Consider the following 57,671-nt stretch of genomic DNA (forward strand, 5'->3'; position numbering starts at 1 on the left):
CTGCCCATGAGGTGATAACATGACAATCTCCGCAGTATATCAGCAAACCAGCTACACGGCGCGATTTGAATGGGGATATGAAGGCGTGCGCGCTTTAGCGCCTGTCTCGGACCTTATTGTCATCATAGACGTGCTATCCTTTACAACTTGTGTAGATATCGTTCTCGGTCGCAAAGGTATAGTCTTCCCCTATCGCTTCAAGGATGCGTCTGCGGCAGAATATGCTCGTGAGAAGAACGCCTTACTTGCCGGTAAACGAGGCGAACCGATATCGTTATCGCCAGCTAAATTAACGCTCCTGGAAGAAAAAAGCCGGATTGTGCTGCCTTCGCCTAATGGCGCTACCTGTTCTTTCATCGCAAAAGACAGCCAATGCGAAGTTATCGCTGCAAGTCTGCGTAATGCGAGTGCAGCTGCGCACTATATTCGTGAGCGAGGAGGAATTGTGACGGTTATCGCTTCCGGAGAGCGGTGGAGCGACGGGAGTTTACGGCCTAGCTTCGAAGATATGCTGGCAGCCGGCGCTATTCTTAGTCAACTGGGTGCACGCACATTATCACCTGAAGCGAGAAGTGCGGCGGCAGTGTTCGAAGCATGCCGCAGCGAGCTGACAGCAATGGTTATGGCATGCAGCTCAGGCCAAGAGTTGATAGCAATCGGATATGAGCAAGATGTTAGGCTGGCATCGGAGCTTGATTCGAGTTCAGTCATTCCAATACTTGATGAACAAGTTGCATTCGTTGATCAATCTACGAGATTACATAGATAAAGCACATCCTGCATAATCGTGCACGAATAGTCGGACTGCACGGCGCTCATTCTGTTAATTTATAGTTGTAGGAGGGAGGAACTCATGAATTTGCTGGCGGACATGAATGGTGCCATTGCCTATATAGAGGCCAATCTGACGGAGGAGATTGACTTCAAAGAGGTCGCAAGGCTGGCGATGTGCTCCGAGTTTCATTTTAAACGGATGTTTTCATTCCTGGCAGGGGTGTCGTTGTCCGAATACATTCGTCGAAGACGACTTACACTCGCGGCATTCGAGCTGCAAAGCAGCAATGAAATGAAAATCATTGATATTGCCGTTAAATACGGGTACAACTCGCCGGATGCGTTCACGAGAGCATTCCAAAGCCTGCATGGTCTAACGCCGACGGAAGCGCGAACCAAAGGCCAAACGTTAAAAGCGTTTCCGAGAATGACATTTCAATTCACGATTAAAGGAGGAGATGAAATGAATTTCCGTATCGAAGAGAAAGAAGCTTTCCGCATCGTAGGGCTGATGAGAAGAGTGCCTATTATTTTCAACGGCGTAAATCCGGAAATTGCGGCGATGTGGGGCAGCTTAACCGAAGAGAAAATTCGGTTGCTGAAGAGTCTGTCTAATATATCTCCGCAGGGCATGCTTAGTGCATCGACGAACTTCTCAGAAGAGCGTATGGAGGAAAAAGGCGAGCTCGATCATTATATCGGCGTTGCTACAACGCTCGAATGTCCGGAAGGTATGGCGAAGCTGGAAGTGGTTCCAAGTACATGGGCAGTGTTCGAAGCAGTCGGACCATTCCCTGACACGCTGCAAAATGTCTGGGGACGGATCTACTCCGAATGGTTCCCGTCATCGAGCTATGAACAAACCCAAGGTCCTGAGCTGTTATGGAACGAAAGTAAGGATATGACGTCACCGACCTTTAGAAGTGAGATTTGGATTCCGGTGCATAAGAGACGATAACTTGAAGGTTACAGGCGGATAGCACACATGCTATTCGCCTTTCTTGTTTTCATTCGTCCTCTCAAACCATGCAACTTTTAGCTGCCCGTTCACGTACTATTTGCATGTAAAAAATTAGAAAAGAGGAGGTGGAGCAGTTGTATATACCTAAATATTTCGAAGTGACGGACATTCCGGAGTTGGTTTCGTTCATCGAAGCCCATAGCTTTGGCACTTTATTCTCGCAGACGAATGGAGAACCCTATGCGACACATTTACCTTTCCTCATCGAGCAAGATGAAAACGGCCATTATTATCTTCTTGGGCATATGGCGAAGACCAATCCACACTGGACTTATATAGAAGGCCAAGTGTTAGTTGTCTTTCAAGGTCCTCATACGTACATTTCTCCGACCTGGTATCAAGAGGAACGCACCGTCCCTACCTGGAATTATACAGCTGTTCATGTGTACGGCGAGTATATACCTGTCACCCTTCAAGATGAGCTTGCCGGGATCTTGAACCGAACCATCACCAACTACGAATCCTCCATGGAAACACCGTGGACCACAGATATGCAGTCCTCCTTTAATGAGCAGCTCATGACTATGATTGCCGGATTCAAGATCAGAGTCACGCGTTTTGAAGGTAAATGGAAATTAAGTCAGAATCATTCCACGGAACGAAGGACGAAAGTGATCCAAGGGTTGAGACAATCATCGGATGTAAACGCGAATCGGATCGCGGACTTGATGGAGCAAAGGTTGTAAGTCCTTACCACAACACTAGAAATGGAGCGTGGAGCTGTTGCAAAATCAATCGCGTACCTTTGAAATCTCGGAAATCGCATCATGGTTTGGACCCTATAATGTTCAGGTGCATGATAATCCTTATCCGTTCTACAATTATCTACTCGAACACGAACCGGTTCGTTATCTGGAATGGCATAACTTCTGGGTTGTTTCCCGCTATGAGGACGTCAACCGCGTCTTGAAGGATCCGCTGTTTGTCCGCGAGCATCGAAATGCGATGCCTCAGCATCAGCATGAGGAACAGCAGCCGCAGTCGCAAAATTCGCCTTGGGAGCCCGTTAATAACCTTCTTGATAACTGGATGCTGCTTCGTGACGCGCCAACACATACGAGACTGCGAGGGCTTGTCAGTCACTCCTTCACGCCTCGTTCCATGGAGCGGCTGAAGCAGAATATCCGATCCATTGCGGAGCATCTTGCCGAGCAGATGGCAGAAGAGGATCAACCGGATCTCATCCATTCATTCGCTTTTCCATTACCGGTTATCGTCATTGCCGAAATGCTGGGCGTACCTCCCGAAGACCGCGAGATGTTTAAGGAATGGTCGCATGTATTCGCAAGAATACTCGAAGGCGGCGGTGATCAAACCCCTGATTTCGCAGAGCAAGCGGTACGAGCGGCTGTCGAAATTACAGACTATTTCCGCTGTTTGATTGCAGAACGAAAGGTTTCGCCGCGCGAGGATATGATCAGCGACCTGCTTGCCGCAAAAGAGCAAGCAGATGCGCTAACGGAGCAGGAGCTGATTGCTACTTGCGTATTGCTGCTGGTAGCCGGTCACGAGACGACCGTGAATTTGATTGGGAATACGATGCTTGCGCTGTTGAACCATCCGGATCAATATGCGCGGTTAATTGAACAACCTAATCTTATTCCTTCTGCGGTAGAAGAAGGATTGCGTTATGAAAGTCCGGTGCAGATGACTTCACGACTTGCATCTGTCGATTACCAGCTCGGCGGGCAGACAATACGCCAAGGACAGGTTGTACAAGTGATGCTTGGTGCGGCGAACCGCGATCCGGCTCAATTCGCGAATCCGAATCAATTCGATATCGGGCGTACGCCGAATCGCCATTTGGCGTTTGCTTCGGGAGCTCATTTCTGCTTAGGTGCTCCGCTTGCTCGATTAGAAGGTGAAATCGCGCTGGCTGCGATGCTGAAACATTATCCGCAGATGCGTTTTGCGGATGCTGCTCCAAATTGGCGCCATAATGTGCTGTTCCGTGGCATGGGTACGATGCATGTACGCTGAAGTGGGAGCGGGTTCACAGCATGCCCGGTATGAAAGTATACGAATAACGCTGCATGACATGTTGAAGTCGGTAGATAGCGCAGCGTTTAGGGAAGAAGCATGCACGTATTTGCATGGTGTGTCTACGTTCGCGTCAGTCCTCGCATTAAAGAGAGGGTATAATCAAGAGCTCGCTGCAATTGCAGGACTGCTTCATCACTATTATTACTACAAAACCGGCATTTCTGACTTTCCCGGCGTTAATAGCGCTGAAGCCGTAAGACCGTTAATTCGCGATATGGGGTTGTTTAGTCAGGAAGAGCTGCATGCCATCATTCATGCGATTTGTTACCACGGCGAGTGGGATCAGATCCATGGACCCTATGACGAAATCGTCAAGGATGCCATCGTTTTGCAGCGATGTTTTCAACATTCAAGTCATGCTATCTCGGGGCAGCATGGTGGGACACGGCTTAAACGGGTATTAAACGAGCTTGCGCTTCCAAGTGGGAATGTGGCCGTTGAGGCAAGAACTCCTACGGAAGTGATAGACGGAGGCGAAATAGATAAACGAAACTCTGCTTGCAGATATTGCCGAGCAGCTGGCTTCTCAACATGTTATCGGCGAACCGGGTGATCGGACCTACCGGGAGATTTGCCGGTATTGGCCGGACGCGGATATCTATAACTTGTTGAAAGGCAGCTGGTGTGCGGCTTTCGTGTATCACTGCTGCAGGCTTGCCGGAATTCTGCTGCCGATTCGTTACCCGAATAGTGGGTGTCGGTTCGCCGGCGTAGGGGCGTGGCTGGAATGGTCACAGCTGCCCGAGAATGAGTGTTTCTATCGCGATGGGCAAAATGGTTTCACACCTCAGCGGGGCGATATCGTCATCTACGAGAAGCTGCTGTCTGAACATGCGCATGATCATATCGGGATTGTGCTGGCATGTGGTACTGATGAAATACTTGTAGCCGAAGGGAATCGGGACAATCAGAATTACTCCTGCGTGTTCCGTAGGGATCGCGCGGCGTGCATCCACGGTTATGTCCGAATCGATAATCGCTATTCGTATCATTATGAAGGAGAATATGACCCTCTCGGCTTACAGAAGAAGAAAAATAATCCGATTCCGGGATAGAAGCCGTCCGGACTTCCCATGCTAAGTGTAGCTGTTTATTTCCGCGCCGGAGGCGTTACACTTAGGGGGAGCTCATTTGCACTTAACATCGGAGCAGCGCATTACGCTGCATGGCTTTAACAATTTGACCAAATCATTAAGCTTCAATATGTATGATATTTGCTTTACCAAAACGAAAGAAGAACGTGAATCGTATATCGCTTACATAGACCAGCAATATAATGCGGATCGACTGACCTCGATATTGAAAACGGTAGCCGAAATTATCGGCGCCCATGTGCTGAATGTTGCCCAGCAGGATTATGAGCCGCAAGGGGCAAGCGTAACGATGCTTGTATCGGAAGGTCCGCTCGAGCAGGCGACACATGAATCGTTCGAGGAATCGCCCGGACCGGTTCCAAATGGCGTTGCCATGCATTTGAATACAAGCCATATCACCGTGCATACGTATCCCGAGTACCATCCGGATGAAGGCATCAGCACGTTCCGTGCAGATATAGACGTCTCCACTTGCGGTGAGATTTCTCCACTTAAAGCGCTGAACTATCTCATTCGCTCCTTTGATACCGATATTATGATTATCGATTACAGGGTAAGGGGATTTACGCGCGATATCCACGGCCACAAGCTGTTTATTGACCACGAAATCAGCTCGATTCAGAGTTATATCCCGGAAGAAATTCAAGACTTGTATCAGATGATCGACGTGAATGTGTATCAGGAAAATATTTTTCACACGAAATGCAAGCTGCGGGAATTTGATCTGAACAACTACTTGTTCGGGTACACGAAGGACACGCTTAGCAAGGAAGAGCAGCTGGAAATCGAGAAGAGCGTCAAGTGGGAAATGGACGAGATTTTCTATGGGAAAAATATGGTGTTTGCTTAGCTGCAAATGTAATGGCGGGCTAAATGCAGGATATGGCGCGGGGGTAGTAAAGGTAAGCAGTGACTGGGCAGGTGTAGAGTAAGGCGGTTGCTGAGGCGAGGCAGAGAATAGATGAATGCAAGCAATAGCGGAGTTGAAGCTTGCCACATAGGTGGCAGGCTTTTTTGTTGTGGCTTGTTAAATAGCCAAATTTTATGCTCCACAGGCTTGAGTACAAGCGATGAAGGATAATGACCATCTACTAGTAATAGAGAAATTGTAGAACTAGTAGATCGTTTAGGTATAGGGGACGGAGGGACGTAGTCATGCCAAACGGAAACTCTAAATCGGGCGACGTTTACTTAGAAAGCTCGCTGCGCAGACATTGTTCTTGCTCAGGCTATTCTGTTTTGAGCTGCAATGGGCTCTCGAAAGGAGGAGGCGGGCAATGCTGCCCGATATGTCCGGCAGTTGCGACGGGGTCGACAGGAGCGACAGGTGCGACGGGTGCGACAGGGGCAACGGGGCAGACAGGAGCGACGGGAGCAACGGGAGCAACGGGGCCGACAGGGGCGACGGGAGCGACGGGTGCGACGGGTGCAACAGGAGCGACGGGTGCGACGGGAGCAACAGGGGCAACGGGGCAGACAGGGGCGACGGGTGCGACTGGATCGACGGGAGCAACGGGAGCGACAGGGGCAACGGGGCAGACAGGGGCGACAGGGGCGACTGGGGCGACGGGGCAGACAGGGGCAACAGGAGCGACGGGGGCTACAGGAGTGACGGGCGACACAGGGCCGAATTTTGCAGCAACTGGCTTTTCAGCGTTCTTAGCTACGCTTTCTATAACGACCAGTACGCAACTTACGAACTGGACTATCGCGAGTCCTTATTATGGAAATGCAGCCTTTAACGCGACGACGGGTAATTTCACGGTGCCGGTTACGGGCAGATACGCAATCAAAGCGACCATCAACTATATAACGACTGCCGCAGTGTCCGTTAGCCTAGGCGCTGGCATCAATCCTTTTTTTGCAGTGCAGCGTACTTCGCCAACGGCGACTAATTTAGTAAGTGGTCTTCTCCCCGTGCTAAATGTGAACGTGGTTTTGGTGTTAACTTTAAGAGCTGTACTCGGAAACGGTGAGATCACGCTGGCAGGCGACGTCGCGCTTACAGCCGGCGATGTCGTAGGATTGTTTTACAATTCCGATGGGTTAACGATATCAATCAATATAGGAAGCGGGGCTACGCGAGGCGTTGTTTGGTCGATGCATGAACTGACCTAACAGAAAGTGGAAATAAATCTGCTTACGAATGGCAAAGAGCGGAGAACAGGCATTTAATATCAGAAAGCTTCTTAATTTAGGTTCTTGAAAGAGGGGAGTATGCTGAAAAGGACATTATGTCGCAAGAAGCAGCCCTCTAACCGTATAAGAAAAAACTGTGAGCCGACCAATAAGTGCAGTCATCGGCACAGAAGAAACTGGCGATCGCACCCATCGCCTTTATGTCCGCCGCAAACCAATAATGTCATCCTTCCGCAGCCACCTTATGTATATCCTCGCGATCCACCTGCGAAGAAAACAACCTTCAGCTTAGAGAAAGAATGCTGTGGAAGCCTAATGGTCCAAGGAGAACAGCCCGAATTTCAACTATGGGAGCTGGATGTTGCCTCTTATCTTACGGTGACCCAAATAAGCATTTTCTCAAGCGCCAGCAGCACGCAAGCTCTTGAAGTCGATATTGAAGGGATAGAGACAAAGCGCATGACGGTACCTCCCGGCAGTACGGTTAATTATATCGGGCAAGTAATTAGAGCGGTTCGTATTCCAACACAAGGCAATGAATTTACGTATGTCGAGGGGAAATATGTGATATCGACTACACTATCGCTCTCGAGCTGACAATGAAAAAGGCGGTTCTCCAATATAAATTGGGGAGCCGCCTTAAACACGTTAGAGGTTGTAACGGATGGTGATACAAAACTCGCCGGTCGCCGCTGCTGTTGCCGTTAAGGTAATCGTATCAAAGCGGCCTACAGTAAATGATGTACTGCTTCCTGCTGGTATAATGATCGTTTGAATGGTTGCCGCATTTCGGAGAAAGTTGACCGTAATCGGTCCTGTACTGGATTCGATTTTGACATACCCCGTGCCCGTAATGATCTGAGATAAATTATCTGCATAAACGGTTTGGGTACCAGCAGCCGTAAACTGCCAGTTCGTACAAACCTTATCTTGCACCATGACTTTGTCCGAACAACAACTAAGTGCCGAATTGCACATTTACATATCCCTCCTCTAGTTGAAAACTCTAAACGGTATAACGGGTAGTAATGCAGAATTCACCCTGATAATTACCAGCGGTTGTTCCCGGTAATGTTAGCCGGATAGAACCGAAACGGCGGTAAGTAAAAGCAAAACTCATGCCAGGAGTAAGGGTAATGGGGGTAATCATCGGCGCACCTGCGCTATTAAGTACATCTAAAACGATGTCATCCGGTCCATCATCATATTGGATATAACCGGTTCCCACCAAATTTTGACTTATATTATTGACATAGATGATGAGCAACACATCGGTTGCTACGACGGTGCCGCTCCATGGTGTACATACTTTGTCTTGCACATATTCATCATTCGCACAGCAGGTTAATGCTGTAACAGAATTATCGCATGCCATAGTTAGAGCCCTCCGATCCATATTTCTAACTAGTTAATGCGCGCTATAGCCTGATCGCTTGGACATTTGTCTTAGCAATTTCTAATATTTGGTTTATGTTCAAGAGATAAACATTACAAAAAAGCCCCCTAATCCAAGCGTCTTTACGCTTCGATCAGGGGGCTTCATGGATTAGTTCATTACCGCAGACATATGTGCTTCCGTAATGGACCAATGGGATGCAGTCCAATACTTCGCTTTATCCTTGATTAGGATTACCTGCGGGGATTCATGCTTAACCGAAGTATCTTCCGCAATTTGGTTCGACACCGGGCGCGATTCAATGACCTTGACCAGAACAAAGTCCGTGTCAGCTGAAGCAGCCTCGTTATTCTTCAAGTAATTCGAGAACTCCGTGTACGCATTAGCGCTTACCGGACATGTCGTACTGTGTTTGAACACGACCAATGGACGCGAGCTGGATGCTTCAAATGCCGCATTCCACTCATCGAGGGATTGTATTTCTTTTAAATTGGACATACAGCAGTCTCCTAACGGTTATGAAGTGAATGGCCGAACAAGATCTTCAATATCATACCATACCGAGATACCGAAGTACCACTTGGCCAGACGCTTCTACTTGAGTTGGAGGAGCATGGTCCACAAATCTGCTTGCTCGTAGCCGAGACGCCATGCGGCAACGCCGGCCAAATCGTATTTCTTCGCAATGTTGACGCGTGCCTTCACGGTGTCGGCTGTTTCTGCCCAGAATACATGAGTATATCCATCTTCACCCATATATTGGTATTTCCATTGACCGGCTGCCGCATCAAACGTGCGAGTAGCGCCTTGTTCAGCGATGATACGGGGCAGGTCACTCATATAGATGGCTTTGTTGTCCACCAGTTTACCTGTTGCATCAATACGCCATTCCCGCACGTAGAACGGGATGCCGAGCATCAGCTTGCTGCGTGGAACGCCATAGGCAAGAAACTGCTTTACGCCATCCTCAACCCAAGTCAATTCAGCAACGGATCCAGCTTCATCGCTGCCTTTCCAGTGCTGATCATAAGCCATAATCATAATCATATCTACAATTTCGGCGAGAGCACGGTGATCGTAGGCGGTTTTGGCATCCCAGCTTACGTCGCCTCTTGGCAAATCGATGGAAACCGATAAACCGGCTTTGTGCGCTGCGTTTGTAAGCGTACGAACGAATTCGGTGTATAAGTCACGATCTTTACCAGCCATGCCTTCAAAATCGATATTAACACCATCGGCACCGAGTGCTGCTAGCTTACTAACGAGGGTGGTGATGAATGTATTGGTTGCAGATGCATTCCGTAGAAATGCACTTGTCAGTGCCGCGTCAAACTGATTGCTTACGAGTGGAGTCAGCTTGATTCCGGAAGCCTTTATCGTTTGAACCAATGCCGGATCCGAAGTGTCCGTAAAGGTGCCATCTGCACTCGCAAGCTCAAACCATGATGGAGAATCTACATCAAGTCCTTGTGTTTTGCTGACTTGATCCAGTACGGTTGCTGTACGGGACGTTCCGTTCCACCCGACAAGCTGGAGCGCTTTCTTATTGTTCCAGATTGGTCGGAGGTCTGTTGTCATTACCGTTGAACCTGCATACGAATTGGCAAAATCGATTGCACCTTTGCGCGTGTGGAAAGCGCGCAGCTTCTGGTCGCCTTGATAAACCGCCAGATAAGGAACATTCGTCCACCATGTGAGTCCGTTCTTCACTACAGACGCGCCGGACAACGATTTGGCATACTGAATCGCACTTTGAATGCTATAGTAGGAGGCCAGAACCGGGCCGGATTGGACGACTGTAAAAGTTGGGATATTGCTATGTACGATTTGACCTGTAGTTGTATTTACAACACTGCTCCGTGATACTTTGAAAGAAGCACGGATCGCATCTAACAAGAAGCTGTAAGCTGGTGCGCTATCTTGAACGCTGTCAGTTACAATGCTGTAGGTTAGCGGCGCTTTGCGCTGAGCGGCTTTCTGTGCTTCAGTAAGGTTATCCCATACCCACTGATTGGTTGCCAGCTCGATAATATGGATGTTGCCGTAAGGTTTTGCTGCTTTCTTCGCATCGGCTAGGGTCACGAACGACCAGTTCGCCAGCGTTTTATCGCCTTGATACATTTGGTAGTTTGGATAAGTGCTTTGAATGAATCCGGGCTTCTCTAAGTCGCGGATTTGTGCAAAACGAGCTTTGCTGGCAAAACGCTGCGCTTCAGCCAGTGTACGGAATTCCCGACCGCTCGAAGTAACGCCGTTCTCGTAAACCTTATACCTCGGAAGGTTGTCCCAAACCCATTCCCGATTCGCGATTTTTTCCACGTGTGTGTACGTAAATTGCTTAGCGTAAGCAACAGCGCTGCTCTCGGCAGCAAATTCCTTCATGGCAGCATCGTTGTGGTAGACACGAAATTTAGTCGTGTTGTCTGCGGATGCACCGGCAGCATCACTATTGGTCGTTGATATCGTCGACAAAATAGCTTGAATAGCCAGAACAGCGGCGATAATAAACGTCCATTTGTTACGAATAACCATCTGCTTATCGAACACTCCTCTCTGAATCTACTCTATTAGACGTAGAATAGGGGAGGAGGTTGCGAAGAAAATGACATTTTCCGATATTTACAAACAAAAAACGGGATTCGGCGCTTCCGCGCCAATCCCGTTTCGGTTAATCCTCAATATCCGCCCAAAACTCTTCATCCGCATCCAATGTAATCTGCGATCGGAATTTACGAAGCTGATACTGCTTAAACAAATATTGCTCAATGGCTTCCAGCAAGTTCGCTTCCACCAAATATTGACTGCGTCCCTGAATCCAAACCTCCGCAGTATAACCGTATTCTTCATCCCATGACAGCTGTACTTCAACATCCGTCGGAGAGACGCCTCTACGTTCTGCCATATGGAGGCAAACAGCGTTAATAATCTCATCCGTATAGATTCTCATCGCTTAGTAAGGTCTCCGCTGATCGGGATGGGAGGGTTTGTTGCGATTCTTGAAGTAATGGAATATACCCCGTATCGCGACAATGATAATATAGATAGCTATCACATTAATGATTAATCCGAACATGTCTCCGAGGAAACCAAGATTGCCGAACATACCGCCGAACAACAAACCTGCAAGCCCGCCAATCATAAGTCCCTTCATAAAGCTGCCGCCGCTGAAGAAACCGCGTTTACCTGTAGTGGATGCTGCCCCTGATTTCGTCGTCCCGCTTGTCCCGCCAGTACTTTTAGTAACATTGTCAGCAGGTTTAGAAGGGGTTGACGTGTAACTCTTCTTCGGTGAAGAAAACTTGCCCCGTGGCTTCGCATCAGCTGACCCTGCGCTGAACGCGAAAAATAGCGTGAAAGCCATCAGCAATAATAAACCCTTTTTCATCTGTGTGTCTCCTCCTGATTTGCTGCTAAACAGCTTATATTGCCATTCAGTACAATTACGTCTAATATAATCAAAGGTTTCAGTTTTCATTCTCTTTTTACGAATGATTTTACGGAAATGGGGGATATACTTGCAATCGAAGCAATATCCGGCGGCATATGAGTCGTTTCTATACGAGTTTCATGCAACACGGGATTATTTTGAATGCCATGAATTGCTCGAGGAATATTGGAAGGAGCATACCGGCGACCAGTTAGGCTCGACATGGGTTGCGCTCATTCAGATTGCGGTCGGATCCTATCATCACAGAAGGCAGAATAATCGAGGTGCGCTGAAAATCCTGCGTCAAGCCGAGCAGCGACTTAACGCGCAACAGCTGCATGAAGTTGGTCTGAACGGCGAGCAGCTGATTGCGATGATTGTTGAAAGAATCCAAGCCATCGAAGGTTCCGAGCCGTTCGTAGATATGAATTTGCCGTTTGTTGATCCGGAATTGCACGCACGATGTGTGAGGGCGGCGGAGCGGGAAGGGTATGTGTGGGGAGCGTCAAGCCGTATGGATGAAGCGCTTATTAACCGCCACACGCTGCGTGATCGTAGTGACGTAATTGCCGCACGCGCAGCTGCAGCGAAGGAGAAGAAACGGTAGAATACCAATAGAAAAAAGCTTAGCCATCAAGCGCTGCGCATATTGCGGCAGTCTTGGCGGCTAAGCTTTTTTTTGATATCGATTAATTATTCGGCAGCAGGCTCGTAGCCGTTGACAATCAGATCCAGCTTGCCTGTCTCCGGATGGATAATCAAGCCATGCACCGGTGTGTGAGCAGGCAGCAATGGATGATTCTTAATAATACCAACGCTGCGCTCAACGCTCTCCTGTACGTTATCGAAGCCGGTCAGCCAGCGTTCCAGGTGCATACCCGAATTGCGAAGCGTGCGAATGGTTTCGTCGGTTACACCGGCATCAAGCATATGTGAAATCACCAGTTCGGGGTTGAGACCCGTCATCCCGCATTCGTGATGTCCGATTACAACGACCTCGTCAGCTCCCAGCTCATATACGGCAACGAGAATACTCCGCATAATGTTGCCGAATGGCTGCGTCACGATGGCACCGGCGTTCTTAATAATCTTCGCATCGCCATTACGCAAATTTAGCGCCTTCGGCAGCATCTCGGTAAGCCTAGTGTCCATACACGTTACGATGACCATCTTCTTGTGCGGGAATTTATCCGTCAAATATTTCTCGTACTCGCGATTGGCAACAAATTGCTCATTAAAGGCTAGAATGTCATTAATATTACTCATTGGTTTCCCTCCTACCCAAGATAAGAAAAATGCTTTCTCTATTTGTAAATCATTTTACACTTTCATGAACCGCAAGTTGGCGGTATAAATCTGGCTGTCGCTCTTTAAGCTGAACGAATGGCGTGCTTCATTATAATCAATTTTGAGGTTGGGTTCGAAGAACACCTCATAGCGGGGTTCGTACCATACGGAATAGGGAGTTCCGCTGCCTAATCGATCGTCCGGATGTGCTTGATCGAGAAGCTGCAAGGTCGGGACGCCGCTGACAACGCAGCCGCAGCCTTCCGTGTCGTACAGTAGCTTAAGATGCTTACCGCCGCCTTGCATATAAGGAGACAATTGCTCGATAGCTGATGATGTAAATGAAAATTGCATGTCAAAACTCCTTTCATAGAGGTTGCGTACAAAGCCAGGATTAGGTTGATTATACGGTTTGCAAAAAGTATGATCAAGTAGTAGCGGGTAAACGTTATGGAAAGGTGATGACAGTTTGATGACAAATAGCACAGCAGTATTGGAATTGTTTGTAGAACGGATCGGACTTATCAAAAGTTACGAGGAGTCACTCGCATTGCTCTCGTGGGATTTACGTACCGGCGCTCCGCGCAAAGGTATGGATGTTCGATCGCAATCGATCGGTAATTTGTCCGGTCAAATGTTCAAGCTGGCAACTGCTCCGGAGCTTGGCGAATGGCTGACAGCACTGGAAGAGCCAAGCGCATATGAAGGTCTGAATGAGGTTCATAAGCGTCTGGTGACTGAGACCCGTAAAGAATATGACCGCAGCGTGAAAATTCCGCCTAAGATGTATCAGGATTACGTGGTGCTTACCTCGCAGGCGGAAACTTTCTGGGAAGAGGCCAAAGCGAACAACGACTACGCGTCGTTTGAACCCTATCTGGATAAGATCATTACATACACGAATCAATTCATCGACCTATGGGGCGTCAAAGGTACACGCTACGACACGCTTCTGGATATGTATGAGCCGGGAATGACGACGGAAGAGCTGGACCGCGTGTTCGGGGGACTCCGTGAGAAGCTCGTACCGTTATCTGCTGCAATCGCCGCTTCGCCGCATCAGCCGGAAACGGGGTTCTTGAAGCAGACGTACGCGAAGGATGCGCAGAAGAAATTCAGCACATTTATTTTGGATCAAATGGGCTTCGACTTTAACGGCGGCAGACTCGACGAAAGCGCGCATCCGTTTGCAACCGGTCTTAACCCTGGTGATGTGCGGATTACGACGCGTTACCTTAACGATGACGTGACCAGCGCGTTGTTTGGGACGATCCATGAAGGCGGACATGCGCTGTATGAACAAAATATTCGCCAAGACCTTATCGGTACTACGCTTTGTACGGGGACGTCGATGGGTATCCACGAATCGCAATCCCGCTTCTGGGAAAATGTGATCGGCCGCAGCTTAAACTTCTGGAGCCGTTACTACGGTGATTTGCAGGAGCATTTCCCGAACCAGCTTGAAGTCCCGATGGAAGATTTCTATCGCGCAACGAATGTCGTGCAGCCGTCTCTCATTCGGATTGAAGCAGACGAGCTGACGTACAACCTGCATATTATCATCCGGTATGAGATGGAGAAGCTGATCTTTAATGAAGGCGTGAAAGCATCGGAGCTTCCAAAGCTATGGAATGAGAAATATAAAGAATATCTGGGCATTGAACCGCCAACGGATGCAGAAGGAGTTCTTCAGGATGTGCACTGGTCCGGAGGGGCATTCGGTTATTTCCCATCCTATTCCCTTGGCAATATGTATGCTGCCCAAATCACAGATACACTTGAGCGCGAAATGCCGAACTTCTGGGTAAATGTCGAGAAAGGCAATCTGCATCCGATTAAAGACTGGCTGACAGATAAAGTATATCAGTACGGTAAGCTGAGAACGCCGTCCGAGCTGATCAACGACATTACGGGTAAGCCGCTTGATCCGGATTACTTGGTTCGATACCTGGAGAAGAAATACGCTGCAATTTATAAGCTGTAACAATCGGCGTAGAAGAGAGGCCGCTGCTTGCGAGAAATCGCCGGCAGCGGCCTCTTTCTATACTGGAGCGGGTGCTACTCGGCAGATTCCTTGGCCATCAGTTGCTCTAACTTCCTCTCGGTCATGGAATCCGGTGCCGGCGTATAGATGCTGCAGCGCAGGTCGGTTTCGCCATGTACCTGCAGGGACGTAAGCTGGAAGTGCATCTTGCCTGCCTTGGCATGCCGGAATTCGATTAGTACTTCCGGAGCGGCACTTACCTGGCTCTTCTCCCAAAGTGCGGCAAAGTCAGATTGGGTCTGTTTCATTCGGCTGAGAAAATGCTCATACCATTCATCGTCCACATACTGTCCGTAATAAGCACGGAAAATAGCAAGAAAACCGCTGACGAAATGCTCCCAATTCCCAGCCAGCCTTCTAAATTCCTGACGTTCAAACAAAAGCGCGATCATATTGCGCTCAGAGGTAGGAAGCTGCTCGAAATTCATAAAGACATGCGAGGCCGCCTCATTCCATCCGACGATCTGACAATGCCGATCCGATATTATAGTAGGACAGCTGCGAAGCTCCTGCAGGATGCGGCGCAGTGAAGGGCTGATTTGCGCTGTTTCTTCCAATATGCCGCTTGGACCTGCGCCGCTTTCGAGTGCTAAGGCGTATAGATATTTTCGTTCATCGGAAGTTAGTCGCAGTGCCGTCGAGATCGCGTCTAGCACAGACATAGACGCTTTAATATCTCGTCCTTGTTCAAGCCAGGTGTACCAGGTATGGCTAACACCTGCCAGCTGCGCGACTTCTTCTCTTCGCAAGCCCGGTGTCCTTCTGCGTCCGCCGGCTGGTAAACCGACTGCTTCAGGAGAGAGCGATGTTCGCTTTGCTTTGAGGAACGTCGATAGCGCCTGGAGCCGGGATCGATTGTTCAATGTCCATCACTCCGTCTTCAAGGATGCTTCTAGTATGGTGTTAATTATACTAGGATAAACGACAACTTGTAATAGGATAACGAATATGACACCATAGCATCACAAGAGAGAAGATTCCAAGGAGGTACGAAAACGATGGAAAGAGTAGTTGTAACCGGAATGGGGATTATTTCGCCTTTAGGGTCTGATGTGGATACCTATTGGGAGGCATTGAAGAGCGGACAGTCCGGCATTAGGCCGATAGATCGGTTTGACGTTACGCGCCATAAAGCGAAGATTGCCGGTACCGTGGTAGATTTCGATGCGGATGAGCTGTTTGGCCGCAAAGAAGCCAGACGCATGGATCGATTCTGTCAGTTCGCGCTGGCAGCCGCAGACCAGGCTTGGGCGGATGCCGGACTTCAGAAGGAAGAAGTGGATGCGGAACGCATCGGCGTCTACGTGGGCTCGGGCATCGGCGGCATCGAAACCCTTCTTCAGCAGGATGCGATTCTGCAAGAACGCGGCCCGGAACGCGTTAGCCCAACGCTGGTGCCGATGATGATATCGAACATGGCTGCGGCGATGATCAGCATCCGTTATGGTACACATGGTCCGACGCTCGCTCCGGTAACCGCATGTTCCATTGGTAATACTGCCATTGGTGAAGCCTTCAGACTTATCAGAAGCGGAGCCGCTGATATTGTGATTGCAGGCGGTGCAGAAGCGGCTATAACGGAAATCTCTTTAGCTAGTTTCGGCAACGCGACTTCCTTGTCGACGCGCAATGAGGAGCCGCACAAAGCAAGCAGGCCGTTTGATCAGGGGCGTGACGGCTTCGTGATGGCAGAAGGTGCGGGGATTGTGATTTTGGAATCGGAAGCCCATGCGAAACGGAGAAATGCGCGCATTCATGCAGAGGTTGTCGGTTATGGTGCAAGCTCAGATGCGTATCATATGGTAGCGACTCATCCGGAAGGATATGGACCTTATCTGGCTATGAAGGCAGCGCTCCGTGAGGCCGACGTCGATCCTAATCAGGTGGATGTCATCTTTGCCCATGCAACAAGCACGCACATTGGTGATTTATCGGAGACGATTGCGATTAAACGGGTATTCGGAGAGCAAGCCGGCCACATTCCGATTTCCGCGATCAAATCCATGACAGGTCATATGCTGGGCGCTGCGGGCGGCGCGCAAGCGATTGCGTTGATGAAGAGCCTGCAGGAAGGCATCATCCCGCCGACGATCAATCAGGAGAATCAAGATCCGGATTGCGATCTGGATTATGTACCGAATCGTGCAAGGCAGGCTGACCTGCAAATTGGCGTGAGTAATTCATTTGGTTTTGGCGGACATAATGCCGTCGTTGTGTTCAAGTCTTATAGTTGACTCGCCTCTTAGGAGAGGGGTACGATAGTGCTAAAATAAGCTGGGACTCTCTCGTCCGCCACTTCTCATCTCGTCCGTGCTGGGAGCTGCGTGGGCGTAGAATGTCAGTTATCGGCTATCTTACTAAGGAGCAATTATGGGAATCCGCGTTATCAAAACCGCTATAGCGGCGCTTGCCGCGCTTTATACGGCACATTATCTCGGTCTGGACCCGCCGCTGTCTGCGGGCTTGCTCGCCATTCTCGGCGTCGAAGTCACCCGCATGAAAGGGTTGCGAAGTGCCTTCGACCGATTCATGGCCTCTGTGCTCGGTTTATTCTTTGCTTCATTATTATTTATGCTGCTCGGTTTCCATCTCTGGACGATCTCGCTCTTCGTCCTGTTTGCTTTTCCGATATTATCACGGTTTCATCTTAAGGACGGTATCGTCACGAGCGCGGTAATCGTCTTTCATATTTATGCGAAGGAAGAAGTTACAACTGCGTTGATCGGCAACGAAATCATGCTGCTGCTGACCGGCTTGGGCTGGGCAACCGTCATTAATTTGCTCTATATGCCGAAGGAAGAGCATAAGCTAGTTGAACTCCGACATGTGACGGAGGAGAAGTTCGGCCGGATCTTTCAAACGATGGCTGCAACGCTGCGCTCGCCGTCGCTTGTATGGAATGGAGAAGAGCTGCTCGAAGCGGGGCAGGCGATTGAGGAAGGCATCCGGCGTTCGGAGATCGCCCGCGAGAATCGGGTATGGGGGCAAGGCAGTGCGTACAGCCGCTATTGGCCGAATTATTTTGACATGCGTCAGCAGCAGCTGGACTCCATCAGTTTGATGTTAACGCAATTGGCGCTAGTCTATGAATCGTTGCCGCAGGGCGAGCTTGTCGCAGAGCTGTTCGAGCATTTGGCCGACGATGTGAAATCCGAGGTGTACGAGGGAAAAGTGGATGAGATGAGATTGCAGCTGGAATCCCGCTTCCCTTCCATGCCGCTTCCCGTAACCCGTGATGAATTCGAAATGCGTGCGGCGCTGCTGCACGTGGTGCATGAGCTCCAGCGCTATCTCTCGATCGCAAAACGGCTCAAAAAACAGAAAAACAGCCTGAAGGCTGCCGCGCGCGAAGCAAACGTTTAATGGAATTCTGCTAATAATATGAATTAGCCTATAAAATTTGTACATGTCAAAAAGAAATAGTCACCCTAGACGAATGTCCTGCATACACTTTAATTGAATGATTGTATGGAGGAGGTTAGATCGATGGCTTATGCAGATAAACAGCTTAAGGCTAGAGAAATTATTACCAAAGCTGTCTGCGGCAAAGGTCGTAAGTTTTCCACAGTAACTCATAACGTTACGCCGCCTCATCACCCAACTAGCATCTTGGGCGCTTGGATTATTAATCACCAATATGAGGCGGTCCGTTCCGGAGACGGGATCGAAGTTATCGGTACTTACGATGTCAACATCTGGTATTCTTACAACAAAAACTCGCAGACTGACGTAGCGAAAGAAACATTATCCTACGTCGAACATGTGCCGCTCTCCTATCTCGATCCGAAGCACCGGGCTTCGACCGAGGAAGTATCTGCGGAGTCAACGCAAGAGCCTAATTGCATTGAAGCTAACATTTCGTCCAGCGGCAACAGCGTCGTCATTCGCGTGGAGCGCGAGTTTGCGGTCGTTCTGGTTGCTGAAACGAAGGTGTGGGTAGCTACTTTGCCGGGTGGTTCGGATGACGGCAAAGATTACGATTACGGTGATGATGGTGACTTTGAAGATTTGGATCCGGAGCTGCTCGACGACGAACTGTAATTTTCGCGGGTTACAGTTAGGTTAGTGTATCGTATGCGAGAGCGGGGAAAGATTCGAGGGCGAGAGCCCTCTTTTTTTTCGAAAAATAGCGGAGTACGTTTGTTCGTTGCAAAAGAGTGCGATCGGAGTGGGCGGCGATGGCTGGCAGGGTCTGGTTGAGCAGTGGAGCAGAAGTCGTCCCTTTCGGCGGTAGCACGGAAGGGGCAGGTTGGGATGGCAGCCCCGACGCCGAGGATGCCGTCCTTGTGGGGCGTAATGGGCTAGGCTTGGCTTCCGGGTGGCGCGAATTGGCCAAGCAGCCGCTTGTCATCAATGCCGGCGCTTCGGCTTTCTCCGTTTGGGACGAGGAGGAGGTGCGCAGGCGGATCGTTCGTGCTGGCGCGGCGATATGGCGAGATGAACAGGGAGAGAATCGAATCGCGAGCTACGAAGTCTCGTTGTTTCAGCTGCTGCCAATCGCTGTGGAGAGGAAACGAAAGCGGCTTAGCGGCCAAGCTGATGTGCTGCTGGGCGAAGTGAATAAGGAAGTTCTGCCCGAGGACGCGCGTTACAAACCTTTCGTCCGTTTAGCGGCTCGGGCACTCTATGCTTGCGGATTAGATAATGGCATCGTCGAGCTTGCTGAGGGGGAGCAGGGGCGGTGCTTTGTCGCGCGTATCACGCTTCCGTCCCTGGCTGACTATCGGCAAGGGCATTGGAAGGAAGCGGTGCTGCGGTTAGAGCGGGAGTTGGGGGCGGGAGCGAGAGTCGATGGGGGAGAAAGAGCAGAAGCGGGTGAGAGTGAGGGCGAGGGCGAGGGCGAGGGCGAGGGCGAGGCAGAAGCAACTACTTTATCGTCCATTCTGATTGGGGCTGATCCTGAATTTCTGCTTCTTGACGGTGAAGGCAAGGTGGTGTCTGCTGCCCGCTACTTGGAGGGCGGGCATGGCGCCGGCTGCGATGCCGTTGTGGTGCGAGGGCAGATACGGTATCCAATCGCCGAGCTCCGGCCTGCTCCGGCGGCAATGCCGGATGAGCTTGCGCGGAACATCCGCATGTTGCTGCAGCAAGCTTCGCAAAGGATCCCGAGCGAGCCGGTGCTGCGCTGGGCGGCAGGGGGGATGCCTGCCGCAGGGTTTGCGCTAGGCGGCCACATCCACCTCAGTGGCGTCTATATGACGGGGAGGCTGATACGCCTGCTGGACAGCTATGTAGCGTTCCCGCTTGCCATGATCGAGTCGGCTGGGGAAAAGTCGCGCCGTCCGAAATATGGCTTTCTTGGCGATTTCCGGCTTCAGCCGCATGGCGGCTTCGAGTATCGGACGCTGCCGAGCTGGCTCGTTTCGCCGCTGGCTGCGAAGGCTGCTTTTGCCTTGGCGCTGCTTTGCGCGCGTGAAACAAACACCCTGAGCTATTGTCCCGCGGAAGAGGAGCGGTATGTCGCCGCCTATTACGCAGGCGACAGCGCCGAGCTGCGCGGCTGTTTGGAGCTGCTGGCCTCGTCGATGGCCTCGACGAGTTCCTATCGGGAGCTGGAGCAATGGATTGAACCGCTGCTCATTGCGATTCGCGATGGGAAGACGTGGGACACGGAAGCGGATCTGCGTACGAAGTGGCGGATTCCACTCGGGAGTGGCGAGGATAGACGGCCAGTTACGCAGGCGAATCGTTCGGTTAGGTCGCTTGAGTAGGGTGTCACTCGGACTGTAACGAACCGTACGGGCCTTATTTGGGCGAAAACAGGCGGGTTGAAAATCTAACGAACCATACAGGTCTTATTTGGGATCAGGTAGCCTTTTTCCGCTCTATTTACCCTCAATAGCTCCTCCACGGTTCGTTAGAAAAAAAATTCATCTTTTTTCGCATAAATAAGACCCTGTGGGTTCGTTAGAGATTAATCGCGACAACAAATGTACGATTGTTATCGCGGTTAGGCAGGAGCAAGCAACACATTTTCGCAAAAGAGCAGCAGCGGCGGATGTGTAGCTTTCGGAGCAAAACATTTTCGTGAAAGCGTGGCAGTGGACGGATGTGTAGCTTTGGGAGCAACACAATCCCAAGATGAGCATGCCAGCGACGGATGTGTAGCCTCCAGGGCAACACATTGGTTGAGAAAGGGTTAGTTTAGAGAAAGAGTAGCTCCCAGGGCAACACATTGACGAAAAAAAGGTGGATTTAGATTAAGAGTAGCCTCTAGAGCAACTCCTTGGTGGGAGGACGCTGAAAAGAGCTAGAATAGTACAAATTACAAGAAGTACCTCTAGAGGTCTACATAGAAGGAAATGCAGCGAATTTCGTGCAAGAAGCGCGTCCAGGGATCTACATGGAGGCTAAAGCGGTGATTTTGGTGAAAGAAGCACATCTAGAGGTCTACATGGTAACCAGTTCAGTAGAAGACTGCACGAAGAGAGCAGTTTTCAAAGTGGCACATTGGTGGGCAAGCGTCGCATGAAGTAAGTACGGAAATAGTTAGTTGAAGAGCGGACTTTGAAGTAACGTTTGGCGGTTTGAGAGGTAACGGATACCGTTCATGCGTTCATGAATGCTGTGATGGATTGTGCGTCAACAATAGGGTACGTAGTTCCGCTCATAGGCGGCAAATGGTGAAATGAGGTCAAAGAAAGGTATGTGGTACCGTTCTTAGACCTCAAATGGTGAGATTCAATTGAAGAGCGAACAGGTTGGCCGATTAAGCAGCTAGCCACTCCGCATAAGATGTCTGGCCATTCTCAGTTCTTAACTACCATTAATGAGTGCGGCACCGGTCGGCGAGTTGGGATAGCTCGACAAACTCTGGGAGCAACGCAAACCCGCGAAATTCGCTCCTCCGTCGGTTGTGCAACCCAAGTAGCAACAAGCAAGTCAGTGTGACTTACATATGTAGTTCAGACTAAGGCGCTCCAACCGGAGCGCTTTTTCTGTTATAATGAAGGTCTGTTTGTTCATAGCACGCAAATATACGTAAATTCATATAGGAGGGGCCGCATGACTGCATATACCCCGATGATTCAGCAATATTTGGGCATCAAGGAAGGCGCGAAGGACGCGATTCTGTTCTTCCGTCTGGGCGATTTTTATGAAATGTTTTTTGACGATGCGATTAACGCGTCTAGGGAACTGGAGATTACATTGACTGGCCGAGAGGGCGGGGGCGACAAGAAAATTCCGATGTGCGGCGTTCCCTATCATTCCGCTGAGGGATACATAGCTCGCTTAATTGAGAAAGGTTTCAAAGTTGCGATCTGCGAGCAGGTAGAAGATCCGGCCGCTGCAAAAGGGGTCGTTCGTCGCGAGATCATCCGCGTCGTAACGCCGGGTACCGTGATGGAATCGAAGTCGCTCGCCGATAAAGCGAACAACTTCATTGTGGCCGTGGCAGAGCATGGCGGCGCGTTCGGCGTTGCCGCATGTGATTTAACGACCGGTGAGCTTTATGTCACCTCGTTCTCCGCCGCACAAGAAGCCTTGACGGATGAAGTGAACGTTTATCATCCTTCTGAGATTGTCGGCGATGCGGGAGCGATGGAGCAGCTTCGCTCGGCAGCAGCGGTTTGGAACCGTCCGGTCCTCTTTACGGAGCGAACCCCGATGGATCCGGAGCGGCTGGCACGGCAATTCAGCCAATTGACGCTGGATGCTCTGGCACCTGCCAGACATCGCGCAGTCAGCCTGCTGACCGGTTATCTGGATGAGACGCAGAAGCGCTCGCTAGGTCATGTCAGACGTATTTCGGTCTACGAGCCGAACCAATATATGATTCTTGATCCGTTTACAAGACGAAACTTGGAGTTAGTCGAAACGGTACGCGACCGTAACAAGAAAGGCTCACTCCTGTGGCTGTTAGATCGTACTCGCACCTCGATGGGTGCAAGGCTGCTGAGAAGATGGATCGATAAACCACTCCTGTCGAAGTCGGCGATTGATGAGCGGCTTGAAGCGGTGGACAGGCTGTATGGCAATTTTATATTGCGTGATGAGCTGCGCCGTGAATTGAATGAAATCTATGACTTGGAGCGACTGGTTGGCCGAGTTGCATACGGAAGCGCGAATGGTCGTGATTTGAATGCATTGAAGTCGTCCCTTCAGCACGTGCCTGCCATTGCTGCTCTATGTGCGGATTCAGACTCCGAGACCTTGCGTAAGCTGGTGAAGGACGTCGATCACTGCGCTGATCTGGCTGGGATGATCGAGACGGTTATCGTTGAAGAACCGCCTGTTTCCGTACGTGAAGGCGGATTGATCCGGGCTGGTTATGACAGCTATCTGGACGAGCTTCGCGAAGCGAGCGTGAACGGCAAGAAGTGGCTTGCAGAGCTGGAACGCAGAGAGCGCGAGGCAACCGGAATTAAGTCACTGAAGATCGGCTACAACAAAGTATTCGGCTATTACTTGGAAGTGTCTAAAGCGAACATTGGAAGTCTTCCTGAAGGCCGTTATGAACGCAAACAGACGCTAACGAACGCAGAACGTTATGTAACCCCGGAGCTGAAGGAGAAAGAAACGCTGATCCTCGAGGCAGAGGACAAAATGGTCGACCTGGAGTATGCCAAATTTGTAGAGCTTCGTGATCACCTGAGCGCTCATCTGCACCGTCTTCAGAAGCTTGCCGAAGTGCTCGCTGCCTTGGATGTGTTCCAATCCCTTGCAACCGTCAGCGGCGAGCAGCGTTATGTGAAGCCGAATGTGACGGAAGGGTATGATTTTGTCGTACAGGAAGGTCGTCATCCCGTTGTTGAGGCGGTTATGGACGCAGCGTTCATTGCTAATGATACATCGCTTGCGAACGGCGCAGACAAAGCTTCGATGCTGCTAATTACCGGACCGAATATGGCTGGGAAAAGCACCTATATGCGCCAGGTCGCCCTTGTCAGCATCATGGCTCAAATCGGCTGCTTCGTACCGGCGAAATTCGCGGAAGTCCCGCTGATTGACCGTATCTTCACGCGTATTGGCGCAGCGGATGATCTGATCGGCGGACAGAGTACGTTTATGGTAGAAATGAAAGATATTCAGATCATGACGGAGAAAGCGACCGCTCAAAGTCTGGTGATTATCGATGAGCTGGGACGTGGAACATCCACGGGCGAAGGCATGGCGATCGCACAGGCGGTCATCGAGTTTGTTCATCATGAAGTGGGCTGTAAAGCGCTTGTTTCAACGCATTTTCATGAATTGGCTCATCTGGGCGATACGCTTCCGCGTTTGGCGAATGCCTGCATGGCCGTTCAAGAAACCGGCGACAATGTCACTTTCTTGCGTAAACTAGTCCCCGGAGCGGCCGGAAGCAGCTATGGGATCTATTGCGCGCAGCTGGCCGGATTGCCCGGCAGCATCATCGAGCGCGCGTATTCGCTGCTTGAGCTGCACACGGATCAAGAAAACTTAGCAGCTGCCGCCGCGATTAAGCTTCCTTATGTCGCAGAGGCTGCCGCAGCTTATGCAGCACCAACAGCTATGGCTCCAACAGCGGTGGAGCCGCCACATATCGTTGAACCTGTTCATGTACCCGAGCCTGCAGCAGCATCGGGGGTCGTTCAACTTTCCATATTTGAAGAAGCGGCTCCAAGCGCAGGAAAGTCGCGTAAAGGTAATACGCGCGCGGAGCAGCTGGCAGAGCAGCTTCGGAAGCTGGATCTATTTAATTTGACGCCAATGCAAGCCATGCAATGGCTGAATGATATGAAGCTCAAGCTAAACGACGAGCATTGATAGCTCAGGAGGTGTATGGTCGAGATGAGCAAAATCCGTATTTTGGACGAGCAATTAGCCAACCAAATTGCCGCAGGCGAAGTGGTGGAGCGGCCATCGTCCGTTGTGAAGGAACTCGTAGAGAATGCGGTTGACGCAGGCAGCAGTGCCATCGATATCGTAATTGAAGAGGGCGGTCTAACCCTTGTACGCGTGACAGACAACGGTTCCGGCATTGAGGGCGATGATATAGAGACGGCGTTCTACAGACATGCAACGAGTAAAATTTCGTCCAGCAAAGATTTGTTCCGCATAGCAAGCCTCGGCTTCCGCGGCGAAGCACTTCCGAGTATCGCCGCTGTAGCCCGCGTTGAATGCGTGTCATCGCCGGAGAAATCAGGACTTGGCCGCAGGCTTGTCATCGAAGGCGGCACGATTACCGCCAATGAAGAAGCGAATGCGCCGCAAGGAACGGATATTAGCGTGCGCGAGCTGTTTTATAATACACCTGCCAGGCTTAAGTATATGAAGACGATCCAAACGGAGATCGGACATATTGCGGATTATGTGAATCGCCTTGCCCTCGCGCATCCCGGTATTGCCTTCACATTAAAGCATAACGGCGGTTTGCTGCTTCGCACGCTCGGAAGCGGCGATCGATTGCAAGCTTTTGCGGCAATTTACGGCACGGCGACGGCAAAGGCGATGCTGCCGGTTTCCGGCGAACATCCGGATTATGAGCTGCAAGGGTATATTTCGAAGCCGGAGCAGACGAGATCGAACCGCAACGGGATTACCATTGTCGTAAATGGCAGGTACATCCGCAGCTTCGTGATCAATCAAGCGATTATGCAAGCCTTTCACACGCTGCTTCCGATCAACCGTTTCCCGCTGGTTGTGCTTGAGCTTGGCATGCATCCAAGCTTGCTGGATGTTAACGTCCATCCTTCCAAAATGGAAGTGCGCTTCAGCAAAGAGGCCGAATTGCGCGAGTTTATTGAGGAAGCCGTCAAACGTGCGCTCGGTAAGCAGAGGCATATCCCGGGCCCGGCTGCGTCAAATGACCGTTCGAAGCCGCTATTCGTTCAGGACCGTATCTCTTTCCACCAACCGGATGATACGTTCTCGAAAGCTGCTCCACCGGTAGCCCCATCAAGCGGGCAGTCGGTATCCGCAGCTGAAATCGCCGCGGCTCTGCAAATTGCTGAAGAAGCGATTGCAAGTACTAGTCCAAGCGGTGCTTCGGCTCCAGCGCCTCAACCGCCGCAAGGGCGGCAGTCGTATGAGAATTCCGCTATGGCGGATAAGGCGCAGCCCAACGGGAGCAGCAGCAATGCCAGCTCTCGTACGCAAGGGGGGCGCGAATTTTATAACCCGGATTGGCAAGCAGGAGCCAACCGAGCTGCCATCCCTAAGGATGCGACCGAACGACTCTATGCGCCTCCAAGTACACAGGGGGCGATTGCACGGGAATCCGAGCTGAGCTACGCGCCAAATAGCGCAGGAAGCCAAGCTGAGCAGATCACTGCACCTGAGGATACCGCAGCTGAGCGTACGCTTACGTCTAACTCCGAGGTGAACAGCTCTGCGAGCTCGTCAAACGACTTCTCCGGCGCACGTGCTGTGTCGTCTAGCTATGCAGCTGAATCTCAGCCATTGCGTGATCCTGCAACGCCATCGTTTCCCGAGCTGTACTGGATTGGCCAGCTTCACGGCACGTACATTATCGCGCAAAACGAAGAAGGACTCTTCCTAATCGACCAGCATGCCGCGCATGAACGGATCAATTATGAATATTTCTTCGAGAAATTCAGCAGGCCGGAGCAGGCTAGCCAGCAGCTGCTCGTGCCGCTGACCATGGAGTTTACGCAATCGGAGGCTGCCGCCTTGAAAGGAAAGCTGCATTACATGCAGGAGGCCGGTGTAGAGCTCGAACCGTTCGGGGCGCATACGTTCCTAGTCCGCTCTTATCCGGAGTGGCTGCCAGAAGGAGAGGAGCACAATGTCATCGAAGAGATGGCAGAGTGGCTCATCGGCGAACGGGGAGCGATTGATATTGGGAAGATGCGAGAGAAATCTGCGATCATGTGCTCCTGCAAAGCGTCGATCAAAGCGAATGACAGGCTGACGCGCGAAGAAGGCGAGGGACTGCTGCGAAGACTTGCTTCCTGCATCCAGCCTTACACCTGTCCGCATGGCAGACCGATTGTCGTCCATATGACCACCTATCAGCTGGAGAAGATGTTTAAGCGGGTGATGTCATGATCGTCACTACGCCTCACAAGCCAACACCAGAGCAGACAGCCTATGCCGCAAGTCTGGCAGAAGAGCTTGGAGGGCGCTACGTTCCGCGTAAACAGGACTCGCTCAGCCTGCTCAAAACGAAATACAACGACAACCGCCTGCTTGTTGCAGACGACCGAGGACTACGCTATTATGAGGAATCGGAGGAGCCGCTGTATTTTCATCCCAGCATGGCTTATGTTCGCGTGAAACGGATGCGCAAAGGCGAAGCCGACCCGCTCATCTCGCTCACCGGTTGTCAGCCGGGTGATTATGTTATCGATTGTACGGCAGGTTTGGGCTCAGATGCATTGGTGTTTGCCTACGCTGTTGGCGAGGAAGGCCGCGTAACGGCGCTTGAAAGCGAAAGGATGCTGTACACCGTCGTTCGCGAAGGGCTGAAGACGTACGAGACCGAGCATGCGGACGTAAACGCGGCACTGCGCCGTATAGAGATGCAATTTACGAACCACATCGACTACCTGGCCGCTTTGCCGGATAAGAGCGTGGATATCGTTTATTTCGATCCGATGTTCCGCAAGCCGATGCATGATTCGTCTGCTTTGCAGCCCTTGCGGGGACTCGCCAACAACGATGCGCTTCAGGAAGAATCGGTTCGTCAGGCCACCCGTGTAGCCCGCAAGATGGTTGTCCTCAAGGAGCACCAAGGCAGCGATGAATTTGAGCGGCTGGGCTTCGAGCGACGGCATATTAATAAAATAGCTTACGGAGTGATTCTGCCAACATGAGCTCAGCGACAACCCAAACAGAGAGCAACAAGCCGAAGCTGCTTGTGCTGATTGGCCCGACAGCAGTCGGTAAAACAAGATTAAGCCTGGAGCTCGCCAAAGCGTTCAATGCCGAAATCATATCCGGCGACTCCATTCAAGTGTATAAAGGAATGGACATCGGTACCGCCAAAATCAAACCGGAGGAGCGGGAAGGAATTCCGCACCATTTGATCGATATTTGCGAGCCGACCCATTCTTTCTCAGTCGCGGAATTTCAAGAGCGCTGCGCCGTGCTCATTCCGGAGATTGAGAGCCGCGGCAAACTGCCTTTTATCGTAGGCGGTACAGGCCTTTATGTGGAATCCGTCGCATACGGCTATGATTTTGCCGAAGTAGGCTCCGATGATGCCTATCGGGAAGAGCAGCGTCTCTACGCGGTTGCGCATGGCGCAGAAGCGCTGCATGAACGGCTTCGCGCCGTCGACCCGGAAGCGGCGGATCGGCTGCATCCAAACGACCAGCGCCGCGTCATTCGCGCGTTAGAAGTGCATCATTTGACAGGTACGACGGTTTCGCAGCAGCTGGAAGGACAGAAAAAGACTTCCCCGTTCGAACTCTGTATTATTGGGCTCACAATGGACCGCGCGAAGCTGTATGAACGGATCAATGAGCGAGTCGGTGCGATGATGGATGAAGGTCTTGTGGATGAAGTGAAGAGGCTGCTGGCTGAAGGCGTTCCAGCCAACGCAGTGTCGATGCACGGGCTGGGCTACAAGGAAATTGTCCTTTATTTAGAAGGTCATCTCACGCTAGAAGAGGCCGTGGAACTGCTGAAGCGCGATACAAGACGGTTTGCCAAAAGACAGTTGTCCTGGTTCCGTCATATGAGCGATATCCATTGGATTGACACCGATGAAAATTTTCACAAGAATTTGCAAGCAATTTATGGTATAATAGCAGGAAAGTTTAAGATCGATATTGAATATACTTTTAACCAACCTTTTGACGATGGGGGTAACGCGCAATGAACAAATCAATCAACATTCAGGATACATTTCTGAACCAACTCCGCAAAGACAGCGTGCCGGTAACCGTTTATTTGACGAACGGTTTTCAGATTCGCGGTGTCATCAAAGCATTCGACAACTTCACGATCGTCATTGACAGCGAAGGCCGTCAGCAAATGGTGTACAAGCATGCGATCTCGACCTTTACCCCGCAGCGCAATGTTTCGCTCATGCAGGTTCAAGACAACGAAGCGTAACTTCCGGAGCGCATGTTTTGAAACCTTTTCAGAACATGTAACGTTTAATTGGATAGCGGCACGACAGAGCAACCCTTGCGACGTGCAGGGTTGTTCTTTTTTTTGATGGGCAGGAGAGCACTTGATGAAGATGTTTCAAACCTCCTGTTGCCGTTTACTCATATAGGGTATAAATAGAGAGAGTGCACAATTTAGGAGTGACAGAACTGGAGGGGACCTGAGCTTATGGCTGATGGACCACGCAGCACGAGGAACAAGAAGGTAGAGAAGAAAGGTAAGAAAACGAAAACCAACAAAAAACGTAAATGGGCCGTCTGGTTGTTTTTTACCGGAGCGGTTGCCATAGTATGTGGCATCATCGGTTATTTGTTGATTATTTTGAACGGCGAACGCATTCTTGCCGAGAACCAAGATAAATTCATATTACCGGAGTCATCGACGGTTTATGATGCGAAGGGCAATGAAGTTACCAAGCTGTCTCAGGCTGGCGGCAACCGGGAAACGGTGGAATTCGCGGATATTCCATTGCTAATGCGCGAAGCCGTCATTGCGACGGAAGATCGCCGCTTCGAGGAGCATTCCGGGATTGACCTCTATTCGATCGGAAGAGCGATTGTCAAGGATATCGTTGCCCGCAGCGCGGTTGAGGGCGGCAGTACGATTACCCAGCAGCTCGCGAAGAACTTGTTCCTGACACAGGATAAAACCTTCTTCCGTAAAGCGACAGAAGCCTCAATAGCGGTAGCGCTGGAGCACAAGAAGACGAAAGACGAAATCATTACGATGTACTTGAACCGGATTTATTTCGGTAAAGGTGCGTATGGGATTAAAGAAGCGGCGAGCTTTTATTTTGACACGGATCTGAAAGATCTGAAGCTATGGCAAATGGCGACATTAGCCGCAATTCCGAAAGCACCGGGCAATTATAACCCGATTAATAATCCGATTAACTCGCAAGAGCGTCGTTCGGTCGTTCTGCAGCTTATGTTTGACCAAGGCTATATTACGCAGGCCGAGATGGATGAAGCGAAGGCTGTTGAGTATAAGCGTCCGGAGAATCAAACGAAAACTGCGGATGATTCCAACCTTACTTTCATTGATTTTGTTGTCAATGAAGCCGTTGAGAAAAGCGGATTAACCGAGGAAGAGCTGCGGGTCGGCGGTTATAAAATTTATACGACGCTGAATACCCAGGCGCAATCGGTTATGGCGCGAGAATTTGAAGACGACGACAACTTCGAGAAGAGTGTCGACGACAAGCAGGAGCAAGGCGCAATGATCATCGTTGATCACCGAAACGGTGAGATTCAAGGGATGATCGGCGGCCGCGACTATGTGAACAAAGGATTGAATCGGGTGGTTCAACCACGCCAGCCGGGTTCGGCTTTTAAGCCAATCACGGTATACGGACCGGCGATTGAGAGCGGCGATTGGTTCCCATGGTCGATTCTGCAGGATGTGAAAACATGCTATGGCTCGTACTGCCCGTCCGACTCGAACAAAGTGAAATATATCGGACCTGTCGCTATGCGTCAGTCGTTGAAAGAGTCTCGCAATGCATCTGCCGTGTGGCTGCTAAACGAAATCGGCGTGAAAACCGGTCTGAAGTTCGCGGACAAAATGGGCTTTGAGCTCGACAGCTCCAAAGACCGTAACCTTGCGATCGGCCTCGGCGGATTAACCAATGGTGTAACTCCGTTTGATATGGCACGTGCGTACAGCGCGTTCGCAAATGAAGGCAAGTCGGTAGATCCACATTCTTTGACCAAAATTACCGATAAGAACGAGGAAGTGCTTTACCAATATGAAGCTCCTCAATCGGAACAGCTGATGAGTCCGGAAACTGCCTACTATATGACAGATATGATGCAGGCTGTAACCGAGAAGGGCGGTACCGGTACGGCAGCACGTATCGATCGTCCGGTAGCAGGCAAAACGGGTACGACGCAGCATGGTATTCCGGGCTTGAAAACAGGTAACAATCGGGATGCCTGGTTCGCCGGCTATACGGCTGAATGGACAGCGGTTGTTTGGATGGGCTATGATATTACGGATAAGAATCATATGATCAAGAAGAGCAGCGCGCAATCCGCCGCCATGTTCGGGAAAGTCATGAAAGACGCCATAAAAGGCGTGAAGAAAGACAGCTTCGCCAAACCTTCCGATGTTCAGGAAGAGAAACCACCGGTTGGCATTACGAACTTCAACGCGATTTATGATGAGGCGGGCGCGGTTGTGAAGCTGTCATGGTCACCGATTGAAGGGGAAGGCGTGCAGTATCGTGTTTATCGCAAGGAAGCGAGCGAGAAAACCTTTACCAAGCTGCTCGATTCTTTAGAAACCGTTGTTAATGACATGAGCGTTGTGCCAGGAATGAGTTACACCTATTATGTAACGGCCTACGATGCTAAGAAAGATATGGAAGGGACACCTTCCGATCAATTGACCGTAGTGATTCCTGAAGCGGAGATTACGCCGCCGCCAACGGAAGAGCCTGGCGGGGAAATCCCTCCGGGAGATGGAAATGAAACCCCGCCGGGCGAAGAGCTGCCGGGTGACGGCACTGCGCCTCCGGGAGATGGGAATAACGGTGGTCAGACCCCGGGCAATGGCGGTGAAACACCGGGTAACGGTGGCGAAACGCCTGGAAACGGCGGACAGCCGACCGAGCCCGGTAACGGGAATGGCACGAACCCCGGTAATGGCACGGGCGACTCCGGCAATACGCCTGGAGACGGTTCCGTTCCGGCGGACGGACAGCCTGATGCCGGCAACGGGAACACGAATGGGAATGGGGCGACTAATACGCCCCCTTCCACAACGCCTTAACTGAACGAAGCAGCAAAGTAATCGACGCACTAACATTACGCAACGCTTGGAGGATTTTCAGATTATGATGAACCGGACTGCACTCGTATTCATCCTTTCAGCCATGTTAATCGTAACGGCTGGATGTGGAGCCAAAACTAATAATTCGGTTCAAGAGAACCAAGGTACGCCTACTGAAGCGGTAGGTAACAACACAAGCGGCGGTGCTGCCGAAGAAGAAGGATCGCCGAAGTCTTGGTCGGAAATGCCTGCTATGGCAATCGACAAAGAGAAGACTTACAACGCGACGTTCAAGACGAACAAAGGTGAGTTTACGGTAGAGTTGTTTGCGAAGGATGCGCCTCAGACTGTAAACAGCTTCGTTTTTCTCTCGAAAGAGAAGTTCTATGATGGGGTGAAATTTCATCGGATCATCAAGGATTTCATGATTCAAGGCGGAGATCCGCTGGGCAACGGAACGGGAGGTCCCGGCTACACCATTCCCGATGAGTTTAACAACGGGCATAAGTTTGAAGCCGGTATTCTTGCAATGGCGAATACAGGTCAACCGGAAAGCGGCGGCAGCCAGTTCTTCATTTGTACCGGTGAAGGCGCCGATTTCCTGAACTCGCAGCCGAATTATACCATCTTCGGTAAAGTGACGAAGGGTATGGAGACGATAACTGCAATTGCGAATACCCCGGTTGGACCCGGTAACGGCGAAGCGACGGACAGCAAGCCGACAGAAGATGTAACGATCGAATCGGTCAGCATTTCGGAGAAATAAGGTAGTCCCACAAGGAGAGCAGCCGGCGCTGCTCTCCTTATTTTTGTGCTCGGACAAGGAGGGCTTGGTTTATTTTCCCGGGTCGCTGGAGATAGACGGTAAGTTGTGGTAAGCTTTTTTTAATGAGGTAATTCTACCCTGCTGCAAGACACTTAGACATGAAATAGTCGTGCAGTTGTACGCGTTCTGCGCCGCAATCTAAGGGCGCGATCCTAACGGAAAGGTCGTTCCGTATGAAACGAAAATTTTCTGACCGAGCCAATTGGCGCCGCATCCTGCGAAGAAGCTATACGTGCCTCGCGATGGACGCAGACGAGTTTAAAGGACTTGTGACGTTCTACCGCATTCACGAATTGCGCGAACCGCTTTGGAAAGAATACAATGGGCGGAAATTATGCCTGGCTGACCGCGGATATTTGTGGATGCAGCATTTTCCTCGCGGTGAACACTTTGTCGTAACGACGATGTTCGACGATAAGAACCGAGTCGTTCAATGGTATATCGATATTTGCAAGACACAAGGCCTGACGGATCAGCAGGTGCCTTGGTTTGATGATTTGTATCTGGATGTTGTTGTGCTGCCTAGCGGTGAGGTGTTTCTTCTTGATGAAGATGAGCTGGAGGAAGCAGTAAGCCAAGGAACGGTGACGAACAAAGACGCCGCGCTCGCGCGCAAGACGGCAGGGCGGCTCTTATCCACGATACGTAACGGACGATTCCGTTATTTCACGCTGAGTCTGAAGCATCGGAAGGCACTTGCCCAGAACGGTGAGCTAAGCGAATCATGAAGCAAACGGTCATATCTAAACGACCTCATAAGCGCAGTGCCCGCAAACGATCGAACAAGTTCGTTCTCCTGTTGCGGATCTGCGCTTGGGTTGTGGCCTTAGGCGCTTTCTGGTGTGCTTATCTGCTGTGGGTCATTAACAGCTACGATATGCCAAAGCCTGTACCCAAAGCGGATGCGGCCATTATTCTCGGTGCAGCGCTATGGTCTGATCAGCCAAGCCCTGGACTGCGCGAGCGTCTCGATTTAGGTTTTCAATTGTACAAGCAGGGTAACTTCAAGTATTTTATTCTGTCCGGGGGACATGATCATAATGGGTCAACGGTTTCAGAAGCGGAAGGCATGCGTAATTACTTGGCCGCCAAAGGGGTTCCGTCTGAACGAATGGTGCTGGAGGAAGATTCCCGAAGCACCTATGAGAACCTGCTGTTTAGCAAACCTTTGGCGATGAAGCGGGGCTGGAAGAGTCTGCTGCTGATCTCGCATGATTTTCACGCTCCGAGAGCTGCCGATATCGCTTCGTATTTGGACTACCCTGCAGCAACTGCCGCAATTGGACTGAAGTCTCAAGTCTTGTCTATTACGTTCAATCAAACTCGCGAAGTACTGGCCTTTACGAAGTGGAAAATGGATGAACTGCTGCTCCGAATGGGTGTTAGGCTGCCGAATTCGTTCTAATGTTCAATAGGGTGTCGTTCCCCTTGAAAACTGTTAATATGGCTGAAATCACTAGAATACAATGGATTATACGTGCAGCTTATGCCGATGATTCAGCGAAGGATAGGTGATGAAGCAGATGGACGAACGAGTTGTATCAACAGGAGGGAACGGCAGCGGCAGACCTTCGCGGCAGATCAATGTGGTGCTGCGCAGCAGTGAGCCTTATGCATCCACAAGCAGCTCGGCGCAAGCGCTGGAGAGTGAGCCGGTAGCGGTTGCCAAGCCGTTATCTCCCAATGATCCGTTTCTCGAAATTGGGCGCGAGCTTGATTCGATGGTGGGTCTTGATAATGTAAAGCTGCTTATTTATGAAATCTATGCGCTGCTGCAGATCAGCCGGATGCGTTCGGATGCCGGACTGACAGGCGGTTCGCATGTGTATCATATGATTTTTACGGGGAATCCCGGGACGGGCAAAACTTCGATTGCGAGAATCGTTGCCAAGCTGTTTAACAAGATGGGCGTGCTCTCCAAGGGGCATATGATCGAAGTGGAGCGGGCGGACCTCGTCGGCGAATATATCGGGCATACGGCGCAGAAAACACGTGATTTGGTGCGCAAGGCGCTGGGCGGCGTGTTATTTGTGGACGAAGCGTACAGCTTGGCTCGCGGCGGAGAGAAGGATTTTGGGAAAGAAGCGATCGATACGCTCGTCAAAGCAATGGAGGATCATCGGAACCAATTTGTGTTGATTTTGGCCGGCTATCCCCTCGAAATCGAGCATTTCCTTCTTACCAATCCCGGCCTTCCATCGCGTTTCCCGATACAAATCGATTTTCCCGATTATTCGATCGATCAGCTGATTCAAATTGCGGAGCTGATGGCCAAGGATCGGGATTACACGCTCATGCCACAGTCCGTGTTTAAGCTGCGGCAGCATCTGATGTTAGAGAAGACGATGACCATGTTTGCGTTCAGCAATGCACGATATGTGCGCAACGTGATCGAGAAGGCATTTCGGCACCAAGCGGTGCGTTTATTGAATCAATATCCTACAGGATCGCCGGGCAAACAAGAGCTGATGGCAGTTCGACCGGAAGATCTGAAATGGGAAAAGTAACCGGCACGTATGAAGGAGTGGCAATTAACCGATGCGGCAATCTACCTATGATACCGATACGGATTTACAGGACCGAGCGATACTCGTCAGTTTGGTGACGCCTAATATTAAACGGGGTTCAAGCGATCCGGAGCATTCTTTGCAGGAGCTTGTAAGCTTGGCCGAAACTGCAGGCGTAGAAGTGCTTGCATCCATGACGCAGAACAAAGAGAAAGTCGATACGAAGTGGTTTATCGGCAAAGGCAAAGTCGAGGAACTGAAGGCGATGTCGGAGGAGCTTGGCGCGACAACGGCAATCTTCGATCAGGAGCTTTCCGGCGCGCAGGTTCGTAATCTCGAAGAAGCATTGGATTTGAAAATCATCGACCGGACGCAGCTGATCCTCGATATCTTCGCACAGCGTGCTAAGACCCGGGAAGGGATTATACAAGTTGAGCTTGCGCAGCTAAGCTATTTGCTTCCGCGTTTATCCGGGCACGGCAAGAATCTGTCGCGGCTTGGCGGCGGTATCGGGACACGTGGTCCCGGTGAATCGAAGCTTGAAACCGATCGCCGTCATATCCGGGATCGGATCTCTGATTTGAAGAACGTGCTGGATGAGGTTGTGAAACATCGTACACTTCACCGTGAGCGCAGACGGAAGTCCGGAGTGCAGCAAGTGGCTTTAGTCGGATATACGAATGCGGGTAAATCAACGCTATTGCGAGAATTAACGCAGGCTGATGTGTATGTTGAGAACCAGCTTTTCGCAACGCTTGATCCTACATCGAGAAATTTGGAACTTCCGAGCGGCAAAGAAGTGGTGTTGACGGATACGGTAGGATTCATCCAGAATCTTCCGCATGATTTGGTTGCGGCATTCCGGGCAACACTGGAAGAGGTATGCGAAGCGGATTTGGTGCTTCATGTCATTGACAGTGCCTCTGAAATGCGCGAGGAGCAGATCTCGGTCGTGAACAGCATCATGCGCGAGCTTGGCGCTGACGGCAAACCGCAGATTATGGTCTATAACAAGATCGATATGTGCTCAGGCGACGATCATCAGTTCATACGTGCAGCGGCAGGCGGTCAAGATACCCTGGTTATGAGCGCGTTCAATAAGGACGATCTGCAAAGACTGCTGCAAACGGTCCAGGATAAGCTTAGCGGAGATACGCGCGTATTCAAGCTTCCGGCCGATCGGGGCGATCTGATCGCGTTAGCTTACCGCACAGGCGACGTCATTGAGCAAGCTGTCGATGGGGACATTATTAAGCTGACCGTAGAGCTGAATAAGCAAGATTTCGAAGTGCATGGACATCGGCTGGCAGCCTATGCGGAGCAAGTATAACGAATAAGTTGAGTTACATGAGGAGAGTCAGAGGAAAGTGAAACAGCAAGAGAGTGAAAATTGGCTGGAATTAACGAAGTGGGCGGAGGCTGCGGAGATGCAGGCCGCCCCTGTTTTTCGTTCTATCGATGGAATCAGCGAGCGCAATCAGTGGAAAGTTATTGATGCTTTCCAGAAGCACCGCGTAAGCGATTATCATTTTAACGGATCGACCGGATACGGCTATAACGATCGCGGACGCGAAGTGCTGGATCTGGTGTATGCAGACGTTATGGGCGCGGAGGCGGCGCTTGTCAGGCCGCATTTCGTATCGGGCACCCATACGATCAGCTGCGCATTGTTTGGGCTTCTTCGCCCAGGGGACGAGCTGTTATACATAACGGGGAAACCGTATGATACGCTGCATAAAGTCATCGGCAAACCCGGTGATGGAAAAGGCTCCTTGCAGGATTTCGGCATTGGCTACGGGGAGGTAGCTCCGCTAGCTGATGGTTCTATCGACTGGGAAACCGTGGCATCGCGGATGACAGAACGCACCAAAGTCATCGGGATTCAGCGCTCGCGCGGATATGACTGGCGTGCTTCGTACACCGTCGCTGAAATCGGAGAGATGGTCAAGCAAGTGAAGGCGCTGAAGCCCGATGTCTACGTCTTCGTGGACAACTGCTACGGCGAGTTTACGGAAGAGCTGGAACCGACGGAAGTCGGCGTTGATCTTATGGCAGGTTCGTTAATCAAAAATCCCGGCGGCGGTATTGCCCCAACGGGTGGATATGTGGCCGGTACCAAGAAGGCTGTAGAGCTGACGTCTTTCCGACTGACAGCACCGGGAATAGGCGGAGAGGTTGGAGCGACGCTTGGCACGCTTCGTGCGATGTACCAAGGCTTGTTCTTGGCACCGCATTTGGTGGGACAAGCGCTTAAAGGCAGCGTCTTCGGCGCCGCCATGTTCGAATTGTTAGGTTTCGAAAGCAATCCGCGCTTCGATGCACCTCGCACGGACTTGATCCAAGCGATTCGCTTCGAGCGAGCAGAACAGCTGATTGCCTTCGTACAGGGCGTACAGAAAGCATCGGCCGTTGATGCCCACGTAGTGCCGGAACCATGGGACATGCCTGGCTACGAACACCCCGTTATTATGGCTGCGGGGACCTTCATGCAGGGCGGCAGTTTGGAGCTGTCAGCGGATGCTCCGATCCGGGAACCGTACATCGCTTATATGCAAGGCGGACTTACTTACGCGCACGTCAAATACGGTGTTCTGAATGCTTTAACGGTACTAGCTGAGCGCGAGTTGGTTGTAATTAAACCTCACACGACTTGACACGTTTTTGGCACAGCGGTACAATGGTAGCATATATCAGAAACTGGAAGGTTGATGCGACATGGGTGACGAAATACGCAGAAATATGGCGCTTTTTCCGATCGGCATCGTCATGAAGTTGACCGACTTGACCGCGAGGCAAATCCGTTACTACGAGCAGCATGAACTGATAGTGCCCGCTCGTACGTCTGGGAACCAGCGGCTGTTCTCGTTCAACGATGTGGAGAGGCTGCTAGAGATTAAATCGTTAATCGAGAAGGGCGTTAACATTGCGGGCATTAAGCAAGTAATGAACCCTGTATCCAAGGAATCCGAAGACGCGACAGTCGTCAGCGAGCTGTCGGAAGTGAAGCGTCGGGAGCTCTCCGATGCACAATTGCATCGATTGCTTAAGCAGCAGTTGCTAGAGAAGAGACCTGGCAAAGCATCTATGATTCAAGGCCAGCTGTCCCGTTTCTATAACAAAAAGTAAAATGATGCAAACTAATTAGCCTTTAAGGAGATGATTCTGTGAGCTACAACAAAGATGACATCAGACGTATTTGCAAAGAACAGAATGTCCGGTTTATTCGACTTCAGTTCACCGATTTGCTGGGAACGATCAAGAACGTCGAAATTCCGGTAAGTCAGCTGGAAAAGGCACTCGATAACAAAATGATGTTCGACGGCTCGTCCATCGAAGGATATGTGCGGATTGAAGAATCCGACATGTACCTCTATCCGGACCTTGATACATGGGTTGTATTCCCGTGGGTTGCAGAAGATCGTATTGCCCGTCTGATCTGTGACGTATATATGCCTGACGGTACGCCATTTGCCGGAGATCCGCGCGGCATTCTGAAGCGCGTTCTGAAGGAAGCGGACGAGCTTGGCTTTACTGCAATGAACGTTGGTCCAGAACCGGAATTTTTCCTATTCAAAACAGATGAGAAAGGCAACCCAACTACAGAGCTTAACGACCAAGGTGGATACTTCGACCTTGCTCCGATGGATCTTGGTGAGAACTGCCGCCGTGAAATCGTATTGACACTGGAAGAAATGGGCTTTGAAATCGAAGCTTCTCACCATGAGGTGGCTCCGGGCCAGCACGAAATCGACTTCAAATATGCGGATGCGATTAAAGCAGCCGATCAAATTCAAACGTTCAAGCTGGTTGTCAAAACGATTGCTCGCCAGCACGGACTGCATGCTTCGTTCATGCCTAAACCGCTATTCGGTGTAAATGGTTCCGGTATGCACTGTCACCAGTCGTTGTTCCGCGGCAACGTGAACGCGTTCTACGATGAGAGCGACAAGCTTGGCCTAAGCCAAATAGCTCGTTATTACATGGCCGGTGTACTGAACCATGCACGTGCTTTCTCAGCGATTACTAACCCTACAGTAAATTCGTACAAGCGTCTGGTTCCGGGCTATGAAGCACCTTGTTACGTAGCATGGTCTGCAAGTAACCGTAGTCCGATGATTCGTATTCCTGCCTCGCGCGGTCTAAGCACACGGATAGAAGTCCGCAGCCCAGACCCCGCGGCTAATCCATACCTGGCTCTTGCTGTTATGCTTAAAGCAGGCCTTGACGGTATCCGCAACAAGACTCCGCTGCCGGCTCCGACTGACCGTAACATCTACGTGATGACGGATGAGGAGCGTATCGAAGAGGGCATCCCTACCTTGCCGGATGACTTGAAAGAAGCATTGACAGAGCTGCTTCGCAGCGAAGTCATTTGTGAAGCGCTTGGCGATCACGCGCTTGCTCACTTCTATGAGCTTAAAGAAATCGAGTGGGACATGTACCGTACGCAAATCCACGAGTGGGAACGCGATCAGTACTTGACGCTCTACTAGAACCGACGAAACCCTTGATGCCATCCGGCGTTGAGGGTTTTTTTGCGTCTATGGGAGGAAGTGTGTCCGCACTTGTACCTCTGCTTTCGCATAGTATGCCACAATAGCCATTCATGAAGGAGGAGCCTATGTGAGGAAGAAAGCAGCGACAAAAGAGGAGCAACCGTTTCGTCTTACCGGGGCGATATTAAAACACGTAGCAGCAACGATGGTGCCATTCTTTAAGAAAATTGTACAGAGCTATTCCTATGCGTTGAAGTGGTCGAAGGCTATAAGAGGCGCGGACTTAGATACTTTATCGGCATTGTTTAAATCCGTGGTGCCATCTGCTGATTTGGACGGTTTCTCTACAAACGGCATTGGCTATTTCTTTGATTTCAAGTTTCCGGAACCGATCCTGCTATATTCCGCCGGCACGACGATACCACCGGGGTCGACCCAATTTACGTTCTCCACTCCGATTCATCGCGCTATTGCTAGAGCGGTCTTGCCTTTCTACAGAGCGCTTTTATCTTCTTCAACATACGCTGCAGCGGTAGCCGCAGCTGTGAACAATAAGAATCGAACTCGATTATCCAATTTGATTCGACAAAAAGTAACGGCATATGCGCTGAAATCCATTCAAATTGATTTCTCGGGCATTGCTTTAAACTTCAAGTACAAGAGCAGTAAATTCACTTATCGTCAGTTGTTGTTCCGAGAATTGTAGGTTAGCTGACATAACGGAGGCACATCTGCGCGGGGCAGACAGAAAAGGGGCATTTCCGATCGCTGCTGCAGCGATAAGGAAATGCCCCTTTGATGCGTGTATTAGTGGATGTCGCGGAAAAGTCCGATGACTTTACCTAGAATGGAGACGTTACGCAGACGGATCGGTTCCATCGTCGAGTTCTCCGGTTGAAGACGGATATGATCCTTTTCTTTATAGAAGGTCTTCACAGTAGCTTCGTCTTCTTCTGTCATTGCAACGACGATATCGCCGTTCGAAGCGGTTTGCTGTTGGCGGACAATGACGTAATCGCCGTTATGAATGCCTGCTTCGATCATACTTTCTCCAACGACGTTAAGAATAAAGACGTTGTGGTCGCCGACTCTGTCAGCCGGAAGGGGGAAGTAATCCTCGATATTCTCTGTTGCCGTAATCGGTACACCGGCAGTTACCTTACCTACTACAGGAACCTTCGCGATGGAAAGCGGGAATGGAATCTCGTTGTCTTCGCCGTCCAAAATCTCGATTGCGCGAGGTTTGGTTGGATCGCGGCGAATAAGGCCTTTCTTCTCCAGGCGATCAAGATGGCCGTGGACAGTTGAGCTGGAAGCGAGTCCGACCGCTTCACCGATCTCACGAACGGAAGGCGGATAGCCTTTCTCGCGTACTTCCGTCTTAATGAATTCTAGTATCGCCTGCTGGCGGTTTGAAAGTTTCGACACCGGAATCACTCCAAAGTTTCATTTGTGTCAAATTATAGCACAGAACCGGAGTTCGTACAAACATAAGTTCGAGAAACACAGGTTCGCATATTTTTACGAACAAATGTTCCAAAAACGCTTGACCACAAACAAATGTTCGTGTTATTCTAAGTTTAACAAATAGAACAAACGTTTGGGGTGCTGGAGAATGATGACAACGATGTCCACTTACTCTTCTAATTATAAAGGTGAAACTCGCAATAGTCGCGCTGTGAAGCGCACTTGGCAAGATAGAAGAACAGAACGCTTATTAATGAGACTTGCTGCAGCAACACTGTTCTTCGTACTGCTCTTCACAGGACTGTCACTGATGACAAGCCAAGCGAACAGCGAACATCCGGCAGCACCTACAGCTTCGGAGCAGATCGTCGTTGTTGGGTCCGGTGACACGCTATGGAACATCGCAAGCAGTATTCGGAAAGAAGGTGAAGATATTCGCCATGTTGTATTCAACTTAAAACAACGAAACAACTTGACCTCTAGTTCGCTGCAAGCCGGACAATCCTTGATTATACCCGTTGAATAAATAGATGCACGGTTTCAGCTTCTTATAGTAGGAGTACATCCTTACATTACGATCCGAGTGGATCCGCATTCACAAGTCTGAGTCTTCACTGCTCAGGCTTTTTTCATTTCTAGCGGCATAACGTAATAATAAGGCGAACCAGATGCGGATAAAGCACGGCCAAGACAGGTCGATTCAAGCCCCAGATAGGGCCATTTCGCCTTGACAATGGGCAATTAAAAATGTCAAAGTAAAGAATGACATGTTGGCCGAATCAGGAAAGGAGCATAATGGAAATGGAAAAGATCATCGCCCGTATTAATGAACTCTCCCGAAAGAACAAAACAGTAGGGTTATCACCGGAGGAACTGGTCGAACGCGACGAGCTTCGCCGTTTATATCTTGAGAATTTCAAGAAAAACTTCCGTAATCAACTCGATACCATTAAATATGTGGAAGACGAAGAGGACGGGGAAGGTACGATCAAGCATTAGCAGCAGTCTATTCGAAGGAGGACATGTAGCATGCAATATCGTTTACTGGGCCGCAGCGGTTTAGCTGTTTCGGAGCTTTGTTTAGGTACGATGACGTTCGGTAACACAACGAGCGAGACGGATTCGATAGAGATGATGAATCGTTTCTTCGAGAAAGGCGGCAATTTCCTCGATACAGCGAACGTATATGTATCCGGGCGTTCGGAAGAGATTGTAGGTAAGGCGATTAAAGACAGACGCTCCGAAGTTGTTCTCGCCACGAAAGTGAGATTCGCGACCGAGAATCATCCAAACGGCGTCGGGGTTTCCAGAAAGCATATTATGGATGCCGTCGAAGCAAGCTTGAAGAGACTTGATACCGACTATATCGACCTCTACCAAGTGCATGTTTGGGATCACGCTACACCGATTGAAGAGACGCTTCGCGCACTCGATGATCTGGTTACTTCAGGTAAAGTGCGTTATATCGGCTGTTCCAATTTCTTCGCCTGGCAGTTAATGAAGTCTTTGTCTACCAGCGATTGGAATCGATATGTCCGGTTTATCTCCATTCAACCGCAATACAGTTTGGTTAGTCGTGAGATGGATCGCGAAATGCTATCCTTATGTTTGGAAGAGAATGTTGGTATTATCCCTTGGGCACCATTAGGCGGCGGGTTCCTGACAGGCAGGTATACGAAAGAGGAGCCTGTAAGCGGGAGATTAACGTCCAAGCAGGGTGAGAGCTCATGGGCAATTCGGGCAAACGAAGGTAACTTCGCAGTGCTTGAAGCTGTACTAAGCGCAGCAAAGGAGCTGGAGCGAACACCTGCTCAAGTCGCGCTCTCTTGGCTGCTTCAACGCAAGGGGATTACTTCGCCAATCTTTGGTGCAAGCACTTTGGAACAGTTTGAAGATAATATGGGGGCGATCGGCTGGACGATGCCGGATTCGGTATGGAACAAGCTGGATGAAGTAAGCGCATTGCCCAGCGAATATCCGAACCGATTTATTGCGAAATTCGCTCGACCCATTTAACTTAGAGCAAGATGGATTACAGCGTGTGGAAGATTATGAAGGAGGAACACCCTTGTCAAGATCGTGGGAACGTAAAGTACAGAAGAACCAAGCTCAAATTAACAAACAACGTAAGAAACATGGAAAGGCACCGCTTATGGCTGCCAAATCAAGTGGCGAGAAGCTAGACACCTATAAAGGAAGAAGCTATTTGATGCCGGCATTCCTGCTGCTGTTCATCCTTTTCTATGTAATCGTGACGGTTACGGCGGATACGTACAAGCAGACTGGCAACATGTTCTGGCTGACCGTAGCTTGTTATGTCATCCTAGCATTGCTATTCACGCTGCGCCGTCCGTATCTATCGGTTGGCAGTGACTATATTCGCTCCCGTCGGTTCACCGGCGATCGCTCGATCTATGTGAACAACATTAAGGCCATCTCCTCGCAGAAGGGGTACATAGTTGTTGAACAGCATAAAGGCGGCAACTGGGTATTCTCGCGTGTGATGAACCGTTTCCCGACGGATCAAATGTCGGAGCGTTTGCGGACTTTCTCCGCGCAGCATGGAATTTCCTTTACTGAAAAATAATTCGGAAGTGGAGTGCAGACACGATTATGGCTAAGCAAGCAGTCTTATTTGATCTCGACGATACCCTATTATGGGATGACCGCAGCGTGCAGGAAGCATTCGATGCGACCTGCCAATCCGCTGCAGCACAAACCGGAGTAGATGCGAAAAGCTTGGAAGAAGCCGTTCGCCGCGAAGCTCGTGCGCTCTATGAGTCTTATGAAACGTTCCCATTTACCAAAATGATCGGCATCAATCCGTTTGAGGGGCTGTGGGCGAACTTTCTGGAAGGGGAACAAGAGGAGTTCCGCCAGCTCCAGCAGCTCGCTCCGGCCTATCGCCGTGAAGCTTGGACACGCGGCCTGAAGGCGCTGGGCGTGGACAATGCCGAGCTTGGCGCTCAGCTCGCCGAACAGTTCCCGGCTGAACGTCGAAGCCGTCCTTATGTATACGAAGAGACGTTTGCAATCTTGGATCAGCTGAAAGGAAAGTATAAGCTCCTGCTGCTGACGAACGGATCTCCTGATCTGCAACGTGAGAAGCTGGCTGGCGTTCCGGCGATCGTCCCTTATTTTGATCATATAATTATTTCCGGTGAATTTGGCCAAGGCAAGCCGGCTGCTGCGATCTTCCATCATGCCCTAGAGCGTCTCGGCGTTGAACCAGAGCATGGCATTATGGTAGGAGACAAGCTCACAACGGATATTCTGGGTGCAAATACGATCGGCATGACATCCGTTTGGATTAATCGCCACGGCATGACGCGTTCCGATGAAATTATTCCTTCGCATGAAATTAAGCATCTGGAAGAATTGCTGCCTTTGCTTCTCTAAATCGGGGGCATGCAGCACTTATAGAAGCATAACAAAGAAGACCCGTCCGAGGACGGGTCTTCTTATTTCGATACAGGTTATTATGCGAAAGCAGGATCTTCGATATTGTGAGCGACCCAGCCGTCTTTCTCGATAAAGAGGCGGACAGCGATAATTTCGCGGTTGTCCATCAGTGTGAAGAAATGCGCTTTGTTCTCTGGTACAGAGATGACATCGCCAGCTTCGAGCTCAACATCGAAATAACCGGTTTCTTCGTCACCTTTAATGATGAAGATCCCGCGTCCGGATACGATGCCGCGGATTTCATCTTCGGTATGGATGTGGATCTGCTCAAACTTCTTCAGCAATTCCTCGATGTTCGGGGTAGCATCGGAGAGCGAGATAACATCCCAAATTTTGTAGCCGCGACGCGCTGCAAGATCGCGGATTTCATCGTCGTATGTGCTAAGAATCGTTTGCTTCTCTTCATCATTCAAGACAAATTTGTTATGAAGTTCCGTTGGAAGCTTGCTTGCGTCCCAGTGCTCATAAAGTACTTCTTGCTTCTCTAGAAAGGCGCGGACGTTCTCTTCGCCGGAGATGCGCTCATCCGTGCTGCGAATTCGAATTTCTGCCATCGAATAATCCCTCTTTTCACAAAAATCGTAATTCCGATCAGAATAATTATAGAACAAAACGATTGACCTGAAAAGGTTCTTTGCACGCGCGGTGAATTCTGGTAGAGTATAGGGAAATGATTTTTGCTGAATCGACCACGCCTAGACTCAAAAAAGGCAGTGAGTTGGATTATCGGAAGGGAAGTGCATCTTTTGACGAAACCGACAATGCAGGACATGCTCGCAAAACGAATTCTCATCCTCGACGGGGCGATGGGCACGATGATTCAACAGGCGGATCTGGGGCCGGATGATTTTGGCGGCGAAGACCTGGACGGCTGTAATGAAATGCTCGTTCTGACACGTCCCGATGTGATCCAAGGCATCCATGAAGCTTACTTAGCTGCGGGTGCAGATATTCTCGAAACCAATACGTTCGGCGCGACGAGCGTCGTTCTTGCCGAATATGATATTCCGGAGAAAGCAAGGGATATCAACCTTGCTGCGGCTTCTCTTGCCCGTGCAGCTGCGGACAAATACTCCACTCCGGACAAGCCTCGTTACGTAGCCGGAGCACTGGGACCTACTACGAAGACGCTGTCTGTAACAGGCGGAGTTACGTTCGACGAGCTGGTAGAGAGCTATTATGAGCAAGCCATCGCACTCATCGAAGGCGGCGTTGACGCCATGCTGCTGGAAACTTCACAAGATACACTAAACGTGAAGGCCGGCACAATCGGTATTCATAAAGCTTATGAAGCAACAGGCATTACGCTTCCTCTCATGATTTCCGGTACGATTGAGCCAATGGGCACGACACTTGCCGGACAGAATATTGAATCCTTCTATATTTCGCTTGAGCATATGAAGCCAATTTCGATCGGGCTTAACTGTGCGACAGGACCTGAGTTTATGCGTGACCATATTCGTTCGCTCTCCGCGATTTCGCACGCAGCCGTCAGCTGCTACCCGAATGCCGGTTTGCCGGATGAAAACGGGAAATATCATGAGTCACCGGAATCGTTGGCTAGAAAAATCGCTGATTTCGCCGAGCAGGGTTGGATTAATATCGCTGGCGGCTGCTGCGGCACAACGCCGGATCATATCCGCGCCATGGCCGACACACTGGCGAATTACGCGCCGCGTACGAAGCCGGGTGAGCATCCACCGGCAGTTTCAGGTATTGAGACGGTCTATATTGAAGAAGATAACCGCCCGATTATGATCGGGGAGCGTACGAACATTTCCGGATCACGGAAATTCAAACGACTCATTAAAGAAGAGAAGTATGATGAGGCGTCCGAAATTGCCCGTGCACAAGTAAAAGGCGGCGCGCATGTTATTGATATCAACCTGCAGGATACGGATATTGATGAAGCGAATGCCGTTCATAAATTTCTGCCTGAAGTTGTGAAGAAGATTAAAGTACCGCTCATGCTCGATTCCACCTACGACCATATTATTGAGCTGGGCTTGAAGTATTCCCAAGGGAAAGCGATCATCAACTCCATTAACTTGGAGGATGGTGAATCCAAGTTCGAGAAAATCCTCCCGCTTATACATCGCTATGGGGCAGCGGTTGTTTGTATTCTTATCGATGAGCGTGGACAAGCGGTTTCGCGCGAAGCGAAGATGGAAGTGGCCACTCGTTCTTACGAGCTGCTTACCGAGAAATACGGCATGAACCCGGAAGATATTATTTTTGACCCGAATATGTTCCCTGTTGGATCCGGTGACCCGCAATACATCGGTTCAGCAGTTGAGACTATCGAAGGCATTAAGATGATTAAAGCGAAGTATCCGAAGGCGAAGACGATTCTAGGTCTAAGCAACATCTCGTTCGGATTGCCGGATGCTGGCCGCGAAGTGCTTAACTCTGTCTATCTGTATCACACGACGAAGGCTGGTCTTGATTATGCAATCGTGAATACGGAGAAACTGGAGCGGTATGCATCCATTCCGGAAGAAGAGCGCCGTCTGGCCGAAGAATTGATCTACAATACGAACGATGAGACGTTGGCGGCTTTCGTTGCGGCCTTCCGTGAGAAGAAGGTTGTGAAGAAAGAGAAGATTTCGACATTGACGCTTGAGGAGCGCCTTGCTTCATACGTTGTCGAAGGTACGAAGGAAGGACTTTATCCGGATCTTGATGAAGCGTTGAAGAAATATTCTCCGCTAGAAATCATCAACGGCGCGCTGATGAGAGGGATGGAGGAAGTCGGACGTTTGTTCAACGGGAATGAGCTGATCGTGGCAGAGGTGCTGCAGAGCGCCGAAGTAATGAAAGCTTCCGTTACGTATCTTGAACCGTTCATGGAGAAGAATGAAACGGCGGTTAAAGGTAAAATCATACTGGCAACCGTTAAAGGTGATGTCCATGATATCGGTAAAAATCTGGTCGAAATCATCTTATCCAACAATGGCTACAAAATTATTAACCTAGGCATTAAAGTGCCGCCTGAACAAATTATTGAAGCTTACCGCAAAGAGCCGGTAGATGCGATCGGTCTCTCGGGTCTTCTCGTGAAATCGGCGCAGCAGATGATCTTGACCGCGCAGGATTTGCGCAGTGCAGGCATTGACGCTCCGATCCTGGTTGGAGGCGCGGCGCTGACTCGTAAATTCACGAAGCATCGGATCGGACCTGAATATGACGGTTTAGTTCTCTATGCAAAGGATGCCATGGATGGTTTGGACATCGCCAACAAGCTGATGGACAAAGAACATCGTCTCGTCTATGAGGAGGAAATGGCTGCTCTCAAAGCTTCCGGCTACTTGGAAGAAACGGAGAAGAAGCCGCTCCCTGAGCTGACTCGTGCAGTGAAATCCAATGTTTCCAAGGATGCGCCGGTTTATATCCCGCCGGATACAGAACGTCATGTTCTGCGCAATGTGCCTATTCCGCATATCGTGCCATATATTAATATGCAGATGCTGCTTGGCCATCATTTGGGCTTAAAGGGTAACGTGGACACGCTTCTTGCTGAAGGCAATGAGAAGGCTGTGAATTTAAAGGAAACCGTTGACGGGCTGCTTGCAGATGCTGCAAAAGGATTATTGAAAGCCAATGGCATGTATCGTTTCTTCCCAGCGCAATCATCGGGCAACGATATCATTATTTATGACCCGAGCCAGCCCGGTGTTGAAATCAAACGTTTCACGTTCCCGCGTCAGCAAGTCGAGCCCTACCTCTGCTTGGCGGATTTCTTGAAATCCGTGGAGAGCGGCGTGATGGATTACGTCGGCTTCCTCGTTGTAACAGCAGGTGAAGGCGTAAGAGAGAAAGCAACCGAGCTGAAAGACAACGGCGACTACTTGCGCTCCCATGCCTTGCAGTCTGTAGCACTTGAGGTTGCGGAAGCCATGGCAGAGCGCGTCCATCATTTGATGCGCGATACTTGGGGTTTCCCGGATCATCCGGAGATGACGATGAAACAGCGTCATGGCGCTAGATATCAAGGTATTCGCGTTTCGTTCGGTTATCCGGCTTGTCCGAATCTGGAAGATCAACAGCCGTTGTTCGAGCTGATGAAACCGGAGGATATCGGCGTGCAATTGACAGAAGGCTTCATGATGGAGCCGGAAGCATCTGTTTCCGCAATGGTATTCGCCCATCCGGAAGCGCAGTATTTCAATGTAGAGAAAGCGTAACAGATAGCATAGGTACCCTCCGAACTTGCGTGTTAAGACGCAGTTTTGGAGGGTATTGTTATAGATAGCATAAGGATGGAGATTGGAGGGAGCATGCATATGCAGCTCACGTTTCTCGGTACAAGCGCAGGAAGACCAACGAAAACACGCAATGTTACTTCCATTGCTCTATGTCTCCCTGAACCGCATTGCGGGTTCTGGTTGTTCGATACCGGCGAAGGTACGCAGCATCGGCTGCTGCACGGCGGATTAAAGTTAAATAAATTGGAACGAATCTTTATTACCCATTTACACGGCGATCATCTCTATGGATTGCCGGGGCTATTAAGCAGCAGGACGTATTTTGAAGGGGCAGGTCCGCTTCAGATCTATGGTCCGGCCGGTTTGAAAGACTATTTGAACGTTATTTTCCTACATAGCGGAGTTCATCTTGGTTATGAGCTTGAAGTGATTGAGGTTACAGCCGGTGAGGTTGCAGCGGATGATCGATTCCTCGTCGAGGCAGCCGAGCTTGATCATCGGTTACCATGCTTCGGCTATCGGATTACAGAGCGTCCGCAGCATGGGCAGCTTAATCTGGCGCGGCTAGCAGAACTAGGCGTGCGGCCGGGGCCATTATACGGCAAACTGAAACGCGGTGAATCCATTACGCTGGAGGATGGTCGTACCATTTCTTCGGCAGATGTAGTAGGTCCGCAGCTGCCGGGACGGATTGTTACCATTCTCGGCGATACAACTCCTTGCGATAATGCGATACTTCTGGCGAAGGATGCTGATCTGCTTGTCCATGAAGCGACCTTCGCAGGCGGGATGGAGGAGAAAGCGGCAGCTTACGGGCATTCCACCATTCGCCAAGCCGCCGAGATTGCGGCTGCAGCCGGGGTCAAGCGGCTGGTAGTCACCCATTTCAGCTCCAGGTTCGATGATGAAGCAGTAGCGGAGCTGGTGGCTGATGCCCGGACCATTTTCCCTCAGACAGATGCAGCGTTTGATTATGCAGAGTTCCAAGTGAAGCGTTCCATCTAAAGCATCTATGGTGGCAAGTGAAAGAAGCCGTCCGAGCGCAAGCTGCGACAGGGCGGCTTCTTTCGTTTGTTAAAAATAGGGCTTTTTTTATTTGAACGCAAGCGGTTATAATGAGGGGAACAGTCGTTCTATCACGGGGGTTATGATTATGATTCGCAAGAAAAATCTTTCCGAACTTATACAGGAATTAAAAGTGAATGAGAATGTCATCAACTGGCACGAAGTTGAACCGATAGAAGCTAGAACCAAACCTATGCCCGAGAGCGTAGATCCAAGAATTAAAGCGGCTTTAGGGAAACGAGGCATTGAGGAGTTATACAGCCATCAGCACACCGCCTACGAAACCATTCGTAAAGGCGAGAATATGGTCGCGGTAACCCCGACTGCATCAGGGAAAACGCTTTGCTATAACCTCCCCGTTTTACAGTCTATTGCCGAGGACGACGCCAGTCGTGCGTTATATTTGTTCCCTACCAAAGCGCTGGCGCAGGATCAGAAGAGTGAACTGAACGAAATTATTGCCGAAATGGGAATCGACATCAAAAGTTTCACTTATGACGGTGACACTTCCCCGGAAATTCGTCAAATTGTAAAGAGTGTCGGCCATATCGTGATTACCAATCCGGATATGCTTCACTCCGCCATTCTTCCGCATCATACGAAATGGATCAGCTTATTCAGCAATCTCAAATATATCGTCATTGACGAACTGCATACCTATCGAGGCGTCTTCGGCAGCCATGTTTCCAATGTCATTCGAAGGCTTCAGCGTATTTGCAAGTTTTATGGCAGCGATCCGATTTTCATCTGTACATCGGCGACAATCGCGAATCCGAGGGAGCTGGCTGAACAGCTTACGGGTAAACCGATGCGCTTGGTTGACGATAACGGTGCGCCGAGGGGAAGGAAGCACTTTGTTTTTTATAATCCTCCCATTATCAATAAACCTCTTAATCTACGGAAAAGCGCAACGGTAGAAGTGAACCAATTAGCTAAGCAATTTCTGGCCAATAAGGTGCAAACGATCGTTTTTGCCCGCAGTCGAGTAAGAGTAGAACTTATTCTAAGTCATCTTCAGGAACTAGTGAAAAATGAGCTGGGCGGGAAATCCATTCGAGGCTATCGAGGCGGCTACTTACCCAATCAGCGTCGAGAAATCGAACGAGGATTAAGGAACGGGGAAATCGTAGGCGTCGTAAGTACGAACGCGCTGGAACTCGGCGTAGATATCGGGCAGCTTCAAGTCTGCATCATGTCGGGTTATCCCGGCAGTGTCGCGAGCACTTGGCAGCAAGCAGGTCGTGCCGGAAGACGTCATGGCGAGGCATTGGTCGTAATGGTAGCCAGCAATACGCCGATCGATCAATATATCGTGCAAAATCCTGATTATTTCTTCGAACGATCCCCGGAATCGGCGCGCATTAACCCGGAGAATTTATTGATTCTGGTTGACCATTTGCGATGTGCGGCTTACGAGCTTCCGCTCAAATTGGGGGAAGAATTCGGTCCGCTGGAGATCACGGACATACTGGAATATTTGGTAGAAGAAAGAGTGCTTACCCAAGCCGGAGGGGCATTCTACTGGGCCAATCAATCATTCCCTGCCCACGAAGTGAGCCTGCGCTCAGCAGCACAAGAAAATGTCGTCATTATCGACCAATCCGAAAGAGGCAATGTTAAAATAATCGGCGAGATGGACAGATTCAGCGCCATGACACTATTGCATGATGAAGCTATTTATTTGCATGAAGGGGTACAGTTTCAAGTAGAGAAGCTGGACTGGGAGCATAAGAAAGCTTATGTTCGAGAAGTAGATGTAGAGTATTATACCGACGCCAATCTGGCGGTTAAGCTAAAGGTCTTATCCATCGATTTATCGAAACAAAGGAAGACGACTTCCATCCATTACGGCGACGCGGCTGTCAATGTCATGGCTACGATGTACAAAAAAATCCGCTTGTCCAGTTTCGAGAACATCGGATACGGGCCTATCAAGCTCCCTGAGGAAGAACTGCACACCAGCGCTACTTGGGTAGAGATCAATGAGGTTGACCCTACGATCGAAACGAAAACACTGGAACAGCTGCTTATGGGAATAGCCCATGTGATTAGGCACATTGTGCCTGTTCATGTCATGTGCGACCGAAGCGATATCCATGTCGTTTCTCAGATTAGAGCCGAACATTCGCAGCTGCCAACGATATTCATCTATGACCATTACCCAGGCGGTATCGGGCTAGCGGAAGACGTTTATAAGAGATTCGATGATATTAAAGCAGCCGCCAAAAATCTAATACAGAAATGCCCTTGCGATGCGGGCTGCCCTTCCTGTATTGGTACGGAAATCGTAGGCATGAATGCGAAGAAAAAATCGCTGTTCATATTGGAGGGATTATGAGCGGGCTAAGGGATCGATTGCTGCGACTGAAGAATGCGCAGGTTGCTCAGGAAGAACGACTAGCCGGTATGGTTACGCATGCCGATATGCCTGTTGCTGCTGAAGGGGGAGAAGCGCCTGTCAACCACAGTGATGAGCAGGCTGAAACTGCGTCTGTCGGGGTTGTCTCAGCAGTTGCCGCCGATGATGACACGCTATCTTCGGATTGGGATGAGCTAGGCGTTCGCATCGTGCAATCGACGGAAGGCGCATTTCTTGTACGGGAAATCCGCTATCCCTTGACGCATAAGCATGGGATTCATGAGTTGCTCGAACTCACCGATGCTCAGATCAACCTTGATGCATTTCGCAAACCCGATTCCGTTGACCTTGGTTATACAAATCTGCTGTTTCTTGATTTAGAAACCACCGGACTCGGTGTGGGAGCGGGAAATGTCCCTTTCATGGTGGGACTCGCTTATTTGCAGGATGATGTATTCATTGTGGAGCAAATGCTTATTCGTCATCCGGCAGAGGAACGGGCAATGATCGGCTATTTATGCAATCTGCTTCCCAGCTTCACCCATTTAGTCACGTACAATGGTCGGACATTCGACTGGCCTGTCTTATACAATCGGTTTATCCTCAACGGCTTCCGCACCTTCAAATGGGAGCCCATCCATATTGATTTATTGCATCCCTCCAGGTCTGTCTGGCGAAATACGCTTGTCTCATGTCGCTTAAGCCATGTGGAAGAAGAACGTCTTGGCATTACCAGACTTGACGATGTGCCGGGTTCTCTTGCGCCGGCAATCTATTTTCAGTATTTAGCTGACAGGAAGCCCGAGCCGCTGCTCGGCGTATTTCAACACAATGAAATCGATATGCTCTCGTTGGCTACACTCGCGATCCGGTTTGGACACTTGCTTGGCGGAAGAATAGGAACGGGAACGGTTCCGATGCCGGAGGAAGCGGAGGAATTGCTGCGTACAGGACTATGGCTGGAGAAAATGGGAAAACCGGACCTTGCTGAGCCGCTGTATGCAGCCGCAGCCCAGCATCCTCGTCCAACGCTCAAGGGCTTGTGTTTACTGGCGGAACGAGACAAGAAATGTGGAAATTGGCAGCGTGCTGTGGTATTGTGGCAGAAGGCTGTAGATGAAGCAGCACGGGCTGCTTGGCCGGATTATGAAGCGCATATTGAGCTTGCGATGTATTATGAGCACAAGACGAAGCAGCTGGATGAAGCTCTTATTCTGGCTGAAACAGCATTAGCAATTGCCCAGCGACGACTTTCAGGCTTGCGACTTAAGGGGAATCGGCGCACAGAGCTTGATGGGCTTCGCAAACGGATCGACCGTTTGCGCATAAAGATAAACAAAAAACAATAACAGCAAGCAAAGCAGAGGAGTGGACATCCATGAGCGTCAATTCGCTTCGCGGTCTGCTCATTGATTTGGACGGAACGATGTACCATGGCGGCATTATGATTCCGGGAGCAGATGCGCTTATCGCGGCGCTGCGTCGGCTAGGCATTCAATTCTTATTCGTAACGAACAATTCATCGGCTACGCCTGAGGCTTTCGCTGACCGCCTAAGCGCGATGGGAATCCAGACGAATCCATCTGAAGTATGTACTTCGGCGCAAGGTGCTGCGGCTTATATCGCGGAGCGGCAACCAGGTGCGCGAGTGCATGTCATCGGAGAGCATGGCCTTCGAACAGCCCTTCAGGATGCAGGCTTGCAGCTGGTAGAAGAAGAGCCGGATATCGTCGTGCAGGGAATCGATAAACAGCTTACCTATGACAAAGTAGCCAAAGCGGTCTCTTTTATCCGCGGGGGCGCAAGCTATATTTTGACGAATCCGGACTTGCTTGTGCCTGCAGAACATGGTCTCGTTCCGGGGGCAGGTTCGATTGGAGCAATGCTGCGTGCGGCATCCGGCGTTGAACCTGTCGTGATCGGGAAACCATCGGCGATCTTAATGGATTTTGCGCTGAAACGTTTGGGGCTTCAAGCATCCGAGACATGGATGATCGGCGATAATCCGGCTACGGATATCGCAGCAGCGCAGGCGGTAGATTGTCCGTCGATCCTTGTTTTAACCGGGCTCGCAACAGGCGACAATTATAAGGAACTGCTTGCGTCAGCCGGGTGTGAGGCAACGGTCATTATCGATAACCTACATACATTGCAGCAGTTTATAGGCGAACAGCTGGCGAATGGTCAGCAGAGCCGTTAGGAAGGAAGAAGCACGATGCCGGAATGGCCGGAAATGGAACATTATCGCAAGATGCTGGCGGAGCGAATCTCTGGTCAGCCGATTATGAATGTGCAGGTGACGCGACAGAAGTCAATCAACGTTCCCGTGGAAACCTTCGAGCAGGAGCTGATCGGGAGAACCGTCTGGTTCGTAGAGCGTCGCGGCAAAATGTTGATCCTGCATCTGGATAACGGGAAACGTCTCCTGCTGCATCTGATGCTGGGCGGTATGATCCGCTTTGAAGCGCGCGGTATCGATCCCGAGCAGCGGACGGACCGCACCGTGCAGGTTACGATTGGTTTTCCGCAAGGGGAGCTGTGCTTTATTGGATTGAGACTAGGTTACATCCATCTGCTGACCGTCAAGGAAACGATCGCGCGTTTAGCCGATCTTGGACCGGAGCCGTTCGACAAATGGCTGACGCTGGAGAAATTCAAGGAACGTTTCAAAGGGCGCAGAGGTTCCCTGAAGACAGCGCTTGTCGAACAGCGCGTCATTGCAGGCATCGGCAACTGCTATGCAGATGAAATTGCCTTCGAAGCGAGAATTCGCCCGGATGCGAAGATAGCTGCGATTGAACCTGAATCATGGGAACGCATCTACAACGCTATGCACAAGGTGCTCCAATCGGCATTAGCTCATGGCGGTTACATGGAGATGCCGCTCACGAATGAGGATACCGTAACCGGCGGTTACAATAACCAGTGTCTCGTTTACGATCGCGGCGGAGAGCCTTGCTTGAACTGCGGAGGGACCATAGTTCAAGAAGAGATTAACTCGCGTAAGATGTTCTACTGTCCCGTTTGTCAGAAGGATAGGTAGACGCCGATGCGGACCGGATTTCATGTTTCCACCAGAGGCGGTTACAAGGAAGCGGCAAGACGAGCGGCAGCGTACGGTGCTGTCGCTTATCAATATTTTCCGAAAAATCCCCGAAGCCTTTCCGTCAAAGAGATTGACTACAGTGAAGCGAAGCGGTGTGCAATATTCTGTGAGGAGCGGGGGATTGTATCCATTGCCCATTCTCCTTACCCCACTAACGTGGCGGCCGAAGATGCCGAGCATCGCGTGAGAACCGTAGAGTCGCTGCTAAATGATCTCGCTATTGCCGAAGCTTGCGGTTCGCTTGGGGTCGTGGTGCATTTTGGCGTCTATAAAGGACCGGATCCTTTGGAGGGCTACCGCAATGCAGTCGTTACTTTAAGCGCGGTTACTTCACAGTGGAACGGTAAAGCAAAGCTGCTCATCGAGAACCAATCCGGCGAGCATACCTTCATGGGAACCACGATGGAGGAGCTGGCTCAAATTCGCAACCTTTGTGTCGATCCGCACAAAATCGGCTTTTGCCTGGATACCTGTCACCTCTTTGCCAGTGGAGTATGGGATGGAAGTCCTGACGCAGCGTGGATGGATAAAGCTCAAGAGCTTGGTGTCATTTCAGAATTGATTGCCATTCATCTGAATGATTCCGTCTATCCAAGCGGTGATAAGCGAGACCGCCATGCGAGAATCGGTGAAGGTTATATCGGTGAAGCAGGCCTAACCTGGCTGCTGCGTCACCCGCTGCTGAAGCAAGTTCCATTCGTGCTGGAAACGCCATCCGGGGAAGATGGTACGCACAAGGGACAGCTGGAGCTGATCCAACGGTTAGGAGGGGTAAGCGAAGCATGATTAACGTATATTTAGACGATTATCGCCCGTGCCCGCAGGGATTTGTCCTTGCTAAGACGGCTGCCGAATGCATCCTTCTGCTGCAGCATGAGGAAGTGGATATCCTCTCGCTTGACTTCGAACTTGGCTGGGGGCAGCCGAATGGTCTAGCCGTTGCAGAATATATCGTAACGAGCGGCCGTTATCCGCGATCCTGTTACTTTCATACGTCCAGCCTTGCGGGCAGAATGCAAATGGTGCATTTATTAACCCAGCATGCGCCGCTGGATATTCATATTCATAACGGTCCAATGCCTGCCTAGAGCAGGCAGCTCAGATCATCTAGATGTGAACTCCTGGGAGGGAAAACCATGATTACGTTGAAAGATATAACGTTTCGCCGTGAAGAAAGACAAATCCTTGACGGCGTCAATCTTCAAATCAACAAAGGGGAGCACTGGGTTATACTAGGCCGAAACGGCTGCGGTAAAACAACATTACTGGAAATGATGACCGGCTACCAATTCCCTTCTTCCGGAACCGTGGATGTACTCGGCAATCGCTTCGGGGAATGCGATGTTCGGGAAGTTCGCAAGCTTGTCGGCTATATCAGTCAATCGGTTATCGAGAAGCTGACGCTGCGCGATCCTGTCTGGGAAGTAGTTGCTACAGGGGAATACGCGTTTCTGCGTTTCTACCAAACAATCGATGAAGAGGTCCGTCAGAAGGCGCTGCGACTCCTAGATGAAGTGGGCTTGCTGTATACGGCAGATCAAACATTGGCTACTCTCTCGCAGGGTGAGCGGAAGAAGGTGATGCTCGCACGTGCGCTGATGTCCAATCCGAAGCTGCTTATTATGGACGAGCCATGCGCGGGCTTAGATTTATACGAGCGTGAGAAGCTGCTGCTCGATCTAAACAGACTAAGTGAGCGCGATATTACCGTTGTGTATGTAACGCATCATATGGAAGAAATCATACCGCTATTTACTCATGTGGCGTTAGTGCAGGACGGGCGCATTGTAGCTGCGGGTCCGAAGAAGGAAGTGCTTAGTCCGGAGTGGCTAAGCCGTGCGTACGACTGGCCGGTGGCCGTAGAATGGGCCGATGACCGGCCATGGATTCGAGCATTATCAGGAGGCAAACAGCAGTGAGTCATTGGATTGGAACAGCTAATCATGGTTTTGCGTCGCTTGCAATGGAAGAGCTTCGTAGGCAAATTAACGGCATCAAATTTACGCAGCTTATCGCAGGCGAAGTATTCAAGATGGAGGTTCCGTTAAGCAGAGAAGAAATGCTGGATCTTATCCAGACTAATGAACCGATATTCTTAAGACATATACAGCCGATTGACCGCGCATTGCCGATCCATG

57 protein-coding genes (2 of these 57 running past the window's edge) are annotated in these 57,671 nt (G+C 50.4%); 46 read left to right on the forward strand and 11 right to left on the reverse strand.

Annotated features, from left to right (window positions below; genetic code table 11):
• From AC6ESO_RS02790 to AC6ESO_RS02835, 10 genes are all read left to right on the forward strand, one after another.
• Positions 1 to 23, forward strand: partial view of a hypothetical protein gene (locus AC6ESO_RS02790; RefSeq protein ID WP_497090050.1) — the final stretch only. Its footprint begins 448 nt before the window's first position; the window shows 23 of its 471 coding nt (coding positions 449-471); its start codon lies off the left edge, out of view; it ends in the stop codon at positions 21 to 23.
• Entirely contained in the window at positions 20 to 769 is a 750-nt protein-coding gene (locus tag AC6ESO_RS02795; protein WP_497090051.1) for a 2-phosphosulfolactate phosphatase, read from the forward strand. Before AC6ESO_RS02790 ends, AC6ESO_RS02795 begins: the two co-directional genes overlap by 4 nt.
• Before the next feature lie 84 nt (positions 770 to 853).
• Positions 854 to 1,732 (forward strand): AraC family transcriptional regulator, encoded by an 879-nt coding sequence (locus AC6ESO_RS02800; protein WP_497090052.1) that lies wholly within the window; start codon positions 854 to 856, stop codon positions 1,730 to 1,732.
• A 137-nt stretch (positions 1,733 to 1,869) separates the two neighbouring features.
• Entirely contained in the window at positions 1,870 to 2,481 is a 612-nt protein-coding gene (locus AC6ESO_RS02805; protein WP_497090053.1) for an FMN-binding negative transcriptional regulator, read from the forward strand.
• A gap of 37 nt (positions 2,482 to 2,518) precedes the next feature.
• Positions 2,519 to 3,775, forward strand: a complete 1,257-nt coding sequence (locus AC6ESO_RS02810; protein WP_497090054.1) for a cytochrome P450 — start codon at positions 2,519 to 2,521, stop codon at positions 3,773 to 3,775.
• Complete coding sequence (locus AC6ESO_RS02815) at positions 3,765 to 4,391, forward strand: hypothetical protein (RefSeq protein ID WP_497090055.1); 627 nt, start codon at positions 3,765 to 3,767, stop codon at positions 4,389 to 4,391. Before AC6ESO_RS02810 ends, AC6ESO_RS02815 begins: the two co-directional genes overlap by 11 nt.
• Before the next feature lie 52 nt (positions 4,392 to 4,443).
• Entirely contained in the window at positions 4,444 to 4,893 is a 450-nt protein-coding gene (locus AC6ESO_RS02820; protein WP_497090056.1) for a CHAP domain-containing protein, read from the forward strand.
• A gap of 76 nt (positions 4,894 to 4,969) precedes the next feature.
• A complete protein-coding gene (gene speD / locus AC6ESO_RS02825; protein WP_494817262.1) occupies positions 4,970 to 5,782 on the forward strand; it encodes an adenosylmethionine decarboxylase in 813 nt (270 codons plus the stop codon).
• Between the two features lie 305 nt (positions 5,783 to 6,087).
• Positions 6,088 to 7,050: a hypothetical protein gene (locus tag AC6ESO_RS02830; protein WP_497090057.1), complete on the forward strand. Its 963-nt coding sequence runs from the start codon at positions 6,088 to 6,090 to the stop codon at positions 7,048 to 7,050.
• Between the two features lie 336 nt (positions 7,051 to 7,386).
• Positions 7,387 to 7,668, forward strand: a complete 282-nt coding sequence (locus tag AC6ESO_RS02835; protein ID WP_497090058.1) for a hypothetical protein — start codon at positions 7,387 to 7,389, stop codon at positions 7,666 to 7,668.
• A gap of 51 nt (positions 7,669 to 7,719) precedes the next feature.
• On the opposite strand, the gene AC6ESO_RS02840 is transcribed toward AC6ESO_RS02835, so the two are convergent.
• The 6 genes from AC6ESO_RS02840 to AC6ESO_RS02865 form a co-directional block, all read right to left on the reverse strand.
• Positions 7,720 to 8,049 carry an S-Ena type endospore appendage gene (locus AC6ESO_RS02840; RefSeq protein WP_494817265.1) on the reverse strand — a complete coding sequence of 110 codons (330 nt, stop codon included), beginning with the start codon at positions 8,047 to 8,049 and terminating at the stop codon, positions 7,720 to 7,722.
• A gap of 28 nt (positions 8,050 to 8,077) precedes the next feature.
• Positions 8,078 to 8,446: a DUF3992 domain-containing protein gene (locus AC6ESO_RS02845; RefSeq protein ID WP_497090059.1), complete on the reverse strand. Its 369-nt coding sequence runs from the start codon at positions 8,444 to 8,446 to the stop codon at positions 8,078 to 8,080.
• Between the two features lie 171 nt (positions 8,447 to 8,617).
• On the reverse strand, positions 8,618 to 8,965 hold the full coding sequence (ytxJ, locus tag AC6ESO_RS02850; RefSeq protein ID WP_210658480.1) for a bacillithiol system redox-active protein YtxJ: 348 nt from the start codon (positions 8,963 to 8,965) through the stop codon (positions 8,618 to 8,620).
• Between the two features lie 96 nt (positions 8,966 to 9,061).
• Entirely contained in the window at positions 9,062 to 10,999 is a 1,938-nt protein-coding gene (locus AC6ESO_RS02855; protein ID WP_497090060.1) for a glycosyl hydrolase family 18 protein, read from the reverse strand.
• A 136-nt stretch (positions 11,000 to 11,135) separates the two neighbouring features.
• Positions 11,136 to 11,414, reverse strand: a complete 279-nt coding sequence (locus tag AC6ESO_RS02860) for a YxcD family protein (protein ID WP_497090061.1) — start codon at positions 11,412 to 11,414, stop codon at positions 11,136 to 11,138.
• A gap of 3 nt (positions 11,415 to 11,417) precedes the next feature.
• Entirely contained in the window at positions 11,418 to 11,852 is a 435-nt protein-coding gene (locus AC6ESO_RS02865; RefSeq protein ID WP_494817269.1) for a hypothetical protein, read from the reverse strand.
• Positions 11,853 to 11,982: 130 nt separating this feature from the next.
• Here AC6ESO_RS02865 and AC6ESO_RS02870 point away from each other — a divergent pair, with 130 nt between their 5' ends.
• Entirely contained in the window at positions 11,983 to 12,501 is a 519-nt protein-coding gene (locus AC6ESO_RS02870) for a DUF309 domain-containing protein (protein ID WP_497090062.1), read from the forward strand.
• A gap of 86 nt (positions 12,502 to 12,587) precedes the next feature.
• Here AC6ESO_RS02870 and AC6ESO_RS02875 read toward each other — a convergent pair whose 3' ends face one another.
• Both AC6ESO_RS02875 and AC6ESO_RS02880 read right to left on the reverse strand, forming a co-directional pair.
• Positions 12,588 to 13,160 (reverse strand): carbonic anhydrase, encoded by a 573-nt coding sequence (locus tag AC6ESO_RS02875; RefSeq protein WP_494817271.1) that lies wholly within the window; start codon positions 13,158 to 13,160, stop codon positions 12,588 to 12,590.
• A gap of 54 nt (positions 13,161 to 13,214) precedes the next feature.
• Entirely contained in the window at positions 13,215 to 13,535 is a 321-nt protein-coding gene (locus AC6ESO_RS02880) for an iron-sulfur cluster biosynthesis family protein (RefSeq protein ID WP_494817272.1), read from the reverse strand.
• A gap of 118 nt (positions 13,536 to 13,653) precedes the next feature.
• On the opposite strand from AC6ESO_RS02880, the gene AC6ESO_RS02885 reads away from it, so the two are divergent.
• The gene (locus AC6ESO_RS02885; protein WP_497090063.1) at positions 13,654 to 15,165 is read left to right on the forward strand and encodes a carboxypeptidase M32; all 1,512 of its coding nucleotides are present in this window, start codon (positions 13,654 to 13,656) and stop codon (positions 15,163 to 15,165) included.
• A 74-nt stretch (positions 15,166 to 15,239) separates the two neighbouring features.
• Here AC6ESO_RS02885 and AC6ESO_RS02890 read toward each other — a convergent pair whose 3' ends face one another.
• On the reverse strand, positions 15,240 to 16,088 hold the full coding sequence (locus tag AC6ESO_RS02890; protein WP_497090064.1) for a helix-turn-helix transcriptional regulator: 849 nt from the start codon (positions 16,086 to 16,088) through the stop codon (positions 15,240 to 15,242).
• A 135-nt stretch (positions 16,089 to 16,223) separates the two neighbouring features.
• On the opposite strand from AC6ESO_RS02890, the gene fabF reads away from it, so the two are divergent.
• The 19 genes from fabF to AC6ESO_RS02985 all read left to right on the forward strand — a co-directional run bounded on the left by fabF (position 16,224) and on the right by AC6ESO_RS02985 (position 40,575).
• Positions 16,224 to 17,459, forward strand: a complete 1,236-nt coding sequence (fabF, locus tag AC6ESO_RS02895) for a beta-ketoacyl-ACP synthase II (protein WP_497090065.1) — start codon at positions 16,224 to 16,226, stop codon at positions 17,457 to 17,459.
• Positions 17,460 to 17,595: 136 nt separating this feature from the next.
• Positions 17,596 to 18,588: an aromatic acid exporter family protein gene (locus AC6ESO_RS02900; protein WP_497090066.1), complete on the forward strand. Its 993-nt coding sequence runs from the start codon at positions 17,596 to 17,598 to the stop codon at positions 18,586 to 18,588.
• Between the two features lie 123 nt (positions 18,589 to 18,711).
• Positions 18,712 to 19,266: an outer spore coat protein CotE gene (locus tag AC6ESO_RS02905; RefSeq protein WP_090978422.1), complete on the forward strand. Its 555-nt coding sequence runs from the start codon at positions 18,712 to 18,714 to the stop codon at positions 19,264 to 19,266.
• Positions 19,267 to 19,403: 137 nt separating this feature from the next.
• The gene (locus AC6ESO_RS02910; protein ID WP_497090067.1) at positions 19,404 to 20,936 is read left to right on the forward strand and encodes a putative amidoligase domain-containing protein; all 1,533 of its coding nucleotides are present in this window, start codon (positions 19,404 to 19,406) and stop codon (positions 20,934 to 20,936) included.
• Between the two features lie 1,294 nt (positions 20,937 to 22,230).
• Positions 22,231 to 24,954, forward strand: coding sequence for a DNA mismatch repair protein MutS (gene mutS, locus AC6ESO_RS02915; protein WP_497090068.1), 2,724 nt, complete (start codon positions 22,231 to 22,233; stop codon positions 24,952 to 24,954).
• A gap of 24 nt (positions 24,955 to 24,978) precedes the next feature.
• A complete protein-coding gene (gene mutL / locus AC6ESO_RS02920) occupies positions 24,979 to 27,198 on the forward strand; it encodes a DNA mismatch repair endonuclease MutL (protein ID WP_497090069.1) in 2,220 nt (739 codons plus the stop codon).
• Positions 27,195 to 27,965, forward strand: coding sequence for a class I SAM-dependent methyltransferase (locus AC6ESO_RS02925; protein ID WP_494817280.1), 771 nt, complete (start codon positions 27,195 to 27,197; stop codon positions 27,963 to 27,965). The genes mutL and AC6ESO_RS02925 overlap by 4 nt, the downstream gene beginning before the upstream one ends.
• Positions 27,962 to 28,975, forward strand: a complete 1,014-nt coding sequence (gene miaA / locus AC6ESO_RS02930; RefSeq protein WP_497090070.1) for a tRNA (adenosine(37)-N6)-dimethylallyltransferase MiaA — start codon at positions 27,962 to 27,964, stop codon at positions 28,973 to 28,975. Before AC6ESO_RS02925 ends, miaA begins: the two co-directional genes overlap by 4 nt.
• Positions 28,972 to 29,211, forward strand: a complete 240-nt coding sequence (gene hfq, locus AC6ESO_RS02935) for an RNA chaperone Hfq (RefSeq protein WP_090635997.1) — start codon at positions 28,972 to 28,974, stop codon at positions 29,209 to 29,211. The genes miaA and hfq overlap by 4 nt, the downstream gene beginning before the upstream one ends.
• A 225-nt stretch (positions 29,212 to 29,436) precedes the next feature.
• The gene (locus AC6ESO_RS02940) at positions 29,437 to 32,040 is read left to right on the forward strand and encodes a transglycosylase domain-containing protein (RefSeq protein WP_497090071.1); all 2,604 of its coding nucleotides are present in this window, start codon (positions 29,437 to 29,439) and stop codon (positions 32,038 to 32,040) included.
• Positions 32,041 to 32,104: 64 nt separating this feature from the next.
• Positions 32,105 to 32,806 carry a peptidylprolyl isomerase gene (locus AC6ESO_RS02945; RefSeq protein WP_497090072.1) on the forward strand — a complete coding sequence of 234 codons (702 nt, stop codon included), beginning with the start codon at positions 32,105 to 32,107 and terminating at the stop codon, positions 32,804 to 32,806.
• Between the two features lie 233 nt (positions 32,807 to 33,039).
• Positions 33,040 to 33,594, forward strand: coding sequence for a ribonuclease FAU-1 family protein (locus AC6ESO_RS02950; protein ID WP_090985338.1), 555 nt, complete (start codon positions 33,040 to 33,042; stop codon positions 33,592 to 33,594).
• Positions 33,591 to 34,271, forward strand: coding sequence for a YdcF family protein (locus AC6ESO_RS02955; protein WP_497090073.1), 681 nt, complete (start codon positions 33,591 to 33,593; stop codon positions 34,269 to 34,271). The genes AC6ESO_RS02950 and AC6ESO_RS02955 overlap by 4 nt, the downstream gene beginning before the upstream one ends.
• Positions 34,272 to 34,389: 118 nt before the next feature.
• Positions 34,390 to 35,373, forward strand: a complete 984-nt coding sequence (locus tag AC6ESO_RS02960; RefSeq protein ID WP_497090074.1) for an AAA family ATPase — start codon at positions 34,390 to 34,392, stop codon at positions 35,371 to 35,373.
• Positions 35,374 to 35,404: 31 nt separating this feature from the next.
• Positions 35,405 to 36,703: a GTPase HflX gene (hflX, locus tag AC6ESO_RS02965; RefSeq protein WP_497090075.1), complete on the forward strand. Its 1,299-nt coding sequence runs from the start codon at positions 35,405 to 35,407 to the stop codon at positions 36,701 to 36,703.
• Positions 36,704 to 36,740: 37 nt separating this feature from the next.
• Positions 36,741 to 38,027 (forward strand): methionine gamma-lyase family protein, encoded by a 1,287-nt coding sequence (locus AC6ESO_RS02970; RefSeq protein WP_494817287.1) that lies wholly within the window; start codon positions 36,741 to 36,743, stop codon positions 38,025 to 38,027.
• A 61-nt stretch (positions 38,028 to 38,088) separates the two neighbouring features.
• A complete protein-coding gene (locus AC6ESO_RS02975; protein WP_090985346.1) occupies positions 38,089 to 38,499 on the forward strand; it encodes a MerR family transcriptional regulator in 411 nt (136 codons plus the stop codon).
• Between the two features lie 38 nt (positions 38,500 to 38,537).
• Positions 38,538 to 39,866: a type I glutamate--ammonia ligase gene (gene glnA, locus AC6ESO_RS02980; protein ID WP_497090076.1), complete on the forward strand. Its 1,329-nt coding sequence runs from the start codon at positions 38,538 to 38,540 to the stop codon at positions 39,864 to 39,866.
• Between the two features lie 130 nt (positions 39,867 to 39,996).
• Positions 39,997 to 40,575 (forward strand): hypothetical protein, encoded by a 579-nt coding sequence (locus tag AC6ESO_RS02985; protein WP_497090077.1) that lies wholly within the window; start codon positions 39,997 to 39,999, stop codon positions 40,573 to 40,575.
• A gap of 101 nt (positions 40,576 to 40,676) precedes the next feature.
• On the opposite strand, the gene lexA is transcribed toward AC6ESO_RS02985, so the two are convergent.
• Positions 40,677 to 41,297, reverse strand: a complete 621-nt coding sequence (gene lexA, locus AC6ESO_RS02990) for a transcriptional repressor LexA (RefSeq protein WP_475780581.1) — start codon at positions 41,295 to 41,297, stop codon at positions 40,677 to 40,679.
• 187 nt (positions 41,298 to 41,484) lie between these two features.
• Between lexA and AC6ESO_RS02995 the strand changes: the two genes are divergently transcribed.
• The 5 genes from AC6ESO_RS02995 (at position 41,485) to AC6ESO_RS03015 (ending at position 44,735) form a co-directional block, all read left to right on the forward strand.
• Positions 41,485 to 41,862 (forward strand): LysM peptidoglycan-binding domain-containing protein, encoded by a 378-nt coding sequence (locus AC6ESO_RS02995; protein WP_497090078.1) that lies wholly within the window; start codon positions 41,485 to 41,487, stop codon positions 41,860 to 41,862.
• Between the two features lie 269 nt (positions 41,863 to 42,131).
• A complete protein-coding gene (locus AC6ESO_RS03000; protein WP_497090079.1) occupies positions 42,132 to 42,335 on the forward strand; it encodes a DUF896 domain-containing protein in 204 nt (67 codons plus the stop codon).
• A gap of 30 nt (positions 42,336 to 42,365) precedes the next feature.
• Entirely contained in the window at positions 42,366 to 43,352 is a 987-nt protein-coding gene (locus AC6ESO_RS03005) for an aldo/keto reductase (RefSeq protein WP_497090080.1), read from the forward strand.
• A 52-nt stretch (positions 43,353 to 43,404) separates the two neighbouring features.
• Entirely contained in the window at positions 43,405 to 43,923 is a 519-nt protein-coding gene (locus AC6ESO_RS03010) for a hypothetical protein (protein WP_497090081.1), read from the forward strand.
• A 26-nt stretch (positions 43,924 to 43,949) separates the two neighbouring features.
• The gene (locus tag AC6ESO_RS03015; RefSeq protein ID WP_497090082.1) at positions 43,950 to 44,735 is read left to right on the forward strand and encodes an HAD family hydrolase; all 786 of its coding nucleotides are present in this window, start codon (positions 43,950 to 43,952) and stop codon (positions 44,733 to 44,735) included.
• A gap of 80 nt (positions 44,736 to 44,815) precedes the next feature.
• Here AC6ESO_RS03015 and AC6ESO_RS03020 read toward each other — a convergent pair whose 3' ends face one another.
• Positions 44,816 to 45,352: a 1,2-dihydroxy-3-keto-5-methylthiopentene dioxygenase gene (locus AC6ESO_RS03020; RefSeq protein WP_091215710.1), complete on the reverse strand. Its 537-nt coding sequence runs from the start codon at positions 45,350 to 45,352 to the stop codon at positions 44,816 to 44,818.
• A gap of 192 nt (positions 45,353 to 45,544) precedes the next feature.
• On the opposite strand from AC6ESO_RS03020, the gene metH reads away from it, so the two are divergent.
• From metH to AC6ESO_RS03070, 10 genes are all read left to right on the forward strand, one after another.
• Entirely contained in the window at positions 45,545 to 48,982 is a 3,438-nt protein-coding gene (metH, locus tag AC6ESO_RS03025; protein WP_497090083.1) for a methionine synthase, read from the forward strand.
• A 99-nt stretch (positions 48,983 to 49,081) separates the two neighbouring features.
• Positions 49,082 to 50,008: a ribonuclease Z gene (gene rnz / locus AC6ESO_RS03030; protein ID WP_497090084.1), complete on the forward strand. Its 927-nt coding sequence runs from the start codon at positions 49,082 to 49,084 to the stop codon at positions 50,006 to 50,008.
• 151 nt (positions 50,009 to 50,159) lie between these two features.
• Positions 50,160 to 52,406, forward strand: a complete 2,247-nt coding sequence (locus AC6ESO_RS03035) for a DEAD/DEAH box helicase (RefSeq protein WP_497090480.1) — start codon at positions 50,160 to 50,162, stop codon at positions 52,404 to 52,406.
• Entirely contained in the window at positions 52,403 to 53,776 is a 1,374-nt protein-coding gene (locus AC6ESO_RS03040) for a ribonuclease H-like domain-containing protein (protein ID WP_497090085.1), read from the forward strand. Before AC6ESO_RS03035 ends, AC6ESO_RS03040 begins: the two co-directional genes overlap by 4 nt.
• Before the next feature lie 29 nt (positions 53,777 to 53,805).
• Positions 53,806 to 54,627, forward strand: coding sequence for a TIGR01457 family HAD-type hydrolase (locus AC6ESO_RS03045; RefSeq protein WP_497090086.1), 822 nt, complete (start codon positions 53,806 to 53,808; stop codon positions 54,625 to 54,627).
• A gap of 15 nt (positions 54,628 to 54,642) precedes the next feature.
• Entirely contained in the window at positions 54,643 to 55,470 is an 828-nt protein-coding gene (locus tag AC6ESO_RS03050) for a DNA-formamidopyrimidine glycosylase family protein (RefSeq protein WP_494817298.1), read from the forward strand.
• A 6-nt stretch (positions 55,471 to 55,476) separates the two neighbouring features.
• Complete coding sequence (locus tag AC6ESO_RS03055; RefSeq protein WP_497090087.1) at positions 55,477 to 56,319, forward strand: deoxyribonuclease IV; 843 nt, start codon at positions 55,477 to 55,479, stop codon at positions 56,317 to 56,319.
• Complete coding sequence (locus AC6ESO_RS03060) at positions 56,316 to 56,621, forward strand: cyclic-phosphate processing receiver domain-containing protein (RefSeq protein WP_497090088.1); 306 nt, start codon at positions 56,316 to 56,318, stop codon at positions 56,619 to 56,621. Before AC6ESO_RS03055 ends, AC6ESO_RS03060 begins: the two co-directional genes overlap by 4 nt.
• Positions 56,622 to 56,669: 48 nt before the next feature.
• Entirely contained in the window at positions 56,670 to 57,452 is a 783-nt protein-coding gene (locus AC6ESO_RS03065; RefSeq protein ID WP_494817301.1) for an ATP-binding cassette domain-containing protein, read from the forward strand.
• Positions 57,449 to 57,671: the 5' end (the start) of an SAM-dependent methyltransferase gene (locus AC6ESO_RS03070; protein ID WP_497090089.1), read on the forward strand. It continues 794 nt past the right edge of the window; 223 of the gene's 1,017 nt are visible here — the first part of the coding sequence; it begins with the start codon at positions 57,449 to 57,451; its stop codon lies off the right edge, out of view. The genes AC6ESO_RS03065 and AC6ESO_RS03070 overlap by 4 nt, the downstream gene beginning before the upstream one ends.

The sequence above is a fragment of the Paenibacillus rhizoryzae genome (assembly GCF_059686995.1).

Bases quoted from the DNA above. Each gene is read 5' to 3' on its own strand.
- AC6ESO_RS02795 (WP_497090051.1), top strand. From the start codon at position 20: ATGACAATCTCCGCAGTATATCAGCAAACCAGCTACACGGCGCGATTT.
- AC6ESO_RS02800 (WP_497090052.1), top strand. From the start codon at position 854: ATGAATTTGCTGGCGGACATGAATGGTGCCATTGCCTATATAGAGGCC.
- AC6ESO_RS02815 (WP_497090055.1), top strand. From the start codon at position 3,765: ATGTACGCTGAAGTGGGAGCGGGTTCACAGCATGCCCGGTATGAAAGT.
- AC6ESO_RS02830 (WP_497090057.1), top strand. From the start codon at position 6,088: ATGCCAAACGGAAACTCTAAATCGGGCGACGTTTACTTAGAAAGCTCG.
- AC6ESO_RS02835 (WP_497090058.1), top strand. From the start codon at position 7,387: ATGGTCCAAGGAGAACAGCCCGAATTTCAACTATGGGAGCTGGATGTT.
- AC6ESO_RS02840 (WP_494817265.1), bottom strand. From the start codon at position 8,049: ATGTGCAATTCGGCACTTAGTTGTTGTTCGGACAAAGTCATGGTGCAA.
- AC6ESO_RS02845 (WP_497090059.1), bottom strand. From the start codon at position 8,446: ATGGCATGCGATAATTCTGTTACAGCATTAACCTGCTGTGCGAATGAT.
- ytxJ (WP_210658480.1), bottom strand. From the start codon at position 8,965: ATGTCCAATTTAAAAGAAATACAATCCCTCGATGAGTGGAATGCGGCA.
- AC6ESO_RS02855 (WP_497090060.1), bottom strand. From the start codon at position 10,999: ATGGTTATTCGTAACAAATGGACGTTTATTATCGCCGCTGTTCTGGCT.
- AC6ESO_RS02860 (WP_497090061.1), bottom strand. From the start codon at position 11,414: ATGAGAATCTATACGGATGAGATTATTAACGCTGTTTGCCTCCATATG.
- AC6ESO_RS02865 (WP_494817269.1), bottom strand. From the start codon at position 11,852: ATGAAAAAGGGTTTATTATTGCTGATGGCTTTCACGCTATTTTTCGCG.
- AC6ESO_RS02875 (WP_494817271.1), bottom strand. From the start codon at position 13,160: ATGAGTAATATTAATGACATTCTAGCCTTTAATGAGCAATTTGTTGCC.
- AC6ESO_RS02880 (WP_494817272.1), bottom strand. From the start codon at position 13,535: ATGCAATTTTCATTTACATCATCAGCTATCGAGCAATTGTCTCCTTAT.
- AC6ESO_RS02885 (WP_497090063.1), top strand. From the start codon at position 13,654: ATGACAAATAGCACAGCAGTATTGGAATTGTTTGTAGAACGGATCGGA.
- fabF (WP_497090065.1), top strand. From the start codon at position 16,224: ATGGAAAGAGTAGTTGTAACCGGAATGGGGATTATTTCGCCTTTAGGG.
- AC6ESO_RS02900 (WP_497090066.1), top strand. From the start codon at position 17,596: ATGGGAATCCGCGTTATCAAAACCGCTATAGCGGCGCTTGCCGCGCTT.
- AC6ESO_RS02905 (WP_090978422.1), top strand. From the start codon at position 18,712: ATGGCTTATGCAGATAAACAGCTTAAGGCTAGAGAAATTATTACCAAA.
- AC6ESO_RS02910 (WP_497090067.1), top strand. From the start codon at position 19,404: ATGGCTGGCAGGGTCTGGTTGAGCAGTGGAGCAGAAGTCGTCCCTTTC.
- mutS (WP_497090068.1), top strand. From the start codon at position 22,231: ATGACTGCATATACCCCGATGATTCAGCAATATTTGGGCATCAAGGAA.
- mutL (WP_497090069.1), top strand. From the start codon at position 24,979: ATGAGCAAAATCCGTATTTTGGACGAGCAATTAGCCAACCAAATTGCC.
- AC6ESO_RS02925 (WP_494817280.1), top strand. From the start codon at position 27,195: ATGATCGTCACTACGCCTCACAAGCCAACACCAGAGCAGACAGCCTAT.
- miaA (WP_497090070.1), top strand. From the start codon at position 27,962: ATGAGCTCAGCGACAACCCAAACAGAGAGCAACAAGCCGAAGCTGCTT.
- hfq (WP_090635997.1), top strand. From the start codon at position 28,972: ATGAACAAATCAATCAACATTCAGGATACATTTCTGAACCAACTCCGC.
- AC6ESO_RS02940 (WP_497090071.1), top strand. From the start codon at position 29,437: ATGGCTGATGGACCACGCAGCACGAGGAACAAGAAGGTAGAGAAGAAA.
- AC6ESO_RS02945 (WP_497090072.1), top strand. From the start codon at position 32,105: ATGATGAACCGGACTGCACTCGTATTCATCCTTTCAGCCATGTTAATC.
- AC6ESO_RS02950 (WP_090985338.1), top strand. From the start codon at position 33,040: ATGAAACGAAAATTTTCTGACCGAGCCAATTGGCGCCGCATCCTGCGA.
- AC6ESO_RS02955 (WP_497090073.1), top strand. From the start codon at position 33,591: ATGAAGCAAACGGTCATATCTAAACGACCTCATAAGCGCAGTGCCCGC.
- AC6ESO_RS02960 (WP_497090074.1), top strand. From the start codon at position 34,390: ATGGACGAACGAGTTGTATCAACAGGAGGGAACGGCAGCGGCAGACCT.
- hflX (WP_497090075.1), top strand. From the start codon at position 35,405: ATGCGGCAATCTACCTATGATACCGATACGGATTTACAGGACCGAGCG.
- AC6ESO_RS02975 (WP_090985346.1), top strand. From the start codon at position 38,089: ATGGGTGACGAAATACGCAGAAATATGGCGCTTTTTCCGATCGGCATC.
- AC6ESO_RS02995 (WP_497090078.1), top strand. From the start codon at position 41,485: ATGATGACAACGATGTCCACTTACTCTTCTAATTATAAAGGTGAAACT.
- AC6ESO_RS03000 (WP_497090079.1), top strand. From the start codon at position 42,132: ATGGAAATGGAAAAGATCATCGCCCGTATTAATGAACTCTCCCGAAAG.
- AC6ESO_RS03005 (WP_497090080.1), top strand. From the start codon at position 42,366: ATGCAATATCGTTTACTGGGCCGCAGCGGTTTAGCTGTTTCGGAGCTT.
- AC6ESO_RS03015 (WP_497090082.1), top strand. From the start codon at position 43,950: ATGGCTAAGCAAGCAGTCTTATTTGATCTCGACGATACCCTATTATGG.
- AC6ESO_RS03020 (WP_091215710.1), bottom strand. From the start codon at position 45,352: ATGGCAGAAATTCGAATTCGCAGCACGGATGAGCGCATCTCCGGCGAA.
- rnz (WP_497090084.1), top strand. From the start codon at position 49,082: ATGCAGCTCACGTTTCTCGGTACAAGCGCAGGAAGACCAACGAAAACA.
- AC6ESO_RS03040 (WP_497090085.1), top strand. From the start codon at position 52,403: ATGAGCGGGCTAAGGGATCGATTGCTGCGACTGAAGAATGCGCAGGTT.
- AC6ESO_RS03045 (WP_497090086.1), top strand. From the start codon at position 53,806: ATGAGCGTCAATTCGCTTCGCGGTCTGCTCATTGATTTGGACGGAACG.
- AC6ESO_RS03050 (WP_494817298.1), top strand. From the start codon at position 54,643: ATGCCGGAATGGCCGGAAATGGAACATTATCGCAAGATGCTGGCGGAG.
- AC6ESO_RS03055 (WP_497090087.1), top strand. From the start codon at position 55,477: ATGCGGACCGGATTTCATGTTTCCACCAGAGGCGGTTACAAGGAAGCG.
- AC6ESO_RS03060 (WP_497090088.1), top strand. From the start codon at position 56,316: ATGATTAACGTATATTTAGACGATTATCGCCCGTGCCCGCAGGGATTT.
- AC6ESO_RS03065 (WP_494817301.1), top strand. From the start codon at position 56,670: ATGATTACGTTGAAAGATATAACGTTTCGCCGTGAAGAAAGACAAATC.